The organism is Mycobacterium sp. (genome assembly GCF_035499775.1).
Lineage (GTDB): Bacteria > Actinomycetota > Actinomycetes > Mycobacteriales > Mycobacteriaceae > Mycobacterium.
The window spans coordinates 1-49,603 of record NZ_DATJYB010000580.1 but is presented as its reverse complement, the minus strand read 5'-3'; the positions used below and the strand labels follow the sequence as shown (position 1 = coordinate 49,603).

The 49,603-nt window shown below is 67.8% G+C and carries 48 protein-coding genes and 1 pseudogene; 25 read left to right on the top strand and 24 right to left on the bottom strand.

Going from position 1 to position 49,603, the window contains the following annotated elements; all coding sequences use genetic code 11:
• The 13 genes and pseudogenes from VML93_RS35340 to rimP all read right to left on the bottom strand — a co-directional run.
• A pseudogene (locus tag VML93_RS35340) lies at nt 1-290 on the bottom strand (sugar ABC transporter permease); the annotation flags it as partial.
• 114 nt (nt 291-404) lie between these two features.
• Nucleotides 405-641 (bottom strand): hypothetical protein, encoded by a 237-nt coding sequence (locus tag VML93_RS35335; protein ID WP_325618002.1) that lies wholly within the window; start codon nt 639-641, stop codon nt 405-407.
• Between the two features lie 81 nt (nt 642-722).
• A complete protein-coding gene (locus tag VML93_RS35330; RefSeq protein ID WP_325618000.1) occupies nt 723-1,388 on the bottom strand; it encodes a TetR family transcriptional regulator in 666 nt (221 codons plus the stop codon).
• On the bottom strand, nt 1,385-2,905 hold the full coding sequence (locus VML93_RS35325) for an FAD-dependent monooxygenase (protein WP_325617998.1): 1,521 nt from the start codon (nt 2,903-2,905) through the stop codon (nt 1,385-1,387). The genes VML93_RS35330 and VML93_RS35325 overlap by 4 nt, the downstream gene beginning before the upstream one ends.
• A gap of 55 nt (nt 2,906-2,960) precedes the next feature.
• On the bottom strand, nt 2,961-4,292 hold the full coding sequence (locus tag VML93_RS35320; protein WP_325617996.1) for an MATE family efflux transporter: 1,332 nt from the start codon (nt 4,290-4,292) through the stop codon (nt 2,961-2,963).
• On the bottom strand, nt 4,258-5,268 hold the full coding sequence (locus VML93_RS35315; RefSeq protein ID WP_325617994.1) for a bifunctional oligoribonuclease/PAP phosphatase NrnA: 1,011 nt from the start codon (nt 5,266-5,268) through the stop codon (nt 4,258-4,260). Before VML93_RS35315 ends, VML93_RS35320 begins: the two co-directional genes overlap by 35 nt.
• Complete coding sequence (gene rbfA / locus VML93_RS35310) at nt 5,243-5,740, bottom strand: 30S ribosome-binding factor RbfA (protein WP_325617992.1); 498 nt, start codon at nt 5,738-5,740, stop codon at nt 5,243-5,245. The genes VML93_RS35315 and rbfA overlap by 26 nt, the downstream gene beginning before the upstream one ends.
• A gap of 80 nt (nt 5,741-5,820) precedes the next feature.
• A complete protein-coding gene (gene infB, locus VML93_RS35305; protein ID WP_325617990.1) occupies nt 5,821-8,646 on the bottom strand; it encodes a translation initiation factor IF-2 in 2,826 nt (941 codons plus the stop codon).
• Nucleotides 8,647-8,721: 75 nt separating this feature from the next.
• Complete coding sequence (locus tag VML93_RS35300; protein WP_325618010.1) at nt 8,722-8,967, bottom strand: YlxR family protein; 246 nt, start codon at nt 8,965-8,967, stop codon at nt 8,722-8,724.
• Between the two features lie 202 nt (nt 8,968-9,169).
• Entirely contained in the window at nt 9,170-11,836 is a 2,667-nt protein-coding gene (locus VML93_RS35295; protein ID WP_325617987.1) for a GH116 family glycosyl-hydrolase, read from the bottom strand.
• Nucleotides 11,833-12,924 (bottom strand): glycoside hydrolase family 172 protein, encoded by a 1,092-nt coding sequence (locus tag VML93_RS35290; RefSeq protein ID WP_325617985.1) that lies wholly within the window; start codon nt 12,922-12,924, stop codon nt 11,833-11,835. The genes VML93_RS35295 and VML93_RS35290 overlap by 4 nt, the downstream gene beginning before the upstream one ends.
• Before the next feature lie 12 nt (nt 12,925-12,936).
• The gene (gene nusA / locus VML93_RS35285) at nt 12,937-13,977 is read right to left on the bottom strand and encodes a transcription termination factor NusA (protein WP_325617983.1); all 1,041 of its coding nucleotides are present in this window, start codon (nt 13,975-13,977) and stop codon (nt 12,937-12,939) included.
• The gene (gene rimP, locus VML93_RS35280) at nt 13,974-14,510 is read right to left on the bottom strand and encodes a ribosome maturation factor RimP (protein ID WP_325617982.1); all 537 of its coding nucleotides are present in this window, start codon (nt 14,508-14,510) and stop codon (nt 13,974-13,976) included. Before rimP ends, nusA begins: the two co-directional genes overlap by 4 nt.
• A gap of 174 nt (nt 14,511-14,684) precedes the next feature.
• Between rimP and VML93_RS35275 the strand changes: the two genes are divergently transcribed.
• Entirely contained in the window at nt 14,685-15,215 is a 531-nt protein-coding gene (locus VML93_RS35275) for a hypothetical protein (RefSeq protein WP_325617980.1), read from the top strand.
• Nucleotides 15,212-15,709 (top strand): ferritin-like domain-containing protein, encoded by a 498-nt coding sequence (locus VML93_RS35270; protein ID WP_325617978.1) that lies wholly within the window; start codon nt 15,212-15,214, stop codon nt 15,707-15,709. The genes VML93_RS35275 and VML93_RS35270 overlap by 4 nt, the downstream gene beginning before the upstream one ends.
• Here VML93_RS35270 and VML93_RS35265 read toward each other — a convergent pair.
• The 3 genes from VML93_RS35265 to cobA all read right to left on the bottom strand — a co-directional run bounded on the left by VML93_RS35265 (nt 15,678) and on the right by cobA (nt 20,360).
• Nucleotides 15,678-17,444: a proline--tRNA ligase gene (locus VML93_RS35265; protein ID WP_325618008.1), complete on the bottom strand. Its 1,767-nt coding sequence runs from the start codon at nt 17,442-17,444 to the stop codon at nt 15,678-15,680. The two genes, VML93_RS35270 and VML93_RS35265, sit on opposite strands and share 32 nt — an antisense overlap.
• 72 nt (nt 17,445-17,516) lie before the next feature.
• Nucleotides 17,517-19,121: an MFS transporter gene (locus VML93_RS35260; protein ID WP_325617976.1), complete on the bottom strand. Its 1,605-nt coding sequence runs from the start codon at nt 19,119-19,121 to the stop codon at nt 17,517-17,519.
• 33 nt (nt 19,122-19,154) lie between these two features.
• Nucleotides 19,155-20,360 (bottom strand): uroporphyrinogen-III C-methyltransferase, encoded by a 1,206-nt coding sequence (gene cobA / locus VML93_RS35255; RefSeq protein ID WP_325617974.1) that lies wholly within the window; start codon nt 20,358-20,360, stop codon nt 19,155-19,157.
• Nucleotides 20,361-20,402: 42 nt separating this feature from the next.
• Between cobA and VML93_RS35250 the strand changes: the two genes are divergently transcribed.
• Complete coding sequence (locus VML93_RS35250) at nt 20,403-20,996, top strand: DUF5134 domain-containing protein (RefSeq protein WP_325617973.1); 594 nt, start codon at nt 20,403-20,405, stop codon at nt 20,994-20,996.
• On the opposite strand, the gene VML93_RS35245 is transcribed toward VML93_RS35250, so the two are convergent.
• The 5 genes from VML93_RS35245 to mqo form a co-directional block, all read right to left on the bottom strand.
• Complete coding sequence (locus tag VML93_RS35245; RefSeq protein ID WP_325617971.1) at nt 20,993-22,366, bottom strand: cobyrinate a,c-diamide synthase; 1,374 nt, start codon at nt 22,364-22,366, stop codon at nt 20,993-20,995. The two genes, VML93_RS35250 and VML93_RS35245, sit on opposite strands and share 4 nt — an antisense overlap.
• A 100-nt stretch (nt 22,367-22,466) precedes the next feature.
• Nucleotides 22,467-23,081 (bottom strand): cob(I)yrinic acid a,c-diamide adenosyltransferase, encoded by a 615-nt coding sequence (gene cobO / locus VML93_RS35240; RefSeq protein WP_325617969.1) that lies wholly within the window; start codon nt 23,079-23,081, stop codon nt 22,467-22,469.
• A gap of 1 nt (nt 23,082) precedes the next feature.
• Nucleotides 23,083-24,903, bottom strand: a complete 1,821-nt coding sequence (locus VML93_RS35235; RefSeq protein WP_325617967.1) for a magnesium chelatase subunit D family protein — start codon at nt 24,901-24,903, stop codon at nt 23,083-23,085.
• Nucleotides 24,900-25,370 (bottom strand): GNAT family N-acetyltransferase, encoded by a 471-nt coding sequence (locus tag VML93_RS35230; protein ID WP_325617966.1) that lies wholly within the window; start codon nt 25,368-25,370, stop codon nt 24,900-24,902. Before VML93_RS35230 ends, VML93_RS35235 begins: the two co-directional genes overlap by 4 nt.
• Nucleotides 25,367-26,839 (bottom strand): malate dehydrogenase (quinone), encoded by a 1,473-nt coding sequence (gene mqo / locus VML93_RS35225; protein WP_325617964.1) that lies wholly within the window; start codon nt 26,837-26,839, stop codon nt 25,367-25,369. Before mqo ends, VML93_RS35230 begins: the two co-directional genes overlap by 4 nt.
• 202 nt (nt 26,840-27,041) lie before the next feature.
• On the opposite strand from mqo, the gene VML93_RS35220 reads away from it, so the two are divergent.
• Both VML93_RS35220 and mtr read left to right on the top strand, forming a co-directional pair.
• Complete coding sequence (locus tag VML93_RS35220) at nt 27,042-28,022, top strand: alpha/beta hydrolase (RefSeq protein WP_325618006.1); 981 nt, start codon at nt 27,042-27,044, stop codon at nt 28,020-28,022.
• Between the two features lie 14 nt (nt 28,023-28,036).
• Nucleotides 28,037-29,416 (top strand): mycothione reductase, encoded by a 1,380-nt coding sequence (mtr, locus tag VML93_RS35215; protein ID WP_325617962.1) that lies wholly within the window; start codon nt 28,037-28,039, stop codon nt 29,414-29,416.
• Here the strand turns inward: mtr and VML93_RS35210 are convergent.
• On the bottom strand, nt 29,399-29,878 hold the full coding sequence (locus VML93_RS35210) for a Fur family transcriptional regulator (RefSeq protein ID WP_325617960.1): 480 nt from the start codon (nt 29,876-29,878) through the stop codon (nt 29,399-29,401). The two genes, mtr and VML93_RS35210, sit on opposite strands and share 18 nt — an antisense overlap.
• Before the next feature lie 114 nt (nt 29,879-29,992).
• On the opposite strand from VML93_RS35210, the gene VML93_RS35205 reads away from it, so the two are divergent.
• Nucleotides 29,993-31,123: a HoxN/HupN/NixA family nickel/cobalt transporter gene (locus VML93_RS35205; RefSeq protein WP_325617958.1), complete on the top strand. Its 1,131-nt coding sequence runs from the start codon at nt 29,993-29,995 to the stop codon at nt 31,121-31,123.
• A gap of 7 nt (nt 31,124-31,130) precedes the next feature.
• Here the strand turns inward: VML93_RS35205 and VML93_RS35200 are convergent, their stop codons facing one another.
• Together VML93_RS35200 and VML93_RS35195 are read right to left on the bottom strand one after the other, a co-directional pair.
• Nucleotides 31,131-32,216: a hypothetical protein gene (locus VML93_RS35200; RefSeq protein ID WP_325617956.1), complete on the bottom strand. Its 1,086-nt coding sequence runs from the start codon at nt 32,214-32,216 to the stop codon at nt 31,131-31,133.
• 18 nt (nt 32,217-32,234) lie between these two features.
• Nucleotides 32,235-32,561, bottom strand: coding sequence for a hypothetical protein (locus VML93_RS35195; RefSeq protein ID WP_325617954.1), 327 nt, complete (start codon nt 32,559-32,561; stop codon nt 32,235-32,237).
• 71 nt (nt 32,562-32,632) lie between these two features.
• On the opposite strand from VML93_RS35195, the gene VML93_RS35190 reads away from it, so the two are divergent.
• From VML93_RS35190 to VML93_RS35105, 19 genes are all read left to right on the top strand, one after another.
• Nucleotides 32,633-32,968 carry a hydrogenase maturation nickel metallochaperone HypA gene (locus VML93_RS35190; RefSeq protein WP_325617952.1) on the top strand — a complete coding sequence of 112 codons (336 nt, stop codon included), beginning with the start codon at nt 32,633-32,635 and terminating at the stop codon, nt 32,966-32,968.
• 28 nt (nt 32,969-32,996) lie between these two features.
• Nucleotides 32,997-33,785 carry a hydrogenase nickel incorporation protein HypB gene (hypB, locus tag VML93_RS35185; protein ID WP_325617950.1) on the top strand — a complete coding sequence of 263 codons (789 nt, stop codon included), beginning with the start codon at nt 32,997-32,999 and terminating at the stop codon, nt 33,783-33,785.
• A 345-nt stretch (nt 33,786-34,130) separates the two neighbouring features.
• Complete coding sequence (locus VML93_RS35180; RefSeq protein WP_325617948.1) at nt 34,131-35,186, top strand: hydrogenase expression protein HypE; 1,056 nt, start codon at nt 34,131-34,133, stop codon at nt 35,184-35,186.
• A gap of 103 nt (nt 35,187-35,289) precedes the next feature.
• Nucleotides 35,290-37,089, top strand: a complete 1,800-nt coding sequence (locus tag VML93_RS35175; RefSeq protein ID WP_325617946.1) for a nickel-dependent hydrogenase large subunit — start codon at nt 35,290-35,292, stop codon at nt 37,087-37,089.
• A gap of 3 nt (nt 37,090-37,092) precedes the next feature.
• Nucleotides 37,093-37,977 carry a NifU family protein gene (locus tag VML93_RS35170; RefSeq protein ID WP_325617944.1) on the top strand — a complete coding sequence of 295 codons (885 nt, stop codon included), beginning with the start codon at nt 37,093-37,095 and terminating at the stop codon, nt 37,975-37,977.
• Nucleotides 37,974-38,621: a DUF5947 family protein gene (locus VML93_RS35165; protein WP_325617942.1), complete on the top strand. Its 648-nt coding sequence runs from the start codon at nt 37,974-37,976 to the stop codon at nt 38,619-38,621. The genes VML93_RS35170 and VML93_RS35165 overlap by 4 nt, the downstream gene beginning before the upstream one ends.
• A complete protein-coding gene (locus VML93_RS35160; RefSeq protein WP_325617940.1) occupies nt 38,618-39,274 on the top strand; it encodes a DUF6084 family protein in 657 nt (218 codons plus the stop codon). The genes VML93_RS35165 and VML93_RS35160 overlap by 4 nt, the downstream gene beginning before the upstream one ends.
• On the top strand, nt 39,271-40,650 hold the full coding sequence (locus tag VML93_RS35155; RefSeq protein WP_325617938.1) for a hypothetical protein: 1,380 nt from the start codon (nt 39,271-39,273) through the stop codon (nt 40,648-40,650). Before VML93_RS35160 ends, VML93_RS35155 begins: the two co-directional genes overlap by 4 nt.
• Nucleotides 40,638-40,757 (top strand): DUF6893 family small protein, encoded by a 120-nt coding sequence (locus VML93_RS38780; protein WP_414686531.1) that lies wholly within the window; start codon nt 40,638-40,640, stop codon nt 40,755-40,757. The genes VML93_RS35155 and VML93_RS38780 overlap by 13 nt, the downstream gene beginning before the upstream one ends.
• 17 nt (nt 40,758-40,774) lie before the next feature.
• A complete protein-coding gene (locus VML93_RS35150) occupies nt 40,775-41,275 on the top strand; it encodes a hydrogenase maturation protease (RefSeq protein ID WP_325617936.1) in 501 nt (166 codons plus the stop codon).
• Between the two features lie 3 nt (nt 41,276-41,278).
• A complete protein-coding gene (locus tag VML93_RS35145) occupies nt 41,279-41,545 on the top strand; it encodes a HypC/HybG/HupF family hydrogenase formation chaperone (RefSeq protein WP_325617934.1) in 267 nt (88 codons plus the stop codon).
• 1 nt (nt 41,546) lies between these two features.
• Nucleotides 41,547-43,925, top strand: coding sequence for a carbamoyltransferase HypF (gene hypF / locus VML93_RS35140; protein ID WP_325617932.1), 2,379 nt, complete (start codon nt 41,547-41,549; stop codon nt 43,923-43,925).
• Nucleotides 43,922-44,644 (top strand): HypC/HybG/HupF family hydrogenase formation chaperone, encoded by a 723-nt coding sequence (locus VML93_RS35135; RefSeq protein WP_325617931.1) that lies wholly within the window; start codon nt 43,922-43,924, stop codon nt 44,642-44,644. Before hypF ends, VML93_RS35135 begins: the two co-directional genes overlap by 4 nt.
• On the top strand, nt 44,644-45,309 hold the full coding sequence (locus VML93_RS35130; RefSeq protein ID WP_325617929.1) for an SIS domain-containing protein: 666 nt from the start codon (nt 44,644-44,646) through the stop codon (nt 45,307-45,309). Before VML93_RS35135 ends, VML93_RS35130 begins: the two co-directional genes overlap by 1 nt.
• Before the next feature lie 17 nt (nt 45,310-45,326).
• On the top strand, nt 45,327-46,481 hold the full coding sequence (hypE, locus tag VML93_RS35125) for a hydrogenase expression/formation protein HypE (RefSeq protein ID WP_325618004.1): 1,155 nt from the start codon (nt 45,327-45,329) through the stop codon (nt 46,479-46,481).
• 20 nt (nt 46,482-46,501) lie between these two features.
• Nucleotides 46,502-46,774 carry a HypC/HybG/HupF family hydrogenase formation chaperone gene (locus VML93_RS35120; RefSeq protein WP_325617927.1) on the top strand — a complete coding sequence of 91 codons (273 nt, stop codon included), beginning with the start codon at nt 46,502-46,504 and terminating at the stop codon, nt 46,772-46,774.
• Between the two features lie 23 nt (nt 46,775-46,797).
• A complete protein-coding gene (gene hypD / locus VML93_RS35115) occupies nt 46,798-47,928 on the top strand; it encodes a hydrogenase formation protein HypD (protein ID WP_325617925.1) in 1,131 nt (376 codons plus the stop codon).
• Complete coding sequence (locus VML93_RS35110; protein ID WP_325617923.1) at nt 47,925-48,665, top strand: DUF6390 family protein; 741 nt, start codon at nt 47,925-47,927, stop codon at nt 48,663-48,665. The genes hypD and VML93_RS35110 overlap by 4 nt, the downstream gene beginning before the upstream one ends.
• Nucleotides 48,666-48,670: 5 nt before the next feature.
• Nucleotides 48,671-49,603 (top strand): alkaline phosphatase family protein (locus VML93_RS35105; protein ID WP_325617921.1); only part of this gene is annotated, 933 nt, incomplete at its 3' end.

The following is a 49,603-nucleotide window of genomic DNA, read 5'->3' as shown; positions in this document are numbered from 1 at the left end:
ATGACCAGCCCCAGCACCATCGACCCGACCACCGCCGCCACGGTGAACACCAGCGTGTTCAGCACTATCTGGCGGGTGTCCGCACGGGTGAACCACTCCGCGTAGTTGGACAGCCCGACGAACTGTGCCGTGGGGTCGGAGATGTTCCAGTCGAAGAACGACAGTCGGATGTTGTCGGCCAACGGTCGGTAGATGAACAGCAGCAACAACGCCACATTGGGGCCCACCAAGACGGTGAACAGCGCGTAATCCCGCGACGACCGCCGTCGGGTTCGCCGCGTCGCCGTCATCGGCGCAGTGTAACCGCGAATGGGGCGTTACGCGGTGGGAGTCTTTCCTGAACCTGGAACGAATGCGATTGGGCGAGGAACGCTGCTGACGCCCGGTTGAACTGCCCAAGGAATCTATGGAGCTGAGGCGTAAAGCTTTGTGCAGTAACGCTCATAGGTAGGGGTGCCGACCAGTTGCCACATCATCCTGGCGGCCGACGGTACACCTGCCAGGAAGCGGTGCGCCCGGGCGTACAGCTTCGGCCAGATCAGGTCGTCTTCGGCTGCGTGATGGTGATGCAGCACGGCAACGATGAAGCTCAGATGCGTTGACGACCGCAGCGCGTTTCGCATCCCCCGCACGGACGCCATCGATCAGTTCCGGAACACCGTGTAACTCGTTGCGGAAAACGCGATGAACCATCGCCATGTCGAACGCGGCAGTCGAGGTCATCACATGCTCCTCCGCCGATGTTCAACAGCTGGTGCGGGTCGAGGCGAACGAATGATGTGGCTCGTCGCAGAATCCGGAGGTTGGGGCGCCGTGGCAGTCTCGGCGGCGCTGAACGCCGCGTCGGTGATCGCAACGAGATCCCCATCGTCAGTCCGTGCCCAGGTTTCCAATGCGGCCACAAAAACGGCAACGGCGACCCTCGCCTGGACGCTCACCACCAAACTGTCTTCAGCTTGGCGGTTCCGTCGCGCGAGGGAACGCGCGAACAGGTCGCGGGTGTCATCCATCGCGACTATCTGCCGGGCCCGCAGCTCAGGTGTACTCATCATGAGGCGAACGCGCGTAAGAATTCTTTGGCGATCGGTGAGCATGATCGCCGCGAAACTGGTGGACAGCGCGGCGCCGATTGCGGCGATTGGTGACTCGTGCGGTGGTCGGGCGAGGATGAGTTCCTCGATCATCGGGTCGTACTCACGTGTTTCGACGACGTTTTCCTTGCGGGGGAAATAGCGGAAGAACGTCATATGCGACACACCCGCGGCCGCGGCGATGTCCTCGACTGTTGTGTTGTCGTAACCATTGGCGGCGAACAGGCGCAGCGCGTGTTCCTGGATCGACCTGCGGGTGGCCGCTTTCTTACGGCTGCGCCAGTCGTCGTTCGTCACCGTGCCGACACCGCGTTCACGGCACTCGGACGCCCCAAAGCGGTGTCGAGCCATACCTCGAGCAGGCGGGGATCGGATCCGCGCCACGCGAGATGCCCGTCTGGCCGCACCAGCAAGCCGTCACCGTCTGCCGGCAGCATCGCGATGTCGCCCAGCCGCGCCTGCGCGATCGCGCCCAGTGCCCGCGGACCCAGAAAAGCCCACCCGGGCCCCAACACCGCATAAAGCCTGACCACTTTCCCACCGTCGCAACGGTATTCGGCGTCGGGCATCCGGTCTCCCGGTCGAAGACCTGGCAGCAGCGCAGCCAATGCCTTCAGCTGAGGTCGTACCCCGAGTCGCCCCCCGCGGTAGGTGACAGACAACTGCGACGCCTTATCGGCGAGGTGCCGTTGCACCCACCGCTGCTTCAACATCGGCACCACGACACGATCGCGCAGCAGCCGCGTTCTCGCCTGGCCGCCGGCGAGCAGTCCGGTCACGCCTGTCGTGTTGGACAGCACTTCTGCGGCGATCGGCCGCCGCTCGGACTCGTAGCTGTCGAGCAAGTCTTCGTGTGCGCGCCCTTGCATGACGAGTGTGAGCTTCCACGCGAGATTCTCGGCGTCACCGATTCCGGTGTTCAGTCCCTGCGCGCCTACAAAGCTGTGGATGTGCGCGGCGTCCCCGACCAGCAGCAGTCTGCCCTGGCGGTAGGAGTCGGCGAGTCGGCGGTGTATCCGAAACGACGACGCCCACTCGACCGATCGAATGGTGCCGCCGCCGTGTCGAGCCAGCCCAGCTTCCAGTTCAGCATGGATGTCCTGTGCTGCGCGATCGCTGCGATCTGAGTCAGCCGCCCCTGCCATCAGGCGCCATACGTTGTCGCCCGGTAGCGGGAACGCAGACATAACGCCCACGGGACTGACCCAAAACGCCACCGCGTCCCTCGGGGTATCGAGGTCGGCATGGACGTCGGCGATGAAGACATGCTCGAACAGCGGGACGCCCGGAAACTCGATTCCGGCAGACTTCCGCACCACGCTGTGCGCGCCGTCTGCGCCAATCACCCACTTAGCGCGGATCACCGACCCATCGTCGAGTCGCACTAAGGCGTTCTCGCCGGTTTCCTCGACACTCACCACCCGGTGGCCCCATTCGACCGTTCCGCCTGCATCGGCGAGGCGTTCACGCAGCGATGCCTCGATATCGGCCTGGGAAATCAGGATCGGATTTGGCGGGCCGTGCCGAGTCGGGTTGACCCACGACAGCTCCGCGAGTTGCCGACCCTTGGCACGGAAGATGGTCCGGCACAACGGCATTGCATGCTCGCGCAGCTTGCCGATGGCGCCAAGCCGGTCCAAGACCTCAATGCCGCGCGGCTGCAAACCGAACGCTCGAGACGTGGTCGCCGGCGCCAATGCGGCGTCGAGCGTTCGGACGTCGACCCCAGCGGCGCACAGCGCAGACGACGCCGCTAAGCCGCTCGGACCCGCGCCGACCACGACGACACCCGCAGAACCCGACTCCATCGACATGTTATTACGCTAACATGTTAGTAGACTAACTGGAAGAGGGTTGACCCCGCGGCAATTACGCGGCGCCCGGCACCGCCCAACGGCCGGACCAGGCCCGCCATCCCACGAAGATCAACCGCAGGACCACGAACGTGCTCAGCCCCGACCAGATCCCCGCCAGCCCCCAGCCGTAGGCCAGCGACAACCAGACCAGCGGCAAGAAGCCGAACAGCGCACTGACCACGGTCGCGGTGCGCAGGTAGGCGGCGTCACCGGCACCCAGCAACACCCCGTCGAGCGCGAAAACGATTCCTCCGAGCGGCAATTGGGCGACCATGAACCACCAGGGCACGCCGATCGCGGCGAGCACCGACCGGTCGTCGGTGAACAGTTCGGGCAGGACGGGGGCACCTGTTGCGAACATCGCGGCCAGGAGGCCCGCGGCGGCGAATGAGAACACCGTCACCCGCCGCGCCACCGACTTTGCGTGGGCGACATCGCCGGCCCCCAGCGCGGCACCGACCAGCGACTGTGCCGCGATGGCCAGCGAGTCGAGAACCAGCGCAAGGAAATTCCACAGCTGCAGCACCACTTGGTGGGCGGCGACCGCCGCAGCCCCGAACCTCGCCGCGACCGCCGCGGCCGACACGAAGCAGACCTGAAAGGACAGGGTCCGCAGCACCAGGTCACGGCCCATCAGCAGTTGGGCGCGCAGCACCGCGCCGTCCGGCCGCAGCGGCGCCCGCTCGGCGAGCAGCGCACCCAGGAACAGCAGCGCCGCCACCCACTGGCCAGCCAAATTGGCCACCGCCGAACCGGACAACCCCCAGCGCGGCAACCCCAGCCAGCCGTACACCAACAGCGGGCACAGCAGCGCGGACAGCACGAAACCGGCAAGCACGTAGCGCAGCGGTCGCACCGTGTCCTGCACCCCTCGCATCCACCCGTTTCCGGCGAGCGACACCAGAATCGCGGGCGCGCCCAGGATCGCGATCCGCAGCCAGGGCAAGGCCGCCACGGCGATCCCTGGTCTGCTGCCCGCGATCACCGACACCAACGGGACCGCCGTCGCCTCCACCACGGCGACGATCAGCCCGCCCAGACCGAGCGCCAGCCAGGTCGCCTGCACTCCTTCGGTGACCGCCGCCGCCCGATCGGAGGCGCCGAAGTGGCGCGCGGCACGCGCCGTGGTGCCGTAGGACAGGAAGTTCAACTGGGATCCGAGCAGGGCGAGGACCAGGCTGCCGATGGCCAGACCCGCCAGGGACAGCGCCCCCAGCCGCCCGACCACCGCGGTATCGAACAACAGGTACAGCGGCTCCGCGGCCAGCACGCCCAGCGCCGGCAACGCCAGCTTCGTGATCTGCCGGTAGTCAGCCAAGCGCCGCGCGCAACGAGGAAACGGCATCCTCGATCGAGCCGGTGGTCGAATAGCCGGCGGCCAACCGGTGGCCGCCACCACCGAACGCGCATGCGACAGCCGACAGATCCACGTCGGCCTTGGCGCGCATCGACACCGACCACTGTTGCGGGTCAACCTCTTTGAACACCGCAGCCACTTCGGCCTGTTGCGTGGTGCGGACGATGTCGACGATGCTCTCGACTTCCTCCGGACGCGCGCGCACCCATTCCTCGTTGCCGACGACCGCATAAACCAGCCCGCGACCACCCGCCGCGTCGGGCACCAGTTGCGCGGAGCCCAGCACCCGGGACAGCATCGGCAGCCACCCGAACGGATGGCTGTCCATCACGGTCCGGCTGATCGCAGCGTTGTCCACGCCCAGCTCAACCAGCCGGGCCGCCAACCGCAGGGCGCGGGCGCTGGCCCAGCGGAACGAGCCGGTGTCCGTCGTCAATCCCGCGTAGATGCAGTGCGCGACCTCGAGGTCGATCGGTATCTCCCACGCGTCGAGCAGTTCGGCGACCAGCATCGTGGTGGAATCCGCGGACAGGTCAACGAAATTCGCGGTGCCGAACAAGTCGTTGGAGGCGTGGTGGTCGATCACCAGCAGCTGCTGGTCCGGACCGGCGAGATCGCTCAGGCGACCCAGTCGATGCAGGCTCGGAACGTCAACGGTCACAACCAGATCCACGTCGCGGCAGAGCACGTCGGGACTGACCAGCAAGTCGCATCCGGGCAACGACCGCAGCGACTCCGGCAGGGTCGCCGGCGCGCCGAAGCTGACCTCGACACGTTTGCCACACCGGTCCAGCACCAGGCCCAACGCTAGCCCGGCACCGATGGTGTCCGCGTCGGGGTGGACGTGGCAGATCACCGCGACGGTCTCGGCGGCCGACAACAGCTCGACCGCCTCGACGGCATCGACACGTGTGCCCCGGACCGGGACGCGCACCAGCTCAGTTTTCGGATCGATCGCCGTCACCAATGTCTCCAGGGTCAGCTGAAGGTTCTGCTCCGCCTTCAGACGCCCCCGCCCGATATGGATCGGCCTCCCCAGCCGGCTTTGCTCCCACCCGGACCCGGGCGACGTCCTCGTCGGCGGCCCGAGCCCGGGCCAGCAGCTCGTCCATCCGCTGCACGCTGTCCGACGTGGTGTCCCGGGTGAAGGTCAGGGTGGGCGTGAAGCGCACCCCGGTGCCCGCACCGACCTTGGTGCGCAGCGTGCCCTTGGCCCGGTCCAGGGCAGCCGCGGCTGCCGCGTAATCGGGCTCGGCGTCCAGCGAGGGCCCCATCACCGTGTAGTACACGGTCGCGTCGTGCAGGTCGGCGGTGACCTTCGCATCGACGATGGTCACCCCGGCCAGCCCCGGATCCTTGATCTCGAACTCGATCGCGGTGGCCACGATCGTGTTGATCCGCTTGGCCAGTCGACGTGCCCGGGCGGGATCAGGCATCTCGATTCACCGCCTCTCCCCCGCAAGCGGGAGGTACCCCCACCTCATCACACATTCCCTTTCTGCATCGTCGGCGGTGGTCAGGCGCGTTCTTTCTGGACGAGCTCGTAGGACTCGATGATGTCGCCTTCCTTTATGTCGGAGTAGCCCAGCGTCATACCGCACTCGAAGCCCTCGCGGACCTCGGTGACGTCGTCCTTCTCCCGTCGCAGCGAGTTGATCGAGAGGTTGTCGGTGACCACGATGTTGTCCCGCAACAGCCGGGCCTTGGCGTTGCGGCGCACCACACCGGAGCTGATGATGCAACCCGCGATGATGCCGACCTTCGAAGACCGGAAGATCGCCCGGATCTCGGCGCGGCCCAGCTGGTTCTCCTCATAGATCGGCTTGAGCATGCCGCGCAGGGCCTTCTCGATCTCGTCGATGGCCTGGTAGATGACCGAGTAGTAGCGGATCTCGACGCCCTCGCGGTTGGCCAGCTCGGTCGCCTTGCCCTCGGCGCGCACGTTGAAGCCGATGATGATCGCGTCCGACGCCGACGCCAGGTTGACGTTGGTCTCGGTGATGCCACCGACACCGCGGTCGATGACGCGCAGCGCCACCTCGTCGTCGACCTCGATACCCATCAGGGCCTCTTCCAGCGCCTCGACGGTACCGGCGTTGTCGCCCTTGAGGATCAGGTTCAGCTGGCTGGTTTCCTTCAGCGCCGAGTCCAGGTCCTCCAGGCTGATCCGCTTGCGCGAGCGCGCGGCCAGCGCGTTGCGCTTGCGGGCGCTGCGCCGGTCGGCGATCTGACGTGCGATGCGGTCCTCGTCGACGACGAGGAAGTTGTCACCGGCGCCGGGAACCGACGTGAAGCCGATGACCTGCACCGGACGCGACGGCAGCGCCGCCTCGATGTCCTCGCCGTGTTCGTCGACCATCCGTCGTACCCGGCCGTACGCGTCGCCGGCGACCACCGAGTCACCGACGTGCAGCGTGCCGCGCTGAATCAGCACCGTGGCGACCGGCCCGCGACCGCGGTCCAGGTGCGCCTCGATCGCCACACCCTGGGCTTCCATGTCCGGGTTGGCCCGCAGGTCCAGTGCCGCGTCGGCGGTCAGCACGACGGCTTCCAGCAGCGCCTCGATGTTGGTGCCCTGCTTGGCGGAGATGTCGACGAACATCGTGTCGCCACCGAAATCCTCTGCCACCAGACCGTATTCGGTGAGCTGTCCCCGGATCTTGGCCGGGTCGGCGCCCTCCTTGTCGATCTTGTTGACCGCCACCACGATCGGCACGTCAGCGGCCTGCGCGTGGTTGATGGCCTCCACCGTCTGCGGCATCACACCGTCGTCGGCCGCGACCACCAGGATGGCGATGTCGGTGGCCTTGGCGCCGCGGGCACGCATGGCGGTGAACGCCTCGTGACCCGGGGTGTCGATGAAGGTGATCAGCCGCTCGTCGCCGTCCAGGTCGACGCCGACCTGATAGGCGCCGATGTGCTGGGTGATGCCGCCGGCCTCCTCCTCGCGGACGTTGGCCTTACGGATGGTGTCCAGCAGTCGGGTCTTACCGTGGTCGACGTGACCCATCACCGTCACCACCGGCGGGCGGGTCTGCAGGTCTTCTTCGTCGCCTGAGTCCTCTCCGTAGGAGAGGTCGAACGATTCCAGCAGCTCGCGGTCTTCGTCCTCGGGGCTGACGACCTGGACGTTGTAGTTCATCTCGCCGCCCAGCAGCTCGAGCGTCTCGTCGCCCACCGACTGGGTGGCCGTCACCATCTCGCCCAGGTTGAACAGCGCCTGTACCAGGGCGGCCGGGTTGGCGTCGATCTTCTCGGCGAAGTCGCTCAGCGATGCGCCCCGCGCCAACCGGATCGTCTCGCCGTTGCCGTGCGGCAACCGCACGCCGCCGACAACCGGAGCCTGCATCGAGTCGTATTCCTGGCGCTTCTGCCGCTTGGACTTGCGACCCCGTCGCGGCGCACCGCCGGGACGCCCGAATGCGCCGGCGGCACCGCCGCGCTGCCCGGGACGGCCGCCACCACCACCGGGGCCACCACCGGGGCCGCCGCCGGGGCCACCGCCGCCGCCACCGGGACGACCTCGAAAGCCGCCACCGGGCGCGGCGCCTACGCCACCGCCGCCACGGTAGTTACCACCGCCGCCGCCGCTGTCGGAGCGGCCGCCGCCAGGCCCACCGGGCCGGCCGCCGCCGGGCCGTGGCGCACCGGAACGCGCCGGGCGGGCGGGGCCGCCGGCACCGCCGGGACGCGGCGGCATGCTGCCGGGCGAAGCGCCGCCCGGACGCGGAGCGCCCGGCCTGGGCGCACCGGGGCGCGGCGCCGGCGGACGCGGAATGGGCCGGTCGACGGGTTGCGCCGACGAGAACGGGTTGTTGCCGACGCGCGGGGGACGCATCCCCGGCTTGGGCATAGGTCCTGGGGCGCCGGGACGCGCGCCGGGCGCCATGCCGGGATGGGGTCCGGGCGGGCTGGGCGGCTGCGCCGGGGTCGGCGCGGCCGGACGGGGACCCGGCGCGGGCGGCGCGGGTGTTTCGGTGGCCGCCACGGGTGGAGCCGGAGGCGGCGCGGTCGCTACCCCGCCGGCGTCGGCCTTGGCTGCGGTGACGGCCTCACCGTTGCCGACGGCCTTGTCGATCGCCTGGTCGAGGGCTTTGTCCAGCGACTTGTCGACGGGCTTGGCCGGACCCCGGGCCGCGCTCGGGGCCCGGTCCGGAGCTTTGGCGGCCGCAGCCGGCTTGTTACCACCGAACGACTCGCGCAGCCGGCGCGCGACCGGCGCCTCCACTGTCGATGATGCGGATTTGACGAATTCGCCCTGTTCATTCAGCCGGGCGAGAACTTCCTTGCTGGTGACACCGAGTTCCTTGGCCAACTCGTGTACGCGGGCCTTGCCTGCCACTACATCTCCTGTCTAAGAGGCGACAGTCGGTAGGCCGCGCCTCGGGGTTAGCTATGACGCATTGTCATCGGGACTTCACGGTGTGCTCATGTTCTTTGCTACCTGTTCTGTCGCCGGGGCATCGAGCGCACTGACATACTCGATGACCGCGGATGTTTCCGCGCAACCGGTGATTCTCAACGCTTTGCTGAAAGCCCGCCGTCTAATCGCTTGTTGCACGCACTGCGACACGGGATGCAGCCATGCACCCCGCCCCGGCAGGCTACTCGCTGAGTCAACGATCAGGGCGTATTTGCCGTTCCCAGTCGATTCAGCAACCACTCGAAGCAGTTCGACGGCCAACTCTCGCTTTCGGCACCCGACACACGTCCGCACGGGTCCGTCCGTGCTTCGGTGCGCCAAGACCGTAGGCTCGCGCTGGATCACGGCTAAGTCTAGCGTCACTGGGCCAGTGGTCAGAATCGCCCGGACCTGCCCGGCCCATCTCGCCTCGCCGAGCGTGGGTGATATGGCCGACAGCCCATCAAAATTCCTGCATATCCCCCACGTTCGTCAGGATCAGCGTCTGGCCGGCCGACAGCCTCAGCCCAGCCGGGAATTCGATGCCCGCGTCGGTGCATCGAGTGGGGACGGCGGTGCCGGCGACTGACGCGTGGTAGTCGTCCGCACCGCCGACGACCGTGAGCCGGCGCAGGTCAAGCTGCCCGCCATCGCAGGTCAGCACGAGCTCGTCACCTCGCCGCGACCACAGGCCCCAGCCGGAGCAGGCCAGGAACGGCAGGGATGAGTCCGGGTGTCGGAACGTGTACGCGCCGGCCGGGCCGTCGTGGGTGAACCCGGCCATCGCCTGCAGCGCCGACCAGCCGGCCAGTGACCGCGCGTAGTGGTCGCCGCACTCAATCTCGTTGAACGGGTTGCGGCGTCGGCCGTCGTAGCGGGCCCACACCGCGTCCAGTACCGCGCGCCCCTCGCGGTGCAAGCCCTCACGCAGGCAGTGTGCGGCGACCTGGTACTCCGAGCCGGTCCACACCTCGTCGGCGTACCGGATCGGCACCGCGGGCCGGCCCCCGCGTGGCCAGGTGCAGACCAGCAGACCCGTGTCGTCGCCGTCGGCGAATATCCGATACGGGTGAGTGAACTCAGCGAACCCCCGGCGCAGGTTGTGCCGCACCACCGCGGCCAGCGCGGTACGCACATGCTCGGTTGGCAGCAGGTAACCCAGCCCGAGCTGGTGTGCCCACCACTGGCCGATCAGCTGGTCGGACAGGCATCCAGTGCCCCACTGGTAGCGGGTGTCTAAGCCGCTCGGCAACCGCTGCGCGTAGTACTCGCCGGTGAACAGCGTCTCGTCGTAGGACTTGCTGGCTTGCCCGAAGGTGGCCCGGTACGCGGCCGCCGCGTCGGCGTCGTCGAGCAGCAGGGCGATCGTCTCGGCGGCGCGCAGCGCCGCCAGCCACAGCGTTCCGGTGAACGGGTTGTACCCGGTGATGTCGATGTCGTAGGTGCTGGGCTGGACGCCGCTGAGCATCCCGGTGCCGTCGACGTTCCAGGTGCGGTCGACATGGCCGAGCAGCCGGGTCAGGTTCGGCCAGACGTGGGCCAGCCAGTCCCGGTCCGCGCCGCAGCGGTACTCGCGGTAGGCCTTGAGGACGGTGCCGAGCATGCCGTCGAGGGCCGGCTCTCCCGGGCCGCCGATCGGCTCGTCCCAGAGCTGCGGCAAATAGGTCGGCGCGATCACGCGGTGCGGTAGCTGCCCGGCCGGCGCCTGCATGATCTCGAACTCGGTATCCCGCATGTTCCGTTCGAGCTGCGGGAACGCGGCCGCGAGCCCCTGCGCGTAGTTCCAGACGTGTGTGCAGTTCAGCGGGCAGGAACCGCCGTATCGGCCCGACCACATCATGGTGGAAGCGCCCAGTACCCCCTCGAATGCGAAGAACCGCCCGTCGGCGGCGCGAAAGCACGTCGGGCTGCGCACGGTAGCGAGCTGCGCGGCGAAGTGGGTGGCGGCGGCGTCGTCCAGGCCGCAGCGGGCCAGCGTGCCGGTCCAAGCGCCGGTGGCCTCGCGCAGGGTGTGCCACTCGTGACGGACCCGCTCGAACACTTCCTGCGCGTCGCCGTAGCGGGTTGCGTAGTAGTTGCCCAGCCAGAACCGGGACCGCCCCCACTCCGGCCGATCCGGGCCGAACTGCTCGAAGTTGACGTAGCGGTTGGGGAAATACCAGGTCAACGCGATCCTGATCAGCCGCTCCTCGCCGGGCTGCAGCGAAAACGGAACGCCGAGGCCGGCGTTCCAGGTGCTGCCGGCCGGACTGGCGCCGCTCGCCCCGTGTGGGGCGTGACGCTGCGGATCGGCGGTCCCAGCCGCGAACGCCAGCCGGGGCGCCCCGCTGGCCAGCGCGCGCGAACGCAGGAAGGTGACGAACTCGGCAGGGTCGCGCCACTGGGTCAGCGCGGCGGCCCGGGCGTCGTCGGCCGCCAGCACCAGCTGTCCGGCGCCCGGTGCGTCGTCGGCCAGCGTCGCGTTCTCCAGCACGATGCTCGTCCATCCCGCGCGGCGCAGCAGCCGGTTGGTGTTGCCGCCGTAGCCGGGAGCCCGGACGCCGTCGACCGGGGTGATGCCGTCCCAGCCGACGGCGTTCTGCACTGCGGCGCCAAGGGTTCCGTGCAGCGCGCAGCTGTCGGTGTTGACCAGGCGGAACGTGAACAACGCCGCCGGGATCGAGCTGGCGTCGACATCCAGCGGCACCAGCGGGTTGAACGCCTCCAGGGTCGCGTCCAGCGGAAGGCCCGGGTCGAGGTAGCGCACCCGGGCGATCGGGTAGGTGCCCGAGAATGTCGTGCCGGCCACGCCCGGATGCCGACTCAGCAGGTCACGTTGCCAATCCGGCACCACGTCGTCGGTGACCAGCGGGGTGCCCGTGGAGTCCCGCAACGGCCCCTGCAGGATGCGGACCTGGTCCAGCGGCGGCTCCCACCGGCTGACCCGCACCGCGAAGAACGAGCCGGGCAGCGCGCCGTCGTGGTTGCCGATGTTGTGCAGCTGCCACTGCCGTAGACCGCCGTCGGCGCAGATCGCGAGATTGCCGGTGCCGATGCCGCCGAGCGGCATGGCCAGGTGGGCGAACTGCGCGCCGTCGCGCTCGTCGGCGCGCACGTCGTCGGGCCAGTCCTGACTGCCGGACGAGGTCACCGGTGCGGCTCCACAGATTCGCCGCCCACCTCCAGATCGTCGGCGCTGGGCAACGGTGGGCGCTCGGCGGACGGGCGGTCCAGATAGAAGAATGCGGTGGAGGCGATGTCGTCGTGCAGGGGCTGGTAGCGCTGCCGCGACTGCCAGCCGAGGGCCTGGATGTCCACGCGCAGGTCGGCGTGGAAGTGGATCGGGTCGAGGATGTGCCAGCGGTACATGCCGAACCGCTGCTGGCTGCGGTACAGCCCGTCGGGCCGGATCACCTGGTGCAAGCCGAGGAACGGTGTCGAATAGACGGTGTACCCCTGCCCGGGGACGTCGAAATTCCAGGCGCCGCCGAAGTAGTCCTCGGTTCCGGTGCCGCAGATGGTGGGGAACTCGTGGTCGCCGTCGAGATAGAACTTGACCTCGCCCTCACCCCACCAACCGGGGCGGTTGACGCCCCACGCGAGGTAGGTCCCGACGTACTTCCCCATCCCGTGCACCCGGTCGAGGATCGGGTGCGCGCTGCCCGCGGCGAGCGGGTTGCTGCGGTGGAACTGGGTGTGCAGGTAGCCGACCTCGCCGATGTTCAAGTCGACGTCGATCTCGTAGCTGATCTGGTAGTAGACGGTGGCGCTGTGCGGCGCCCGATTTTCCAGCGTGAGCCGGGCGTGGCGGGGCACCGGCATCGGCCAGTAGCTGTTGAAACCGCCGTGCGGGTTGGCGGCCACCGGTACCGAAGACAGTTGGGCGAACTCGCACCAGCCTTGGCCGAAGAAGTCGCCGAGCGGCACCTCGACGGCGGGCTCGTCGGCGTCGTCCCAGTGGGCGCGCAGGATCAGGCTGCGCCAGTTGCCGCGGTGCGTGGTCAGCCAGATGTGCGTGATGAGTGCCGGACCGGTGATGGCGGCCACCTCGAAGGTGGCGTGCCCGTCGATGTCGACGCTGGGCGAGATCTTCCAGCCCGGACCCAGGTGCGCCGCGCTGAGCGCGCCGGTGCCGTCGGTCGCGCGGCCACCGCCGCCCTTCGCCCCGTCGAAGTTCTCCGGGCTGATCGACCGCGACCGCGCACCGCTGAGCCTGGCCAGCGAGCCCAGGTCGATCACGCGACGGCCGGTTCAGCGGTCGTGCGCCAGCCCGTGGCTGGCGCCGTGATGGGGTTGGCTCTCCGGATGCGCCGAGTCGCCGCGGATGTCGATACGCCATCCGGTCAGGCGGGCCGCCAGCCGGGCATTCTGCCCTTCCTTGCCGATCGCCAGCGACAACTGGAAATCGGGCACCACGACGCGCGCGGCCCGGGCGTTCTGGTCGATGACCGACACCGAGACCACCTTCGCGGGCGACAACGCGTTGGCGACGAAGCGCGCCGGGTCCTCGTCGTAGTCGATGATGTCGATCTTCTCCCCGGACAGCTCGCTCATCACGTTGCGAACCCGCTGCCCCATCGGACCGATGCAGGCGCCCTTGGCGTTCAGCCCCGCGACGCGTGACGCGACCGCGATCTTGGACCGGTGACCGGCCTCCCGGGCCACCGCGACGATCTCCACCGACCCGTCGGCAATCTCCGGGACTTCCAGCGAGAACAGCTTGCGCACCAGGTTGGGATGGGTGCGCGACAACGTGATCAGCGGCTCGCGGGCGCCGCGGGTGACACCGACCACGTAGCAGCGCACGCGGTTGCCGTGGTCGTAGCTCTCACCGGGAACCTGTTCGGCGGCCGGGATCACGCCCTCGGAGGCCTTGGTCTCGCTGCCCATCCGGACGACGACCAGACCGCGGGCGTTGGCCCGGCTGTCACGCTGGATCACGCCCGCGACGATCTCGCCCTCACGGGTGGAGAACTCGCCGAAGGTGCGCTCGTTCTCGGCGTCGCGGAAGCGCTGCAGCATCACCTGACGTGCGGTGGTGGCGGCGATCCGGCCGAAGCCCTCGGGAGTGTCGTCCCATTCGCTGATCAGATTGCCGTCGGCATCCACCTCGCGCGCCATCACGCGGACGACGCCGGTCTTGCGGTCGATGTCGATGTGCGCGTCGTTCTGGTGCCCCTGGGTGTGCCGGTAGGCGGTGAGAAGCGCGGATTTGATCGTTTCGAGCAGCTCGTTGACCGAGATCCCCCGGTCCACTTCGATCGCATGCAGCGCGGCCATGTCGATGTTCATCCGCCGCCCTCCTCGTTACCACTGCCACGGTTGAGTAGTTCCATCTCGCGTGCATCCGGCCGCCCGAACTCCACCTGAACCACCGCGCTGGCGATGTCGCCCAGCGGAATCTGCCGGAGGGTGGGTTTGACGCCGCGATCGCCGCAGATCACCACCCCAACCTCACCGTCGGTGACGTCACCGAGCCGAACCATTACGTGGGAGCCGTCGGCCAACGTCACGGCGGCCCGGCGTCCGCGGGCGCGGCGGAAGTGCCTTTCGGCAGTGAGCGGTCTTTCCACGCCGGGCGAGGTCACTTCGAGGACGTATTCGCTTTCGACGTCGGCACCGGCATCGAGCAGGCCGGACGCTGAGCGGGACAGCGCCGCGATGGTATCGAGATCCAACGGCACATCGCCGTCGGCGACCACGGTGATGCGCGGCGGACGTGCGGTTGGGTGGACGACCACGTCCTCGATCTCAAAACCGGCGCGCGCGAACTCGCCATCGAGCAGCTCTAACACCTGCTTCTGTGACGGCAACCCCGTCGCCACGGCGAGCTCCTCATCTTGAGTTGTCGGTGGTTCTGTTTCCCGGCGCGCTTCAACCAACGATACGCCAGAAGCCAGCTCAAACCAGGCGATCCGCCGGTCGTCATTGCGTCATCGAGGGTTCACCTCGCCGTGCCTGATCGATGTTCGGGGGCGTCCCAATGGCAGGATGTTGGGGTGCCCGGCACCGGACCTGTCATCAACAGGCGGGGTGTGCTCGCCGGTGGCGCCGCTCTCGCTGTGCTCGGGGTGACCGCGTCCGCCTGTGGCGAGCCCCCGCCCAAGCCGCCTGCCGTCGAAGAGCTGCTGGGCCCGTTGGACCAGGCCAGGCGGGACACCGCACTGGCGGCCGCCGCCTCGGAGGATGTCGGACATCCGCCGCAGGTCGCCGCCGCGCTGACCGTTGTCGCCACCCAGCGCGCCGCGCACGCCCGTGCACTGTCCACCGAGATCGCCCGGGCGGCCGGCAAGCTCAGTGCGTCATCAAGCGAAACGACGCCCGCCCCCAGCCCCACCGGGCAGGCGGCGCCGCCTCCACCGCCACCACCGATATCCGACGTGATCAACGCGTTGCACGCCTCGGCCGACAGCGCGAGCCGCCTGGTCGCCGGTTCGACGGGTTACCGGGCCGGGTTGCTGGCGTCCATCGCCGCTTCGTGCACGGCGTCCTACACGGTTGCGCTGGTGCCCGGGGGTCCGTCGATATGACCTCCGCTGAACCCGGTCGACCCACCCCGGGTGCCGAACCGAAGCGGTCGCCCACCGGCAAGGACGCCGACGTCAGCGCGCTGTCGGACGCACTGGCCATCGAGCACTCGACCATCTACGGCTACGGCATGGTGTCCGCGTTGTCGCCGCCCAGCGTCAACGACCTGGTGGTGGAGGCGCTGCTGCAGCACCGGCAACGTCGCGACGACGTGATTGCGATGCTGGTCGCCCGCAAAGCCACTCCTCCGGTCGCCGCCGCCGGCTACCAGCTGCCGCTGCTGATCGGCAGCGCGGCTGACGCGGCGCGCCTGGCGGTCCGGATGGAGAATGACGGCGCGATGGCCTGGCGTGCGGTTATCGAGCACGCCGACACGGGCGATGACCGGGCGTTCGGCTCGACCGCGCTGATTCAGAGCGCGGTCATGGCGGCTCGGTGGAACCGGGTGCTGGGTGCCTGGCCGATCACGGCGAGCTTCCCGGGCGGGAACGAATAGCCTCGGCGATTTGCGAGGCCAACGAGGCGCCGGTGGCCAGTTCGCGGGTCTGACCGCTGAACCGGTCGCGCAGCTCGACCACGCCATCGGCCCAGCCACGCCCCACCACGATGATCCAGGGCATGCCCAGCAGCTCGGCGTCCTTGAACTTGACGCCGGGCGAGGCCTGACGGTCGTCGAGCAGCACCTCGATACCGAGTAGGTCCAATTCGTCGGCCAGCGCTGCGGCCCCGCTGCGGGCCTCGGCGTCTTTGTTGGCGATCACCAGGTGAACGCCGAACGGCGCGATCGACGACGGCCAGCGCAGACCCAGTTCGTCGTGGTGCTGCTCGGCGACGACGGCGACCAGCCGCGACACCCCGACGCCGTAGGAGCCCATGGTCAGCCGCACCGGCTTGCCGTCCTCGCCGAGCACGTCGGCGGTGAAGGCGTTGGTGTATTTCTGGCCGAGCTGGAAGATGTGCCCGATCTCGATGCCGCGCGCCATGACCAGCTGACCGGCGCCGTCCGGGGAGGGATCGCCTTCGCGCACCTCGGCGGCCTCGATGGTGCCGTCGGCGGTGAAGTCGCGGCCGGCCACCAGGCCCACGACATGCCGGCCGGGTTCGTCGGCCCCGGTGATCCAACTGGTGCCGGCGACCACCCGTGGGTCGACCAGATAGCGAACCTCGTTGTCCTGCAATGCTTTCGGGCCGATATAACCCTTGACCAGGAAGGGGTAGGCGGCGAAGTCTGCGTCGTCGAGCAGCGCATATTCAGCCGGTTCCAGCGCCGCGGCCAGCCTCTTGTCGTCGACCTCGCGGTCCCCCGGCACGCCGATGGCCAGCAGCTCCCAGTCGCCGCCCGGCTGGCGGACTTTGACCAGGACGTTCTTCAGGGTATCCGCTGCGGTGACGGTGCGGCCCAGGTCGGCCTCGTTGGCCCAGGCCACCAGGGTTGCGATGGTCGGGGTGTCGCCGGTGTCGTGGACCACCGCTTCGGGCAGACCGTCGGTGGGCAGCGATTCCGGGCGAGCGGTGACGACCGCTTCGACGTTGGCCGCATAACCCGACTCGAGGCACCGCACGAAGGTGTCCTCACCGATCGGGCTCTCGGCCAGGAATTCTTCCGAGGCGCTGCCACCCATCGCGCCTGACACGGCGGACACGATGACGTAGCGGACTCCCAGCCGATCGAACATGCGCTGGTAGGCGTCCCGGTGGGCGTGGTAGGCGGCCTTGAGACCGGCGCCGTCGATGTCGAAGGAGTAGGAGTCCTTCATGACGAATTCTCTGGCGCGCAGGATGCCGGCCCGCGGCCTCGCCTCGTCCCGGTATTTGGTCTGGATTTGGTAGAGCACCAGCGGAAAGTCCTTGTAGGAGCTGTACTCGCCCTTGACGGTCAGGGTGAACAGCTCTTCGTGGGTGGGGCCCAGCAGGTAGTCGTTGGCGCGGCGGTCCTTGAGCCGGAACACGCTGTCCCCGTACTCGGTCCAGCGATTGGTCGTCTGGTACGGGGCGCGCGGCACCAGCGCGGGCAGCAGGATCTCCTGGCCGCCAATGGCGTTCATCTCGTCGCGAACCACGCGTTCGATGTTGCGCAGCACCTTGAGACCGAGCGGGAGCCAGCTGTACAGCCCGGGCCCGACCGGCCGGACGTAGCCGGCTCGGATCAGCAGCTTGTGGCTGGGGACTTCGGCGTCGGCGGGATCGTCACGCAGGGTGCGCAGGAAGAGTTTCGACATCCGGGTGACCACAGCGGGCAAGCCTAGCGTCCTCGCTTGGCGGCAATATCACCCACGCTGGACGCGTCGAACCCGGCCGGGGAGCTACAGGTCTCCGGCGTCGATCGCTTCCTTGACTTCCTGCGCGTGGGCGACCTGCTCCGGCGTGTAGCCGATGAACAGCGCCATCAGGCCGACGATGACCGCCGCCCCGGCCACCCACAGCAGGCCGTAGGTGTAGCCGTGGTCGAGCGCCCCCAACTGCACGTCGTTCATGAACTTCACCGGGCCGGTGGTGCCGCCCAGGTACAGCGTGCGCGAGGTGATCACGGCCTGAATGACCGCGAGCACCAGCGGTCCGCCCAGACTCTGCAGCATCAGCGTGAGCGCAGATATCGGGCCGATCTGGTCGAAGCCCACACCGGCGATCGCCGACAGCGTCAGCGGCACGACGACCATGCCGATACCGATGCCGCCGACGACGATCGGCAGCACCAGGTTGGGGAAGTAGGAGGCGCCGCGGTGCATGAACATGGAGCCGTAGATCATGGCGCCCAGTAGCAGCCAGCCGCCGCCGATGGTCAGCACCCGAGGCGAGAACCGCGACACCAGCTGCGAGGACAGGCCCAGGCCGATGCCCATCGCGATGACGAACGGAATGAAGCCGACGCCGGCGCGCAGCGCGCTGTACCCCAGGATGTCCTGCACGTACAGGCCGATGCACACGGTCAGGCTGAACATCACGCCCCCGGCGATCAGGATGGCGCTGAACGTGACCAGCCGGTTGCGGTCGCGGAACAGCTTGAACGGCACGACGGGGTTTTCGGCGGTGCGCTCGACGATGACGAAGGCGACGGCGGCAGCGGCGGCCACCACGCCCGATCCGATCGTGGTGAACGAGATCCAGCCCTTTTCCGGGCCCATCGAGAAGGCGAAGACGGCCGCGGTGCAGGCCAGGGTGGCCAGCATGGCCCCGGCGGCGTCGAGCTTCATGCGCTCACGGTTGGTCTCGCGCAGGGCGGTGCGGGCCAGGTAGATCATCACCAGGCCGATCGGCACGTTCACCAGGAACGCCAGCCGCCAGGAATATGTAGTCAGCGCCCCGCCCACGACCAGGCCCATCACCGAGCCGATCGCGGTCATCGCGGCGAACACCGCCGTCGCGGCGTTACGCGCCGGACCCTTGGGGAACGTGGTCGCCACCAGCGCCAAACCGGTGGGCGACGCGATCGCGGAGCCCACACCCTGAGACAGCCGGGCGATGACCATGGTGGCCTCGTCCCAGGCAACCGCGCACAGCACCGACGAGATGGTGAACAGCGCGACGCCGACGATGAAGGTGCGTTTGCGCCCGATCGTGTCGCCGAGGCGGCCGCCGAGCAGCATCAGCCCGCCGAACGTCAGCACATAGGCCATGATCACCCAGCTACGGCCGGCGTCGGACAGGCTCAGCTCGTTCTGAATCTTAGGAAGCGCGACGATGGCGACCGTGCTGTCCATGGTCGCCAGCAGCTGCATTCCACCGATCGCGATCACCGCGGCGACGAAGCGACGAGAAGGCAACCACGTCGGGTAATACCTGCTCACGCGTTCGGAGGCGGTCGCTGAACTTGCTGAGGCGGTCTCCGCCGGGCGCTCCGTGGCCGGACGATCGGGGCGCGCAGAGGTCCACTTGTGGACCGCGCGCTCTGTGTCGTTGAGAGCCGTCATAGCGGGTTACCTTACAGTAATCTTAAGAATTGTTTAAACGGCAAATCCCGCCACCGGCCCGATCACGATGATCGCGGGAGGTCGGATCCCCTCTGCACGGACCTTCTCCGGCGTGTCGGCAAGGGTCGCCCGCAATGTCTGTTGAGCGGCCGTCGTTCCGTGTTGGACGACTAACACCGGCGTATCCGCAGGTCGGCCGCCTTTCAGCAGCACGTCGGCGAAAAGTTCGATTCGCTCGACCGCCATCAGCAAAACAATCGTGCCGGACATCGCGGCCAAAGCATTCCAATTCACTAACGATTCGGGGTGGTCGGGCGCGAGGTGCCCGCTGACCACCACAAACTCGTGATTTGTGGCCCGGTGAGTGACCGGAACGCCCGCCAGAGCGGGCACCGCTATGGCGCTCGTCACACCCGGCACCACAGTCACCGGAATACCGGCGTCGGCGCATGCCAGCACCTCTTCATATCCGCGTGCGAACACGAAGGGGTCGCCCCCTTTGAGGCGGACCACGAAGCTCCCGGCCCGGGCGCGTTCGATCATGACGGCGTTGATGGCGTCCTGGGCCATGGCCCGTCCGTACGGGATCTTGGCGGCGTCGATGACTTCCACGTGCGGCGGCAGCTCGGCGAGCAGTTCCGGCGGCGCCAGCCGGTCGGCGACCACGACGTCGGCCTGGGCCAGCAGACGGCGACCCCGCACGGTGATCAGTTCCGGATCGCCGGGGCCGCCGCCGACCAGCGCCACGCCACCGCGCAGCACGTCGGAACTCTCCGGGTTCTCCAAAGTAATAAGGCCCTTCTGCAGCGCCTCGCGGATGGCCGATCGGATGGCCGCCGAACGGCGGTGCTCGCCACCGGCGAGCACGCCCACCGACAGCCCGGCATAGCTGAACGACGCCGGCGTGACGGCGGTCCCCTCGACGGCGATGTCGGCGCGGACGCAGAAGATGCGGCGCCGGTCGGCCTCGGCGACCACAGCCGCGTTCACCTGCGGGTCGTCGGTGGCCGCGATCACGTACCAGGCTCCGTCCAGGTCGCCGCCGCGGTATTCGCGCACTGTCAGGTCGATGCCTTCCATCGCCTCGACCGCACGGGTCGCGCTCCTGGAGATGACGTGCACGTCTGCGCCGCTCGCGATGAGCAGAGGTAACCGGCGCTGAGCGACCGTGCCGCCGCCGACCACGACGACCTTCTTGCCGGCGAGCCGTAATCCGACCAGATAGGGGCTCTCGGTCACCCGCCAAGCCTAATGGTGGAGAGGTGAGGCGAAGATACCCGCATGATTCATGACCTGTGGCTGCGCTGGCTCGTCACGGTGTTCTCGTTGCTCAGCGCGGCCGAATGGGTGAATGTCATCGTCGCCCGGCGCCGACGCTGGACCTTCGTCGTCAGCTATGCCCTGCATCTCGTGATGGCGCTCGCGATGGCGGTGATGGCGTGGCCTTTCGGCGCACACCTCCCCACGACAGGGCTTGCCGTCTTCTTCCTGTTCGCAGCCGGGTGGTTCGTGGCCGTGACGATGATGTGGGCGCGAACGCCGGCACAGCGGGTGTTGCGCTCCTATCACGCCCTGATGATGCTGGCGATGGCCTGGATGTTCGCCACGATGGGTCGACAGGCCGAAGCGCCGAGCATGTCGATGCCGGGCATGGATATGGGCCCGACGGCAGGCAGCGGGCCGCCCGGTTGGGTCACGGCGGGCAATTGGTTCTGGTTCGTGGGCTTCGCCGTTGCGACCCTGGTGTGGGCGTACCTGGTTGTCGCAGAGCGGGGGAAGCCTTTGAACAAGCAGCGACGGCTGTATGGCACCGGTCAGGCTCTGATGGCCGCCGGGATGGCGATCACGTTCGCCGGCATGCTTTTTCAGCTCTAGCGCTGGCGTCGGGCGGCGTGGGCGACGAAGCGGGCCACCGCATCGGGTGCGGCAGCCGGATGGGTGTGCAGGTAGGACGCGTGCACACCGGCATGCACCGCCCCGTCTGGCACGCGATCGACCTCCCGGCCCCGGTACACCCACGCCGGCTGATAGCTGTCGGTGAATGTGACCACGGTGCGGTGGAATTCGTGGCCGACCGCCCGCTGGCCGACGCAATACAGCGGCGAGTCGGCGACCGCGACGGCGTCCCGATAGCCGAGGTTCAGCGTCTGGGTGAACCTCGCCGACCCGGCCAGCACATCGCACATCGGGTATCCGTCGAGCTCGGACACCAGGTAGATCAGCCCGGCGCATTCGGCGTGCACCGGCGCCCCGGCGGCGGCCAGCTGTTTGATCTGCGCGCGGGCGACGTCGTTGCCGGACAACTCCGCGGTGAACTGTTCGGGAAAGCCGCCGGGCAGCAGCACCGCTTCCGTGCCGTCCGGCAACGCGTCGATCAGCGGGTCGAACTCGACGACGTCGGCACCGGCGGCGCGCAGCAGCTCGGCGTGTTCGGCGTAGCCGAAACTGAATGCCCTTCCGCTCGCCAGTGCGGCCAAGACTTTTCGGGTGGTTCCGCCACTGGCCTCACCGACCGCGGCCGCCGGGTCCCAGGGTGGATCGGTGACCCGGCTCCCGGCGGCCGCGACAACCGCTGCGAGATCGACGTGGCGGGCCACCAGGGCGGTCATCGCGCCCACCGCGCTGCGCGCGTGCCGGCCGTATTCGACGGCGGTGACCAACCCCAGATACCTTGTGGGCAGCTCCAATTCAGCGACGCGCGGGATTGCCCCGAGGACCGGGACACCGGTCTGCTCGCAGGCCTGCCGCAACACGTGCTCGTGCCGGGCCGAACCGACCCGGTTGAGGATGACACCGGCGATCCTGGTTGCCGTGTCGAACGTCGAAAAGCCATGCAGCAGTGCGGCGATGCTGTGACTTTGACCCCGCGCGTCGACGACCAGGATCACCGGGGCGCCGAGCAGACCGGCGACGTGCGCGGTGGACCCCGCTGCCGGGCCGGTGGCAGCAGGGACAACGCGCCCGTCGAACAGGCCCATCACGCCTTCGAGCACGGCGATGTCGGCGCCGGCGGTGCCGTGCGCGTAGAGCGGGCCGACGAGCTGCTCCCCCACCAATACCGGGTCCAGGTTGCGGCCGGGCCGTCCGGCCGCCAGGGTGTGGTAGCCGGGGTCGACGAAGTCCGGGCCCACCTTGAACGGCGCGACGACATGGCCCGTCTGGCGCAGAGCGCCGATCAAACCCGTTGCGATCGTAGTCTTTCCGCTGCCCGAGGCGGGGGCGGCGATAACGACCGCGGGTGTCACTGCGGGCCCCGCCGCCGCCGCGAAGGTCCGCAAAATGCCACTTGATACTGGCTTTCGGCGTACATATGCGGACCCTCGCCGATGGGCGTCACGGGCACGCTCACCACTCGATGCCCTTCTGTCCCTTGCGCCCGGCGTCCATCGGGTGCTTGAGCTTGGTCATCTCGGTGACCAGATCGGCGGCCTCGATCAACCGCGACGGGGCATCGCGTCCGGTGATCACCACATGCTGCCGGCCGGGTCGGGCCAGCAGGACCTCCACCACGTCGTCGACGTCGACCCAGCCCCACTTCAGCGGGTAGGTGAACTCGTCCAGTACATAGAAGCCGTGCCGTTGGGCGGCCAGCCGGCGCGCGATCTCGCCCCAGCCCTCCGCTGCGGCCGCGGCGTGGTCGGGCTCACTGCCGGCCTTACGAGTCCAGGACCAGCCGGCACCCATCTTGTGCCATTCCACCGCGCCACCGATCCCGTGCTGGTCATGCAGATCGCCGAGTCGACGAAACGCCGCCTCCTCGCCCACCTTCCACTTGGCACTCTTGACGAACTGGAAGACCGCGACGTCCAGCCCGGCGTTCCAGGCGCGCAACGCCATTCCGAACGCGGCGGTCGACTTGCCCTTGCCCGCACCGGTGTGTACCGCCAGGATCGGCGTGTTGCGCCGGGCCCGCGTGGTCAGGCCATCGTCGGGGACTTGGAGCGGACGCCCTTGGGGCATGTCAGGCCACGCTGCGTACGGTCTGCATCAGATGATCCGCGTGCAACTGTTCGAGCCGCACCGCGAACGCACCGAGCTGGCGGGCCAGCTGCCCGGCCAACCCCAGCCGCACATACGACGTCTCGCAGTCCACCACCACCGCGGCCACACCTTCGGCGACCAGTCGTGCAGCCGCGGTTCGACTGCGGCCCAACGGATCTGGACCAGCGGTGGCCCGGCCGTCGGTGAGCACCACAATCAGGGGACGCCGGGCCCGGTCGCGGATCCTTTCGCGGATGACGAGCTCGCGCGCCGCCAGCAGGCCTTCGGCGAGCGGAGTCTTGCCGCCGGTGTCGAACCGGGCCAACCGCCGGCCCGCGATGTGCGCCGACGACGTCGGCGGAAGCAACAGCCGCGCCTCGTGCTGGCGGAACGTGATCACGGCGACCTTGTCACGGCGCTGGTAGGCGTCGCGCAGCAGCGACAGCGTGGCGCCGCTGACCGCGGCCATGCGGTCCCGGGCGGCCATCGAACCGGAAGCGTCGACGACGAAAATCACCAGGTTGCCCTCGCGGCCCTCGCGCACGGCCCGGCGCACGTCGTCCGGCCGCGGCCGCAGCGGACCCGCTCCGGCCTGCTCGGCGGCCGAGAGCAGGGTGGCGAAGATGTGCAGTCCGCCGGTGGCCTCGCTGCTGTCGCTGGCCGCGACCACCGCGCCGAACCGGTTGCGGGCGCGGGAACGCCGTCCGGGCGCGCCTTCACCGACACCGGGGACGGTCAGCGTGCGGGTGCGGAACACTTTCGACGGCGGCGCGCTGGGCTTCGGCGCGGACGGCTGTGTGTTCGAATTCTGTTGCAAGTCGGAATCATTGGCGGACTGACCGCCGCCCGGCGGATCGGGCTCGGGCTCCGGCTCCGGATCGGCACCCGCCTGCCGCAGCGCCTCGTCCAACTCGTCGCGGTCGATGCCGTGATCGTCGAACGGGTCCCGGCGGCGACGATGCGGCAGCGCCAACTCGGCCGCCACCCGAATGTCCTGCTCCTCGACGGCGCGCGCGCCGCGCCAGGCGGCATGCGCGACGGCGGTCCTGGCCACCACCAGATCCGCCCGCATACCGTCGACGTCGAATGCCGCGCACAATCCCGCGATACGCCGTAACTCGTTGTCCGGCAACACCACATCGTCGACGAGTGCCCGCGCTGCGGCTATCCGGCGGGCCAGTTCGGCGTCCGCGTCGCCGTAGCGGTCGGCAAACCCGTCCGGGTCGGCTTCATAGGCCATCCGCCGGCGAACGACCTGCACCCGCACGTCGACGTCGCGCGACGCGTGCACGTCGACGGTGAGCCCGAATCGGTCCAGCAGTTGCGGACGCAGCTCACCCTCCTCCGGGTTCATCGTGCCGATCAGCACGAAGCGGGCCTCGTGGGAATGCGAGATGCCGTCCCGTTCGACGTGCACTCGTCCCATCGCGGCGGCATCGAGCAGTACGTCGACGAGATGGTCGTGCAGCAGGTTGACCTCGTCGACGTAGAGCACGCCGCCGTGGGCGCGGGCCAGCAGTCCGGGCGAAAACGCGTGCTCGCCGTCGCGCAGCACCCGCTGCAGATCCAGCGAACCGATCACCCGGTCCTCGGTGGCTCCCAACGGCATCTCGACCAGCCCGGCGTCGCTGCCGGTCGCGGCGGCCAGTAACACCGCCAGACCGCGCACGGCCGTCGACTTGGCGGTGCCCTTCTCCCCGCGGATCAGTGCCCCACCGATTTCCGGGCGCACGGCGCACAACAGCAGCGCGAGACGCATCTGGTCATGCCCCACGATCGCGCCGAACGGATATGGCTTCACCGCTGACCCGCCGCACCTGAGCCAGGCCGCAGCATGGGCACATGCGGAATACCGTCTTCCACGAAATCCTCACCGTCCCGGACGAATCCGTGCTGGGCGTACATTTCGGCCAGGTATGACTGCGCGTCGATCCGGCACGGGTAGTCGCCCACCTCGGCCAGGGCGGCGCGCAGCAGCCGAGTGGTGTGACCCTGTCCGCGCGCACTGCGTTTGGTGCACAGTCGGCCGATGCGGAACACCTTCTCGCCGCCGGCGTGCTCCTCCATCAGCCGCAGCGTGCAGATCACCTCGCCCTCAGGCGTTTCCAGCCAGAAGTGCCGGGTTTCGGCGAGCAGGTCGCGCCCGTCCAGCTCCGGGTACGGGCAGGCTTGTTCGACGACGAACACCTCCACCCGCAATTTGAGCAGCTCGTAAAGGGTCGGCACGTCAAGGTCTTTGGCCCACACTCGGCGCAGCGCTTCAGTCACAATCCCAACGCCTCGCTGCCCCAGGACCACACCTCGTCGAACAGCGCCGGCTCGTCGGATAGCCGAGCCCCCAGCGAAGGCACCATTTCTTTGAGCGTGGGCAGCCAGGATTGATACCGGTTGGCGAAGCAGCGTTCCAAGACGTCGAGCATGATCGGCACCGCCGTCGAGGCGCCCGGCGAGCCCCCCAGCAGTCCGACGATGCTGCCGTCGGCCGCCCCGACCAGGGTGGTGTCGAACTCCAGCACCCCACCCTTGCGCTTGTCGCGCCGGATCACCTGCACCCGCTGCCCGGCCACGATCAGCTCCCAGTCCGAATCCACGGCGCTGGGCGCGAATTCGCGCAGTACCTGGACCCGGTCGGGTTCGGTGAGCCGCAGTTGGCGGAACAGATAGTCGAGCAGCTTCGTCTGGGTGGCCCCGACGCCGATCATGGACACCAGGTTGTCCGGCCTGACCGACCGCGGCAAGTCGCTGAAGCGGCCGTGTTTCAAGAACTTCGGCGACCAACCGGCATACGGGCCGAACACCAGCCACGACTCGCCGTCGACGAACCGCAGGTCTAAATGCAGCGCCCCGAGCGGCGGGGCACCCGGCGACGGAACGCCGTATACCTTGGCCCGGTGCGCGGCGGTGAGCATCGGGTTGCCGGTGCGCAGGAACCGGCCGCCAATCGGGAAGCCGGCGAAGCCGCGGATCTCGCTGATGCCGGACTTTTGCAACAGCGGCAATGTGTCACCGCCGGCCCCGGCGAAGACGAATCTGGCCTTCAGACAGTGCTTTTCGCCGGTGCGACGGTTGCCGACGGTCAAAGTCCAGCTGCCGTCGGCGTTCCGGGACAGGTTGCGCACCTCGTGGCCGAACACTGCGGTGGCACCGTTGCGCACCGCGTACCCGACGAGCTGCCGGGACAGCGCGCCGAAGTCGACGTCGGTGCCGTCCTGCGCCCAGTTGAGCGCGACCGGTTCGGAGAAGGCACGTTTGGCGGCCATGAACGGCAGCCGTCGGGCGAACTCGTCGACGTCCTCGATCAATTCGGTGCGCGCGAACAGTGGGTTGTGGGCCAGTGCGCGCCGGCGCCGCCGCAGGTAGTCGACGCGGTCCGCCCCGCGGACGAAGCTCACGTGCGGGACGGTGTTGAGAAAGCCGCGGTCGGTCAGGATGCCATTCTCCATGGCGTACGCCCAGAACTGGCGGGTGACCTGGAATTCCTCGTTGATACGCACCGCTTTGGTGATGTCGATCGAGCCGTCCGGGCGCTGCGGGGTGTAGTTCATCTCGCACAGCGCGGAATGGCCGGTGCCGGCGTTGTTCCAGGGACTGCTGCTTTCGGCGCCGACGGCATCCAGCCGTTCGATCAGGGTGATCGACCAGTCCGGTTCCAGCCGCCGCAACAACGCACCCAGTGTGGCGCACATGATGCCCGCGCCCACCAGGACGACGTCGGTTCTGGCCGGCCCTAAGCCCACCTGGTCACCTGAGATCGTTGGTCCTTCCCCTCGGCTGTGCCGTTCCCAGGTTATCCCGGCGGGCCGGGGTCGACGGGGGGTATCGCAGGTACCGCGGCACCGGGGGCGCCAACGGCGGAGACGGCGGCACCGGGCCGCTCCGGCTGACCAACTCACGGCAAAAGCATCGACCGCGCTCTAAGCTGGCCCCGTGACCGTCGGGGTGACTGGCTGGGCGCCTGATGTCCTGCCCGGCTATTGGCAGACCACGATTCCGCTCGGGCGCGATCCCGCCCGCGAGGGCGACATCGTCGCGACCCTGATCCGCCGCGGTGAGGCTGCCCGCGCAGGTCACGCAGTGCTGGCGATACACGGCTTCACCGACTACTTCTTCCACACCGAGTTGGGCGATCACTTCGCCAACCGCGGCTTCGCCTTCTATGCGATGGATCTGCAGAAGTGCGGACGCTCGCGGCAGACCGCCCAGACCCCACACTTCATCACCGACATGGCGCGCTACGACACCGAACTCGAACGAGCGCTGAGGATCATCGGCGACGAGACCGGTTCGGCCCGGGTACTGGTGTACGGCCACAGCACGGGTGGGCTGATCATCGCGCTCTGGCTGGACCGGCTGCGGCGGCGCGGCGCGACGGAACGCGCCGGCATCGGCGGTCTGGTGCTCAACAGTCCGTGGCTGGACCTGCAGGGCCCGGCGCTGCTGCGGCTGGGCATAACTTCGGCCACGATCGCCGCGCTGTCGCGGCTGCGCGCCAAGGGGGTGATCCGCGGGGAGGGTAACGGCGGTTACGGCTCCAGCCTGCACCGGGACCACTACGGCGAATTCGACTACAACCTGGAATGGAAACCGCTGGGCGGCTTCCCGATCACCCTGGGGTGGCTGCACGCCATGCGCCGCGGCCAGGCCCGGCTGCACCGCGGGCTCGACGTCGGCGTGCCCAACCTGATCCTGCGTTCGGATCACACCGTGCGCGAAGACGCCGGCCCGGCCGCGCTGCAATGCGGTGACGCGGTGCTCGATGTCAAGCAGATCGCCAGGTGGTCCGGCTGTATCGGCAACCGCAGCACCATCGTTCCGGTGACCGACGCCAAGCACGACGTGTTCCTGTCGATGCCCCAGCCACGCCGACTGGCTTATCTGCACCTCGATCGCTGGCTCGACGATTACTCAGGGAAAGGGTAAGCGGCCCAAATAACATGGAAACCTATGACATCGCGATCATCGGAACCGGTTCGGGCAACGGCGTTCTCGACGACCGCTATGCCGGCAAACGGGTCGCGATCAGCGAGCAGGGCACCTTCGGCGGCACCTGCCTGAACGTCGGCTGCATCCCGACGAAGATGTTCGTCTACGCCGCCGAGGTCGCCAAGACGATCCGCGGCGCCGCGCGCTACGGCGTCGACGCACACATCGACGGGGTGCGCTGGGGTGACATCGTGTCGCGGGTTTTCGGGCGGATCGATCCGATCGCGCTCGGCGGCGAAGACTACCGGCGCTCCTCGCCCAACATCGACGTGTATCGCAAGCACACCCGCTTCGGGCCGGTTCAGGCGGACGGGCGCTATCTGTTGCGCACCGACGCCGGTGAGGAATTCACCGCCGATCAGGTGGTGATCGCGGCCGGCTCGCGGCCGGTGATCCCGCCCGCCATCCTGGCCTCCGGCGTCGACTACCAGACCAGCGACACCGTCATGCGCATCGCCGAGCTGCCCGAGCACCTGGTGATCACCGGAAGTGGTTTTGTGGCAACCGAATTCGCTCACGTCTTCTCGGCGCTCGGGGTACGGGTCACGATGGTGATCAGGGGCGCCACGCTGCTGCGCCATTGCGACGACACCATCTGCGAGCGGTTCACCCGGATCGCCGCGAGCAAGTGGGAACTGCGCACGCACCGCAACATCATCGGTGCGGCCAACCGCGGCCCCGGTGTGGCGCTCGCGCTCGATGATGGCTGCACGCTGAACGCCGACATGCTACTGGTGGCGACCGGTCGGCTGTCCAATGCCGATCTGCTCGACGCCGAGCAGGCCGGCGTCGATGTCGAGAACGGCCGGGTGGTGGTCGACGAATACCAACGGACCTCCGCGCGTGGGGTTTTCGCGCTTGGCGACGTCTCGTCGCCGTATCAGCTCAAACACGTCGCCAACCACGAGGCCCGCGTCGTGCAGCGCAATCTGCTCTGCGACTGGGACGACACCGGGTCGATGGTCGTCACCGACCATCGGTTCGTACCGTCGGCGGTGTTCACCGATCCTCCGCTGGCCACGGTGGGACTGACCGAAAACCAAGCCATTGCGCGTGGATTCGATATCTCGGTCAAGATCCAGGACTACGCCGACGTCGCATACGGCTGGGCGATGGAGGACACCACCGGGATCGTCAAGCTCATCGGCGATCGCCGCAGCGGGCGCCTGCTGGGCGCGCACATCATGGGCTACCAGGCCTCATCGATCATCCAGCCCTTGATCCAGGCGATGAGCTTCGGACTGACGGCTGCCGAAATGGCGCGCGGGCAGTACTGGATCCATCCGGGGTTGCCCGAGGTGGTTGAGAACGCCCTACTCGGTTTGTGCTGACGGCTGCTGACACTGCGGGCACAGGCCGTGCAGCGTCAGACCGGCCCGCTCCGACAGCTCGAACGAACTGCCCACCATCGCCTGTTCCAGCGCCGAGCTGAGTTGACGCGCGGGCACTTCGATAATTGATTCGCATTGCGTGCACACCGCGTGGTGGTGCGGGGCGGTGGCCAATCCATAGGTGGCCACGCCGCCGTCGAGGGCCAACGCATGCAGCACGCCCTGCTCGACCAGGGTGGTCACGGTGCGGTAGATGGTAGCCACGTCGGGCGGGTGGGCGCCGGGGGGCAGGCTCTCGCTGACCCGCCGGTGGATCTCGGCCACCGGCAGGTGCCCGTTGACCGGCTCGAGGACGGCCAACACCTGGATCCGCGATGCCATCCGCCGCAGCCCGCGGGCGCGCAGGAACTCACCGATCCGCTCGGTAACGGCCGGGTCCAGTGCCGACGGCTTGGGCGCCATCCGTTCAGTCTCGCGCCGGACGCTCGGGATTACCAGTTTTTCGCCCGCAATCAGGCGGGCCACTCTTGCAAGCCATTTGCATCCAGCTCGGGACCGAACCTACAGTCGGGACACATGGCCGGCAGTGAGCTCGACTGGCGCTCGTCGTGGTGGCCCCAGCTGCGCGGCACCCTCTCGCCCGCCGAGTGGCGGCGGCTGGGATCGATGCTGGCGGTGATCGTCGCGCTTCATCTGGTCGGCTGGATCGCCCTGGTGTGCATGGTGGACCCCGCGCGACTCAGCCTGGGCGGCAAGGCATTTGGTATCGGTGTCGGCCTGACTGCGTACACCCTGGGCCTGCGGCACGCCTTCGACGCCGACCACATCGCCGCCATCGACAACACCACCCGCAAGCTGATGAGCGACGGGCAGCGCCCGCTGGCCGTCGGGTTCTTCTTCTCGCTGGGCCACTCCACGGTGGTCTTCGCACTGGCGGTGCTGCTCGCGACGGGCCTCAAGGCCGTCATCGGACCGGTCGAGGACGACTCCTCCACGCTGCACCACTACACCGGCGTGATCGGCACCAGCGTGTCGGGCGTGTTCCTGTACCTGATCGCCATCCTCAACGTCGTCGTCCTGGTCGGCATCCTGCGCGTATTCGCCCGACTGCGCCGGGGGCAGTATGACCCCGAAAAGGACGAGGCGGAGCTCGAACAGCAGTTGGCGAACCGCGGATTGATCAACCGCCTTCTCGGCCGGTTCACCAAGTCGATCACCAAGTCCTGGCACATGTACCCGGTCGGGTTGCTGTTCGGGCTGGGTTTCGACACCGCCACCGAGATCGCGCTGCTGGTCCTGGCCGGCACCAGCGCGGCGGCCGGACTGCCCTGGTACGCCATCCTGTGTCTGCCCGTGTTGTTCACGGCCGGCATGTGCCTGCTGGACACGATCGACGGGTCCTTCATGAACTTCGCCTACGGCTGGGCCTTTTCCAGCCCGGTTCGCAAGATCTACTACAACATCACCATCACCGCGCTGTCGGTAGCCGTCGCGCTGCTGATCGGCAGCGTCGAACTGCTGGGCCTGTTCGCCGGCCAGTTCGGCTGGCGAGGCGCGTTCTGGGACGGGATCAGCCGCCTGGACCTCAATGCGGTCGGCTTCTTCGTCGTCGGCATGTTCGTCCTCACCTGGGCCATCGCTCTGCTGGTGTGGCGCTACGGCCGTATCGAGGAGAAGTGGACCCCGGCAGCCGAACGCGCGAGGTAGCCCGGGATCACCAGCGCGGTGGCGCAGCGCCCCGGCCGAAGCCCCACGTGGACTGACCCAGCCGCGGTTTGCGCTGATCCTCGGCCGGATGCCGGCGATAGTGTGCCGCCAGCATCGGTTCCGGGTCCACCCCTTGGACCAGGGCCAAGCATGGTGCGCTGAATTCGCAAGTCTGACAATGAGTGTCGAAGCTCGGAGAGATGGCCGGCGCGGCGGTCATCTGGATCGCCTCGGCACCGAGCCGCATGCCGACCGCGCCGATCTCGGCGCGGCTGCGCCGGATTCGGGTTCGCCGCAGCAGACCGGCGGTGGACCGCTCGACGTGGTTCGACTCGTCGCTTCGTGAGGTCCGCGCCGCCAGCCGCCGGTGCTGCGGGATGGAACGGCCGCCCCCGCTGGCCTCGCTTTGCTGCACCCTGCTAACCGGTGCGCGGCCGACCACGGCGTCGGCGGGCGGATCGAGCGGGCCGCCGATACGCACCTCGTTGTGGATGGTGCCCGAGATCTCCATGCCCAGGTATTCCTGCTCCCAGGCCCAGCACGCCGCGACGGCCGGTTCGTCACCGACCAGGTCGTCCAGCTCTTGCCACTCGTCGACGACCTGGTGCCGGATCACCCAATACTCGTCGCCGCCGTCGACGGCGAGCAGGTCGATCCGACAGGCATAGATCACCGCGGATCCATCCGGGGCCGCCAACCCGCGTTCGGGGTCGTCCGGATCCGGCACCAGGCCTTGGACGTCGTGGCCGATCTTCACCGGCGCGAAGTCGTCGACCGTGCTCGCCCACGCGTCGTAGGCATCGATCAGCGCCAAGGCCCCGGGCAGCGAGTCGGTCTTGGGGGTGTCGGGGGTCCCCGCTTCGTCGAGCGCCCGGGCAACCGCCTTGTGAACCAGCGACTGGCGCACCTCGGGTTGCCAGTCCCAGGTGCCCGGGTAGTAGTAGACGGCCAGGGCGTCCTTGAGCACGGCGGGCCACACGGGATCCGCGTTGTGGACGGGCTCGAGGTCTCGGCGGTGCGGCGACGCGAAATCCCACTGCCGCCGGCAGCGCTTGAACCTGGCGAGGTCGTCTTCGGTAATCCGGTAATTCACTGTGCGGCCCCCCGCCGATCAATGGGTATGCGGCCAGGGCTCGTCGAGCGACCATCGGCAGCGATCGGCGCCCGCGGCCATCGACTCCAGCTCGGCGAGCAGGTCGGCGAAGAACGCCCGCAACCCCTCCCGGCTTTCCGGCCACGACGCGGAGAACGACATCCACGTGTCCGGCTCGCGCTCCTCGCCGGCCCCGCGCGGACTCGGGTCGGGCGTATCGCCCGCAGGAACGATCCACCAGTCGTAGTCGTCGCCGCGTCGCGCCAGGTACACGAGGTCATCACGACCGGGGCGGCCCGCCTCGATCGACGCCTCGAACGAGGCGAATAACTCGTCGACATTCATCAGTGCGCCCCGTGACGTTAAGGGTAACGCCGATTCGGGTGTAGACCCGGATTCAGGTGTAGAACAGTGCCATGCACGAGCTGTCGCTGTGCGAAGCGATCGCCGGTGTGGTCAAGAGCCACGCCGACGGACGCCATGTCGACGTCGTCCGTGTCCGGATCGGCGCGCTTCGCCAGGTGGTGCCCGAATCGCTGTCGTTCTGCTGGACACTCGTCCGGGACGCCGAGGACATGCCCGACGCCGAGCTCGAACTCGAGTGCGTCACCGCAGAGGTGAAGTGCCGGTCCTGCGAGCGGGAGTCGGAGATCACCTCGGCCTGGTCGATCTGGTGCCCGCAGTGCGACAGCTCCGACGTCGAGGTGCTCCGCGGCAACGAATTTCTGGTGACGTCGTTGGATGTTTCGTGAAAGGTGTTGACTATGAACAGGATTGAGCATGGGTAGATTTCACCGGCACGACGACGGGACCGTGCACACCCACGACCACGACCACCTTCCCCACGAGCATGACCATGAGCATGATCATGAGCACGGCGATCACAGTCACTACCAGACCGGCAGACAGCGGATCGACGTGCTCGAGGCGATCTTCGCCGAGAACGACGTTCTCGCCGATGCCAACCGGGCGGCGTTCGAGAGGAACGGGATCCGCGCGCTCAACCTGATGAGCTCGCCCGGGTCGGGGAAGACGACCGTGCTGCAGGGCACGCTCGACGCACTCGCCGGTGAGTTCGCGATCGGGGTGATCGAGGGCGACATCGCCACGGACCTGGATGCGGCCAAGCTCAACGGCCGCGGCGCACAGGTGTCACTGCTGAACACCAGCAACGGATTTGGCGGCGAATGCCATCTCGACGCGCCCATGATCAACCGCGCCTTGCCGGGCCTCGACCTGCCCGGACTGGACCTGGTGATCGTCGAGAACGTCGGCAACCTGGTCTGCCCGGCGGAGTTCGACGTCGGCGAGCACGCCAAGGCGATGGTCTATTCCGTCACCGAGGGCGAGGACAAGCCGCTGAAATATCCGGTGATGTTCAGATCGGTGGATTTGGTCTTACTGAACAAGATTGACTTAGTTCCCCATCTGGACGTCGACGTAGACCGCTACATCGCGAATATTCGCGAAGTCAATGCGGCAGCGACGATCCTGCCGATCAGCGCGCGCACCGGAGCCGGCATGGATGCGTGGTTCGGCTGGTTGCGAAGATTCACTAAAGGTTCCTGAGCCCTGACCAAAGCCGCGACGCTTTTGCAAATGACTTGCATGACACTTTTGCAAATAACTTGCATGACAATGGAAAACCCGATAGATAGAAGATAGATATTTGGCACCCAAAACCGTCCGCGACGGCGATCGGCCAGCCAGCCTTCGATCATCGAAATCCATTGCAGGACTGGGTAAACCACCGATTCTCGTACGGCTATCGGACACTTGTCCAGTTACCCGTCGACCGCGCACCGTTGACAACGCCCGATAGCGGGGGTAGACCCAAAAAGAGCGCTGCGCAAGTGGGCCGACGGTCGACTCCGGCAGTGTTAGGGGCTTCAGCCCGCCCCGGAAAGCTGCAGCATGCCAACAGAAGCAGCAGTCAAAGCAGAAGAAACGTTGATTCACGTTCTTTGGATCAATGCAGGCCTAAGTTGCGACGGCGATTCGGTGGCGTTGACTGCCGCCACCCAGCCCAGCGTCGAGGAGATCGCACTAGGTGCGCTTCCCGGTCTTCCGCAGGTCGCCGTGCACTGGCCTTTGATCGATTTCGAGTGCGGACCCACCGGAGGGGCGGACGATTTCCTCGAGTGGTTCTTTAAAGCCGATCGCGGCGAGTTGGAACCGTTCGTGCTGGTCGTCGAGGGGTCCATTCCCAACGAGAAGATCAAGGACGAGGGCTACTGGTGCGGGTTCGGCAACAACCCGGCAACCGGCCAGCCGATGACCACCAGCGAGTGGCTGGACCGGCTGGCGCCCAAGGCCACCGCGATCGTCGCCGTCGGCACCTGCGCCACCTACGGCGGCATCCACGCGATGGCCGGTAACCCCACCGGGGCGATGGGTGTGCCCGATTACCTCGGCTGGGGCTGGAAGAGCAAGGCCGGCATCCCGATCGTGTGCGTCCCCGGCTGCCCGATCCATCCGGACAACCTGTCGGAGACGCTGACCTACCTGCTTTACATGGCGACCGGCCAGGCCCCGATGATCCCGCTCGACGACGCCCTGCGCCCCAAGTGGTTGTTCGGCAACACGGTTCACGAAGGCTGCGACCGGGCCGGCTACTACGAGCAGGGTGATTTCGCCACCGAGTACGGGTCACCGAAATGCATTGTCAAGCTTGGCTGTTGGGGCCCTGTCGTCAAATGCAACGTGCCCAAGCGCGGGTGGATCAACGGCATCGGCGGTTGCCCGAACGTCGGCGGCATCTGCATTGGATGCACGATGCCGGGCTTCCCGGACAAGTTCATGCCATTCATGGACGAGCCGCCCGGCGGCAAGCTCTCCAGCACAGCATCGGGTCTGTACGGATCGGTGATTCGAGGCTTGCGGCACATCACCGAGCGCACCGTCGACAAGGAACCACGCTGGCGCCACAACGGGGGCCAGCTCACCACCGGAGCCCGCCGCACCTGGTAGGTGGGGCGGAGTCGCACATTCCTGAAGAGTTCCCCTGAGCCTTAAGAGTTCCCCTGAGCCTTAGAGTTCCTACGAGCCGTGCAGGCGGAGAGCAGTATTTGCTATGACAACCATCATTCCCGAGCCGTCAACTTCCAAGCGGGAACCGGGCCAGCTCGTCGAAATGGCCTGGGACCCGATAACCCGGATCGTCGGCAGTCTCGGTATCTACACCAAGATCGACTTCGAGAACCGAGAAGTCGTCGAGTGCCACAGCACTTCGTCGATCTTCCGCGGCTACTCGATCTTCATGAAGGGCAAGGACCCGCGCGACGCCCACTTCATCACCAGCCGCATCTGCGGCATCTGCGGCGACAACCACGCCACCTGTTCCTGCTACGCGCAGAACATGGCCTACGGGGTCAAGCCGCCGCACCTCGGCGAGTGGATCGTCAACCTCGGCGAAGCCGCGGAATACATGTTCGACCACAACATCTTCCAGGAAAACCTGGTCGGCGTTGACTTCTGCGAGAAGATGGTGTCCGAGACCAACCCAGGTGTGCTCGCCAAGGCCGAGAACACCGAGGCTCCGCACGCCGATGCGCACGGCTACAAGACCATCGCCGACATCATGCGGTCGCTCAACCCGTTCAGCGGGGAGTTCTACCGGGAGGCACTTCAGGTCAGCCGCTGGACACGTGAGATGTTCTGCCTCATGGAGGGTCGCCACGTGCACCCGTCCACGCTGTACCCCGGCGGCGTCGGCACGGTCGCGACCATCCAGCTGATGACCGACTACATGACCCGGCTGATGCGGTACGTGGAATTCATGAAGAAGGTCGTCCCCATGCACGACGACCTGTTCGACTTCTTCTACGAAGCACTGCCCGGCTATGAGAAAGTCGGCCTGCGCCGCACGCTGCTCGGGTGCTGGGGCTCGTTCCAGGATCCCGACGTGTGCAACTTCGAGTACAAGGACATGGAGCGCTGGGGCAACGCGATGTTCGTGACCCCGGGCGTCGTGGTGGACGGCCAGCTGGTCACCCACTCGCTGGTGGACATCAACCTCGGCATCCGGATCCTTTTGGGCAGTTCGTATTACGACGACTGGACCGACCAGGAGATGTTCGTCAAGACCGACCCGCTGGGCAACAAGGTGGACCGGCGGCACCCGTGGAACCAGCACACCAACCCGCATCCGCAGAAGCGCGACATGGATGGCGGCAAGTACAGCTGGGTGATGTCGCCGCGCTGGTTCGACGGCAAGGACCACCTGGCACTGGACACCGGCGGCGGTCCGCTGGCCCGGCTGTGGGCGACCGCACTGGCCGGCCTGGTCGACATCGGCTACGTCAAGGCGACCGGCAACAGTGTCAAGATCAACCTGCCCAAGACCGTGCTGAAGGGTCCGGTGGAGTTCGAGTGGAAGGTGCCCAAGTACGGCAGCAACACCATCGAACGCGATCGCGCCCGCACCTACTTCCAGGCCTACGCGGCGGCCTGCGCGTTGCACTTCGCCGAGAAGGCGCTCGCAGAGATCCGCGCCGGGCGTACCAAGACCTGGGAGAAGTTCGAGGTTCCCGACGAGGGCATCGGCTGCGGCTTCACCGAGGCGGTCCGCGGTGTGCTCAGCCACCACCTGGTGATCAGGGACGGCAAGATCGCCAACTACCACCCGTACCCGCCCACCCCGTGGAACGCGAACCCGCGCGACAGCTACGGCACGCCGGGCCCCTACGAGGACGCGGTGCAGGGCCAGCCGATTTTCGAGGAGAACGATCGGGAGAACTTCAAGGGCATCGACGTCATGCGCACGGTGCGCAGCTTCGATCCGTGTCTGCCTTGCGGCGTGCACATGTACCTGGGGAATGGCAAGACCCTGGAGAGAGTGCACACGCCAACACAGTCACCTGCCGGGGAGTGACGGATGGCGGATCGCCCGGGAACCCCTGAAAGTGAAGCGCAATGGCGTGCAGCGGGCGATCGAATCCAGACACTTCTGGATTCCTGCGCGGCGGGCGGGGCGGCCGCGTATGAACGCGCCCAGCAACTGGTCCGGGAGGTAGTCGGGCTCTACGGGGCCGGACTGGAACGGATCCTGCAACTCGCCGGGAATCCCGGCCCGGACAACCTAGCCGAGCGGCTGGCCACCGACGACCTGGTGGCCAGCCTGCTCCTTGTGCACGGCCTGCATCCGCACGATGTGCACCGCAGAGTGTCTGACGCGCTGGACCGGGTGCGGCCCTATTTGGGTTCGCACGGTGGTGATGTCGATCTACTCGAGATCACCGATACGGGCGCCCTGCGGTTGGCGTTCAAAGGCAGCTGCAAGAGCTGTCCGTCGTCGGCGGTGACGCTGGAGCTGGCGGTAGAGGACGCGGTGCGCGCAGCCGCACCGGAGATCACCTCGATCGAAGTGGTCAGTGCCGAGCCCTCCAGCGTCATCCCCGCAGAATCGCTTATGGCACACGTGAAGTCGAACGGGCACAGCTGGCATCGGCTGCCGGAGGTGGCCGAGTTGGCACCCGGCGAGGTGGCCGGCTTCATGGTCGCCGGGACGACGGTGCTGGCATGCCGGGTCGGTGATCAGACGTTGGCATACCGCGACCACTGCCCGATCTGCCGCGACTCGCTGGCCGGCGCGAAACTGCGTGGCGAGATGTTGCGTTGCCCGCGCTGCCAGACCGATTTCGACGTCGTGCACGCGGGGGCCGGCCCCGACGCGGCTCACCTCGAGCCGCTCCCGCTGCTCCCCCGCGACGGTGTGCTCTCGGTGGCACTGCAGTCCGAAGCAACCGGGGTGCCGGCATGACGAGCCCCTACGACGTGCTGGCCCGCATCACCAGCAACCGGCGGCCTCCCGAGCCGGCCGGCGAGCGGTGCGAGATGTGCTCCGAGACGATCGCCGACGAGCATCAGCACGTGGTCAATGTGGCGGGCCGGCAACTGATGTGCGTATGTCGCGCGTGCTATCTGCTGTTCACCGACTCCACCGCCGAGCTGCGTTACCGGTCGGTGCCGGACCGCTATCTCGCGTTCCCGGATTTCGCACTGGACCGTCGCACCTGGGAGAGCCTGCAGATCCCGGTCGGTGTCGCGTTCTTCTTCATCAACTCCGCCCTGGGGCGCACGGTCGGCTTTTACCCCGGCCCGGCGGGGGCGACCGAATCCGAGCTGGACCTGGACGCCTGGAACACGTTGCGCGCCGCTGACTCCCGGGTCGACCTGCTGGCCGAGGACGTGGAGGCGCTGATAGTGCGGGTCCCCGAAGACGATGAATCGGCCGCGCCCCAGACCTATCTCGTCCCGATCGACGCCTGCTATGAGTTCGTCGGGCGCTTGCGAAGGCTGTGGCGGGGCTTCGACGGCGGCCAGGAGGCGCGGGCGTTCATCGACGACTTCTTCGCCCAGATCGCGGCCCGCGCCAAGCAGACGCAGCCGGAGACGCCGCGATGACTCAGCCGATCGACTTGAGGTTCGCGGTGTTGGACGTGGCGCCGGAGCCCTACACCGTGACACCCGTGCTGACCGCCCGCATCGCCGTGGCAGCCGGCAGTGATGACCCGGTACACGCCATCGCGCTGCGCTGCCAGGTCCGTATCGAGCCGCTGCGGCGTTCCTACACCGACGACGAGGCGTCCGGGCTGAACGACCTGTTCGGGCCCCGCGAACGCTGGGCGACCACCCAGCGCACCTTCCTCTGGCAGCATTGCACCGCGATGGTGCCGGGATTCGCCGGCAACACCACGGTGGCGCTCCCGCTGGACTGCACCTATGACTTCGAGGTCACCGCCGCGAAGTACCTGCATGCCCTGCACGACGGATTCATGCCCCTGCAATTCCTGTTCAGCGGAACGATTTTCGTCAAATCAGACCGCGGTTTCTCAGTGCAGCAAGTGTCCTGGGACTGCGAGGACCGCCACGACATGCCGATCGAGGTGTGGCGGGACCTGATCGCCCAGCACTACCCGAACACCGGTTGGGTGCGGCTCAGTCACGACACCGTCTCCGCGCTGTCCCGCTACAAGTCGGCACATGGGATGCTCGACCTCGACCACGCGGTCACCGCGTTGTTGGCCGACGCATCCGAACCGGAGGCGGCGCGATGACTTCAACCTGGGACCGCGCCCGCGCCGTCGCCGACGCGGTGCTGTATGAGGGCTACCTGCTCTACCCATACCGCGGAACATCGAGCAAGAACCAATCCCGCTGGCAGTTCGGTGTGTTGGGTCCGCCCGGCGCGGCCGCCGCCGGCCTGGGCGAAGACGACACCCTGGCGGCGCAGTTCCTGGTCGACGGCGCCCAGGCGATCACCGTGGTGGTGCGGTTCCTGCAGTTACAGCACCGCCGGGCCGAGAGCCAACTGGCAGATGGTGGCTTCGAACCCGTCGGCGAACTCACCACCCCCTCCGGATCGTGGCTGACCTGGGACGAGGCGGTCGAATGTGAAACCTCCTTCGGTCCAATCGCATTCGACAATCCCGGCGAATGCCAGACGCTGCCGGTGTCGGCGCCGGCGGCGGTCGACATCGAAGCGCTCGAGGGCGGTCGCCTGGTCCGCGAGCGCCGGGAGGTGCGCGGCCAACTGACCGTATCCGCCGAACCCGACGGCGACCTGCTGCGAGTCTCGGTGCAGGTGGCCAACGTCGGCGTCGCGGTGGACCACCAGACCGGCAAAGACTCAGTGATTGCCCGCTCGATGATCGGGTGCCATGTCATCGCCGAAGTGGTGGGCGGCCAGTTTGTCTCGCTGCTCGAACCGCCGCCCGCCGCGACCGGCGCGGCATCTCGGTGCAGCCAGCACCGCTGCTTCCCGGTGCTGGCCGGCCCGCCGGGTACCCAGGACATGCTGCTGATCTCGCCGATCATCCTCTACGACCACCCTGAGGTCGCCGAGCAGAGCAACACCGCGCTGTACGACTGCACTGAGATCGACGAGATCCTCACCCTGCGCGTGATGACGATGACCGACGAGGAGAAGGCGCAGGCCCGCGCCACCGACCCGCGAGCCGCACAGATCATCGACCAGTGCGACGCCATGTCACCCGAAGCGATGGCGCGCCTGCACGGCGTGCTACGCGAACCGCACACTGCTTCCGCGGGGCTGGTGCCTGAGATTCCGGAGGGGATCGACTGGTGGGATCCGTTGGCCGACAATGCTGTTCGTCCGGAAATCGACGCCGTCCTGGTGAACGGGATAACAGTCTCGCGGGGCAGTCGCGTCATATTGCGTCCGAGGCGTAACGCCGACGCGCAGGACATCTTCGTCGCCGGCAAGACCGCGCTGGTCACCTCCGTCCATGAGGACGTCGAGGGCGACAAGCATGTCGGTGTGGTGGTGGAGGACGACCCGGCCGCCGACCTGCACGACTGGTACGGCCGCTACCTGTACTTCTCCCCTGACGAAATCGAGCCTTTGGAACCACAGGAAGTACCGCAAGAAGTTTCGACAAACCCTGAAAGGAGTTCGACATGGAAGTCTTAGGTTGGGTTTTCGTTGCCCTCGTCGCCCTCGTGGTCTTCGTGGGAGTGGCGATGGGACTGGTGTCCCTGCCCGACGCTAAACGGTATCTGAAGCTGCGGCGCATGTAGCCGGGTCGGGCAGCCTAGTGGCAGCGCGCATCCTGGTCGCCGGAATCGGCAACATCTTCCTGGGAGACGACGGCTTCGGCTCCGAGGTGATTCGGCGCGCCGAGATCCCGCGGGCGGATGAGTCCGTGCGTGTCGTCGACTACGGCATCAGCGGCATGCACCTGGCCTACGACCTGCTCGACGATTGGGACAGCCTGGTTCTCGTCGACGCGGTGCCGAGCCGCGGCCACCCCGGCACCCTGCACGTCTTCCAGGCCGAACACGAGACCGGCTCCGGCACACCGGCTCTGGATGCACACAGCATGGATCCGGAAGCGGTGTTCGCCAGTCTGCGGGCGCTGGGAGGCAGACCGCCCTACACCGTGGTCGTCGGCTGCGAGGCGGGAAACGTGGAGGAAGGGATTGGGCTGACCGAACCCGTCGCCAAGGCGGTGCCCCGGGCCGCCCGCGCGGTGGAGGAGATCGTCGCGGCGCTGCGCACCGGAGAAACCCTTGCGCCCCCGCAGGAGGAGTGCTGAACCATGTGCCTGGGTATACCCGGTCAGGTCATCCGGATGCTGGACGGCTACGAGGGCCAGCTCGCACTGGTCGATGTCACCGGTCAGCAACGCAAGGTCAATGTCGGCATGCTGCCGGAGGAGACGTTTGCACCCGGCGACTGGGTGATCATCCACATGGGCTTCGTCGTCGAGAAGACGGACCGCGCCGGCGCCGAACAGGCGCTGGCCGGCCTGCAGTTGATGGGCCAGGGCGTCAGCGATCCGTCGATGTTCCCGGGGGGCGGCTGACATGACCGACGTCACCGTGATGGTGCGGTCCGGACCCGCCTGTACCCAGGTTCGGCAGCACTTCACTGTGACCGGTGTTGTCCAGGGGGTCGGCTTTCGTCCGTTCGTCCACCGCATCGCCAGCGAGCTCGGCCTGACCGGATTCGTCGGCAACGATTCCGGCGCGGTCTTTCTCGAGGTACAGGGCGACCCGGCACGCGTCGACGAATTCGCGCACCGGCTACGCGCGCAGGCACCGCCGCTGGCGCAGATCAGCGCTGTCTCAATCGTCGATGTTGCGCCAGACGCCTCGTGCGGCAGCGAGTTCCGGATCGTGGCGAGCCAGCCCGCACCCGGGGCCAGCACGCCGATCCCACCCGACGTCGCGGTATGCGACGAGTGTGTGGCCGAGCTGTTCGAACCCAACGACCGGCGTTACCGGCACCCCTTCGTCACGTGCACCAACTGCGGGCCACGGTTCACGATCATCCGCGCGCTACCGTACGACCGTCCGGCCACCACCATGTCCTCGTTCGCCATGTGCGAGAGGTGCGCCGCCGAATACCACGATCCGGCAGACCGCCGGTTCCACGCCCAACCGATAGCCTGCCCCGATTGCGGGCCGTCGCTCTGGTTCTCGTCAGCGGGCGGGCAGGTCAAGGACTCCAGGGAGTCTGACGGCGCGCTGGCGGCCACCCAGCGAGCGCTGGCCGCGGGCGCGGTGGTGGCGATCAAGGGAATCGGCGGCTACCACCTGGCCTGCGTTGTCGATGACGACACCGCGATCGGTGCGCTCCGGGCCCGTAAAGCGCGTGGCGCCAAGCCTTTCGCGATGCTCGTGCGTGACCTCGACGTCGCGCGGCGGTACGCGTTCATCGACGACAGCGAGGCCGCGGTGTTGTCGAGTCCGGCCCGTCCGATCGTGCTTTTGCGGCGGCTACCCCGTAACGACTCCGCTCCCGTCGCCGACGCGGTCGCACCGGGTAGCCCGCTGCTCGGGCTGATGCTGCCCTACACCCCGATCCATCACCTGCTGCTGGCACGCGTGCCCGGCACCGGCGCTCCGGTCCCCGACGCCCTGGTTCTCACCAGCGCCAACCGCTCCGACGAACCAATCTGCTTCACCGATGACGATGCCGCACAAAGGCTCCCGGCCTTGTGCGATGCCGTACTGGACCACAACCGTCCGATTCATGTGCCGTGCGACGACTCGGTGGTGCGCGTGGTGAGTAACGCGCGCGCCACCCTGCCGATCCGGCGGTCCCGCGGTTACGCGCCGCTGCCCGTCGACCTCGGCGTTGCGGGCCCGCCGGTCCTGGCAGTGGGCGGGGAACTGAAGAACACCTTCTGTCTCACCGACGGCTCGCGTGCCTATCTGTCCGGACACATCGGCGACATGGGTACCTGGGAGACACTGCGTGCGTTCGAGCGTGCGGTGGGACAACTCAGCGAAATACGCGGCCGTCCACAGCGATTGGCCGCCGACCTGCACCCGGGGTATCACACCCGCAGCTGGGCCGAACGCCACGCGGACGACCGGCCGCTGGACCTGATCCAGCACCACCACGCGCATGTGGTGTCGCTGCTGGCCGAGCACGGGCGCATCGGTGAACCCATCATCGGTGTCTCCTTCGACGGCACCGGCTTCGGCTGCGATCAGACGATCTGGGGCGGGGAGATCCTGCGGCTCGGCTGCGACAGCCACCGCTTCGTGCGGGCCGGCCGGCTGCGGCCTGTTCCGCTGCCCGGTGGCGATGCCGCGGTGCGCAACCCGTGGCGGATGGCACTGTCCCAGCTGTGGATGGCCGACATCGACTGGACGCCCGATCTGGCGCCGGTCGCCGCGGCGACGCCAAACGAATTGCGGCTCACCCGTTCACAATTGGAGAGCGGGACGGGGTGCGTGCCGTGTTCGAGCATGGGCCGGCTGTTCGATGCAGTTGCCTCCCTGCTCGGGGTGCGGCACCGGATCAACTACGAAGGCCAGGCCGCCATCGAACTCGAGATCCTCGCCGAATCGGCTTCCGAAGGTCCGCTGCGGCCGTCGGTACCGCTGACGGTGCACGCCGACGGGGTGATCGATCCGGCCACCATGGTGCAAACGATGGTGTCGGCCCTCTACGCCGGTACCCAACCGGCGCTGCTGGCGGCGGCGTTCCACCGAGCCGTCGCGGACGCGGTCGCCAAGGTCGTCTGCCAGGTGGCCGGTGCGGTGCGTCTGGTGGGCCTCACCGGCGGCGTCTTCCAGAATGTGCTGCTGCTGCATGAGTGCCGGGAACGCTTGCAGCTGGCCGGGTTTGAAGTGCTGAGCCATCAGCTGGTGCCGCCCAACGACGGCGGGCTGGCGCTGGGTCAGGCGGTCATCTCCATGCTGACCGCGCGGCAGGAGGCAGACTCGTGAAAACCACGACCGCGATCGACCGTGGGCTGGGCACCGAGCTGGCCGAGGACCTGGCCGCCACCGCGTTCACGCTGGCGAAGCGCTTCGCGGCCGGCGCCACCATGTGGTCGATTGCGCCGGCGTGGGAACCGCATGCCCTGCACATCGCGGTCGAGTTCGTGCATCCGGTGATCATGGGCAAGCGCGCATTGCCGGCGGTCGCGCTGACCGGACCCGATCTGGTGGACCTGGTGCGGGTGTCGGTACAGCCCGGCGACATCGTTATCGCCGTCTCCGGCGCCGACCAACCAGAGGTGCGCTCGGTGATGCGCCGAAGCCCGGCATGGGGCGCCGGCACCGTCTGGATCGGCAGCGGTGAACGACCCGGGGCGGGGATGGCCGATCACGTGCTGTGGCTGGACGACCCCGATCCCCGGGTGCCCGCGACGGGCGGCTTCGTGCTGTTCTACCACCTGTTGTGGGAGCTCACCCACGTGTGTTTCGAGCATTCAGGGCTACTCAAGGACCCGGAATGTACCGACGAAGTATGCGTCACTTGCAGCGACGAGGGTCGCCTCGGTGAGGTGGTGACGGCCTCGGCCGACGGGATGGCGGCGGTTCGCACCGCGCGCGGCGTCGAGAACGTGGTGACTGCGCTTGTCGATCCGGTGGCCGCCGGCGAGCTGGTGCTGGTGCATGCCGGCACCGCGATCAGCCGCGTGGACGAGGAGGGTGCCTGATGACTCAGGACGAGCCCACCAACTTCCTGTATCCGTTTATCGACGCGCAAGAGGACGACCCCAAGTCGCTGCTCGCCGACCTGGCCGCCTCGGCACAGGCCAAAGCGGCCGAGAGCCTCGCGCTGCGGCGCAGCACGCTGGAAGCCAACACCGACCTGCTGAACCAAGCCGCGGCCGAGATGGCGCGCCGCTTCGCGGCGGGAGGACGGATGTTCACCTTCGGAAACGGCGGCAGCTGCACCGATTCCACCACTTTGGCCAGGCTGTTCGCCCGACCGCCGATCGGAACGCCGTTACCCGCTTGGTCGTTGACCGCCGACCAGGCGATCGTGACCGCGCTGGGCAACGACGTCGGGTTCGAGCTGGTGTTCGCCCGGCAGCTGATCGCCCGCGCCAAGGCCGGCGACATGGCGATCGCGATGTCGACCAGCGGCAATTCGCCGAATCTGCTGACCGCGCTGGCCGAAGCACGGCAGCGCGGTCTGTACACGATCGGCTTCGCCGGATACGACGGCGGCGCATTCGCGAACAACCCAAATGTGGACGCCTGCTTCATTGTTCGTTCCCAGAGCGTGCACCGGATTCAGGAATCGCAAGCACTGTTGGGATATCAGCTGTGGCTAGCGGTACACGAGCGAGACGAACAAGGTCTGGGGGCAGCATGAGCCGCGCCGGTGACGATATGGCGCGCAGCGACAAAAGGGACGAAGTGGAGCGGCGCACGAGGACCACGGCGGCTGGCGACTACCTCTCGTCGGGCCCGCGGTTCGCCGAGGGCGAGGTCATCGAACGGATCGAGTCGTTCCGCAGACGCCGCCCGCGACTGCTCGACGATCACGTCACCCTGGCTCACGGAGCGGGCGGAAAGGCCTCGGCCGCGCTGGTGGACGCGGTGTTCTTGGAGGCGTTCCGCAATCCGGCGCTGGAATCGCTCGGCGACGGCGCGGTGCTGACCCTGCCCAGTGGCGAGCGGATCGCGATGTCCACCGATTCATTTGTGGTGCAGCCCAGGCGTTTTCCCGGCGGCTCCATCGGCGAACTCGCCGTGCACGGAACCTGCAACGACCTGGCGATGGCCGGTGCCGTGCCGTCCTGGATCTCGGCGGCGTTCGTGCTGGAAGAGGGTTTCCCGATCGCCGAACTGAAAGAGATCGTGGCGGACATGGCGGCCGCGGCCGCCAAGGCGGGCGTGCAGATCGTCACCGGCGATACCAAGGTGGTGCCCAAGGGCGCCGCCGACGGCCTGTTCGTCACCACTACCGGAACCGGTGTCATTCCCGCCGAACGGCGGCTGTCGGCGCAGTCGGTGCGCACCGGCGACAAAGTGTTGCTGTCGGGATCGATGGGCGATCACGGCATGGCGGTCATGCTCGCCCGCGGTGACCTGGCCATCGAGGCCGACATTCACTCCGACACCGCTTGCCTCAGCCCGCTGGTGGAATTGCTGATGGCCGCCGCGCCGTCCACCCGCTGGCTGCGCGACGCCACCCGCGGCGGGGTGGGCACCGTCTGCAACGAGCTGGCTCAGGCCTGCGGTCTGGGGGTTCTGCTCGTCGAGGACCGACTTCCGGTGCTGCCCATGGTCAACGGGGCGTGCGAGCTGCTCGGCATCGATCCCCTCTACGTCGCCAACGAGGGCAAGTTCGTCGCCGTCGTCGCGCCGGAGGAGGCCGAGGCCGGACTGGCCGCGTTGCGGTCGCACCCGTTGGGCGCCGATGCGGCCGAAGTGGGCGAAATCGTCACCGAACCTGCGGAAAGTGTTGTGCTGCGTACCGGATTCGGCGGCACCCGGATCGTCGACATGCTCGTCGGAGATCCGCTGCCGCGAATCTGCTAGTCCAGAGAGGAGACCCAGACATGTGCCTTGGCATTCCCGGCCGGATCGTCGAGATCACCGACCCCGCAAACTATCTGGCCAAGGTCGACGTCAGTGGCGTACAACGCACCATCAGTGTGCGGCTGCTGGAGGACGACATGCCCGAACCCGACGACTGGGTGCTGGTCCACGTCGGCTTCGCGATGGCGAAGATCGACGAGACCGAAGCGCTGCTGACCCTGGCCGCCGTCAAGAAGCTCGGCGAGGCCTATACGACCGAATTGGAAGCCTTCGACACTTCCGCCATCGTTTAAAGCCATAGCCTGAAGGAGCCACCATGAAATTCGTTGACGAGTTCCGTGATCCGGCGGCGGCCCGCAAGTTGCTGACTGCCATTGAGCATCTGGCCGGGAGCGGGCCCGACCATTTCAAGTTCATGGAGGTGTGCGGCGGACACACGCACACCATCTACCGGCACGGTATCGAACACCTGCTACCGGAGAACGTCGAACTGGTGCACGGACCGGGTTGCCCGGTCTGCGTGATCCCGATGGGCCGCATCGACGACGCGATGTGGCTGGCCGGGCAACCCGACGTGATCTTCACCTGCTTCGGCGACATGATGCGGGTGCCCGGCTCGGCCGGCAGCCTGCTGGACGCCAAGGCACGCGGAGCCGATGTGCGCTTCGTCTATTCGCCGTTGGACGCACTCAAGATCGCGGTGGACAACCCCGACAAGCACGTGGTCTTTTTCGCCATCGGCTTCGAGACCACCGCGCCGTCGACCGCGGTCACCTTGGTGCGCGCCCGCGACATGGGGTTGCGCAACTTCAGCGTGTTCTGCAACCACGTCACGATCGTGCCGCCGATCAAGGCCATCCTGGAGTCGCCGGACCTGCGGCTGTCGGGCTTCATCGGCCCCGGGCATGTGTCGACCGTCGTCGGCAACCGGCCGTACCGGTTCGTGCCCGAGGTGTACCGAAAGCCGTTGGTGGTGGCCGGTTTCGAGCCGCTGGACATCCTCGCCGCAGTCACCATGTTGCTGCGCCAGATCCGCGAGGGCCGGTGCGAGGTGGAGAACCAGTACAAGCGGGTGGTTCCCGAGCACGGGAACCCGGCCGCGCTGGCGCTGATGGGTAAGGTGTTCGCGTTGCGCCCGCACTTCGAGTGGCGCGGACTGGGTTTCATCTCACAGAGCGCGCTGCGCCTGCATGACGACTTCGCCGAGTTCGACGCCGAGTTGCAGTTCGAGATGCCCGGGGTGCGGGTCGCCGACCCGAAGGCGTGCCAGTGCGGCGAGGTGCTCAAGGGCGTGCTGAAGCCTTGGGAATGTAAGGTTTTCGGCACCGCCTGCACCCCCGAGACACCGATCGGGACGTGCATGGTGTCGCCCGAGGGGGCGTGCGCGGCCTACTACAACTTCGGCCGCATGCACCGCGACGCGGTCAAACTCGTGAGGCAGGCTTGACCGACAGCCGCGGCGCCGAGATGTTCGCCCGCTACGCCTACGCCCCGAACGCGCTCGGCTTTTGCGGTCCCCCGTTGGGCGCCACCTTGCGGGACGGCTCTGTCGACGACGTACGCCGCGCGGCGGCCGGTTTTTCCGGCGCCTGGCCCTACCTGCGGGTGCTGTCCAGCCTGACCGGCATCGCTGACCCGCTGGATTACCGCCTGGTTGAGTCGTATTGGCTCGGTGGCGGCATCGGCGCCGGCCTCGACCCGCACGCGTTCTATGACGAGTTGCTGGCCATCATCGGCCCCCAGGCGGGTCGGTACTGGTCGCATCTCACGCCCGACCTGGTCTGCGAGGCGGCCGGCAACCACTGCTTCCATGTGTTCGGGGTGTATCCGTGGACGCGGTTCCTGGGGCGGGGCATGGACGAACAGCCGTTGAGCGTGCTGGATAATTGCCGGATCACCTGGGGGACAGTGCTTTCCCGCGACGGTGACGATATCGAGGTGCTGTGCCGCAAGCTGACCTGGGACGGTGCAGCGCTGGCGTTGTCCGAACCCTCCGCCCGCCGGCTCGACGTCTGGGCCGACGGATACAGTGCGGTGCCCGACGTGGCCGTCGGCGACGAGGTTGCGGTGCATTGGGGCCGGCTGTGCGGGCGACTAGACGCCGAGCAGGTTCACGTGCTGGCCCAGAGCACGGATCGCCAACTGCGGGTGACGAGCCAACGGCTGGTGCGGGTGCCACACTGACACCCGTGCCCGGTTCGATCTGCGACGTGCTGCCCGCGACAGCAGCGCTGCTCGGTGTCCCTGATGCGGTCGACAAGCTGTCGTTGGCCGAACGGGTAGGTCCTGTCGATCGCGTCGCGGTCGTCCTCGTCGACGGGCTGGGCTGGCATCTGCTGCCGGAATTGGCCGTTGACGCGCCGCTACTCGCCTCCGTGCTGGCCGGCAGCGCCGGCCGACTGGAAGAACTCACCTGCACCTTTCCGTCGACGACGCCGTCGAGCCTGGTGTCCCTGGGAACCGGCGTGCCGCCCGGGCAGCACGGCATCCTGGGCTTCACGCTCAACATCCCCGGTACCGATCGGGTGCTCACCCACATCACGTGGCGCGACGACCCGCCCCACCGGGAGTGGCAGCCACTGCCGACATGGTTCGAGCGGCTGGAGCGGGCCGGGGTCAGCGCGCGCGCCGTGCTGCCGGAGTGGTTCATCGGCAGCGGGCTAACCGACGCGGCCTATGGCGGCGCGCAATTCCGCCCGACGCACACCGACCATGACTACGCCCAGGTGGTGGCCGATGAGCTGCGCGCGGCTCCCGGGCTGGTCTACGGCTACACCAACGCCCTGGACACCGCGGCGCACGTGTTCGGCATCGGTTCGCCCCGCTGGTACGAAGCCGCGGTCTACGTCGACGAATTGCTGACCCGGCTCGTCGAGACGCTGCCCCGGAACGCTGCACTGCTGGTGACCGCGGACCACGGCGGCCTGAATGTGCCGCCACAGGCTCGCGTCGACCTCGACGCCGACCCGCGGCTGAGTGCGGGAGTACGGGTGGTGGCCGGCGAAGCGCGGGTGCGCTACCTGCACACCGAGCCGGGCGCCGCCGGGGATGTGCAGGCCGCCTGGAGCGAGGTGCTGGACGGCCGGGCCGACGTCTACAGCCGCGAGGAAGCCGTGGCCACC

What these genes read in the sequence shown, in the direction of transcription:
- VML93_RS35335 (WP_325618002.1), bottom strand. Translation starts at nt 641, where the DNA reads ATGGCGTCCGTGCGGGGGATGCGAAACGCGCTGCGGTCGTCAACGCAT.
- VML93_RS35325 (WP_325617998.1), bottom strand. Translation starts at nt 2,905, where the DNA reads ATGTCGATGGAGTCGGGTTCTGCGGGTGTCGTCGTGGTCGGCGCGGGT.
- VML93_RS35320 (WP_325617996.1), bottom strand. Translation starts at nt 4,292, where the DNA reads ATGCCGTTTCCTCGTTGCGCGCGGCGCTTGGCTGACTACCGGCAGATC.
- rbfA (WP_325617992.1), bottom strand. Translation starts at nt 5,740, where the DNA reads ATGCCTGATCCCGCCCGGGCACGTCGACTGGCCAAGCGGATCAACACG.
- nusA (WP_325617983.1), bottom strand. Translation starts at nt 13,977, where the DNA reads ATGAACATCGACATGGCCGCGCTGCATGCGATCGAAGTGGACCGGGGG.
- VML93_RS35270 (WP_325617978.1), top strand. Translation starts at nt 15,212, where the DNA reads ATGACCTCCGCTGAACCCGGTCGACCCACCCCGGGTGCCGAACCGAAG.
- VML93_RS35260 (WP_325617976.1), bottom strand. Translation starts at nt 19,121, where the DNA reads ATGACGGCTCTCAACGACACAGAGCGCGCGGTCCACAAGTGGACCTCT.
- VML93_RS35250 (WP_325617973.1), top strand. Translation starts at nt 20,403, where the DNA reads ATGATTCATGACCTGTGGCTGCGCTGGCTCGTCACGGTGTTCTCGTTG.
- cobO (WP_325617969.1), bottom strand. Translation starts at nt 23,081, where the DNA reads ATGCCCCAAGGGCGTCCGCTCCAAGTCCCCGACGATGGCCTGACCACG.
- mtr (WP_325617962.1), top strand. Translation starts at nt 28,037, where the DNA reads ATGGAAACCTATGACATCGCGATCATCGGAACCGGTTCGGGCAACGGC.
- VML93_RS35210 (WP_325617960.1), bottom strand. Translation starts at nt 29,878, where the DNA reads ATGGCGCCCAAGCCGTCGGCACTGGACCCGGCCGTTACCGAGCGGATC.
- VML93_RS35205 (WP_325617958.1), top strand. Translation starts at nt 29,993, where the DNA reads ATGGCCGGCAGTGAGCTCGACTGGCGCTCGTCGTGGTGGCCCCAGCTG.
- VML93_RS35195 (WP_325617954.1), bottom strand. Translation starts at nt 32,561, where the DNA reads ATGAATGTCGACGAGTTATTCGCCTCGTTCGAGGCGTCGATCGAGGCG.
- VML93_RS35190 (WP_325617952.1), top strand. Translation starts at nt 32,633, where the DNA reads ATGCACGAGCTGTCGCTGTGCGAAGCGATCGCCGGTGTGGTCAAGAGC.
- hypB (WP_325617950.1), top strand. Translation starts at nt 32,997, where the DNA reads ATGGGTAGATTTCACCGGCACGACGACGGGACCGTGCACACCCACGAC.
- VML93_RS35180 (WP_325617948.1), top strand. Translation starts at nt 34,131, where the DNA reads ATGCCAACAGAAGCAGCAGTCAAAGCAGAAGAAACGTTGATTCACGTT.
- VML93_RS35175 (WP_325617946.1), top strand. Translation starts at nt 35,290, where the DNA reads ATGACAACCATCATTCCCGAGCCGTCAACTTCCAAGCGGGAACCGGGC.
- VML93_RS35170 (WP_325617944.1), top strand. Translation starts at nt 37,093, where the DNA reads ATGGCGGATCGCCCGGGAACCCCTGAAAGTGAAGCGCAATGGCGTGCA.
- VML93_RS35165 (WP_325617942.1), top strand. Translation starts at nt 37,974, where the DNA reads ATGACGAGCCCCTACGACGTGCTGGCCCGCATCACCAGCAACCGGCGG.
- VML93_RS35160 (WP_325617940.1), top strand. Translation starts at nt 38,618, where the DNA reads ATGACTCAGCCGATCGACTTGAGGTTCGCGGTGTTGGACGTGGCGCCG.
- VML93_RS35155 (WP_325617938.1), top strand. Translation starts at nt 39,271, where the DNA reads ATGACTTCAACCTGGGACCGCGCCCGCGCCGTCGCCGACGCGGTGCTG.
- VML93_RS38780 (WP_414686531.1), top strand. Translation starts at nt 40,638, where the DNA reads ATGGAAGTCTTAGGTTGGGTTTTCGTTGCCCTCGTCGCCCTCGTGGTC.
- VML93_RS35145 (WP_325617934.1), top strand. Translation starts at nt 41,279, where the DNA reads ATGTGCCTGGGTATACCCGGTCAGGTCATCCGGATGCTGGACGGCTAC.
- hypF (WP_325617932.1), top strand. Translation starts at nt 41,547, where the DNA reads ATGACCGACGTCACCGTGATGGTGCGGTCCGGACCCGCCTGTACCCAG.
- VML93_RS35130 (WP_325617929.1), top strand. Translation starts at nt 44,644, where the DNA reads ATGACTCAGGACGAGCCCACCAACTTCCTGTATCCGTTTATCGACGCG.
- hypE (WP_325618004.1), top strand. Translation starts at nt 45,327, where the DNA reads ATGGCGCGCAGCGACAAAAGGGACGAAGTGGAGCGGCGCACGAGGACC.
- VML93_RS35120 (WP_325617927.1), top strand. Translation starts at nt 46,502, where the DNA reads ATGTGCCTTGGCATTCCCGGCCGGATCGTCGAGATCACCGACCCCGCA.
- hypD (WP_325617925.1), top strand. Translation starts at nt 46,798, where the DNA reads ATGAAATTCGTTGACGAGTTCCGTGATCCGGCGGCGGCCCGCAAGTTG.